This window comes from Kocuria sabuli, assembly GCF_040981185.1.
In the GTDB taxonomy this organism is placed as follows: Bacteria; Actinomycetota; Actinomycetes; order Actinomycetales; family Micrococcaceae; genus Kocuria; species Kocuria sabuli.
The window spans coordinates 112,666-162,205 of the sequence record NZ_JAVHZE010000008.1 but is presented as its reverse complement, the minus strand read 5'-3'; the positions used below and the strand labels follow the sequence as shown (position 1 = coordinate 162,205).

Here is a 49,540-nt window from a genome sequence, read left to right as displayed (position 1 = left end):
GCATAGCTCACAGCAGACATGGTTCAGGCCTCTTTCCCGGCAGGCACGTGCCGGACGATCCGAAGGAGAAGAGCACCCCCCGCAGGTGACGGGGGCCACAGTGATCCTAATCACTGCGGCCCCCGTGGGCATCGACACGCCCGCACGCCGCCACGGTGCTGCTCCGCAGCGACGTCGCCCCGTCACGCCAGTGCGTGCCTGCGCAGCTCGGCCAGCCGGGCGAGCACTCCGGCCAGCTCGGCGGGGGAGGCGACCCGGTGCGCCGCGGCCGTCTGCCCGGTGCCGACCTTGATGCCCAGGTCGCCGGGGCCGAGCTCCCGCACGGCGTTCTCGTCCGTGACGTCGTCGCCGGCGAAGAGCGTGACGTCGGCCCCGGTGGCCTGCATGAAGGCCGTGATCCCCTCGCCCTTCGTGGCCGTGTGCACCGAGGACTCGACCACGTGCTGCCCGGGGGTGATCTTCAGGCCCTCGAGCCGCTCGAAGGCCTCCAGCATCTCCTGCTCGGCGCGTGCGGACAGCGACTGGTCCACCATCGTGCGGGTGTGGAACGCCGCGCCCGTGGGCTTCAGCTCGAGCTTGGACCCCGGGTACCGGGCCACCTGCGCCTCGACGAGCGCGGTGGCCCGGTCCAGCAGCTCCTGCTGCGCCGGCGAGAGCCGCAGCTCGGAGTCCGCCGCGGCGTCCCCGAGGGCGTCGAGGAGCAGCTCGGCCCCGTGCGAGCCGGAGAGCAGCATCCGGCCCTCCGGGTCCACCACGGAGCGCAGGAACCGCATGGGCCGTCCCGAGATGACCGCCACGTAGGTGCGGTCCGTCGCCAGCAGCTCCTCGAGCGCGGCCTGTGCCTCCGGCAGCGCCCGGCTGTCGCCGGGGTCGTCGGTGAAGGGGGCCAGCGTGCCGTCGAAGTCCAGGGCGACCAGCAGGGTCCCGGCGCCCGCGGCCCGGCCGAGGGCCTCCTCGAGCGCCGCCCGGGTGTCGGGGGTGTCCGTCACAGCTCCTCCTCGGTGGTGCCGCCGGAGCGGGTGCCGGCGAGGTCCCGGAGGAACGTCTCCGACCAGTCGGTGACGTCGTTGCCCAGCACCTGGCGCCGCATGGCCCGCATCCGCTTCTTCGCCTCGGCCGCGGGCATGTCCTTGGCCCGCAGCATCGCGTCCTTGAGCCCGTCGATGTCGTGCGGATTGATCAGGAGCGCCTGCTTGAGCTGCTCGGCGGCACCGGTGAACTCGGAGAGCACCAGCGTCCCGGACCCGTCGGTCTTCGCCGCGACGTACTCCTTGGCCACGAGGTTCATCCCGTCCCGCAGGGAGGTCACCAGCATCACGTCGGTGGCGAGGTACAGGGCCACCATCTCCTCGAACGGATAGCCGTGGTGGAGGTAGCGGATCGCGGTGTGGGAGATGGTGTCGTGCTGGCCGTTGAGGTGTCCCACGAGGCCCTCCACGTCCTCGCGCAGCTGGACGTAGGACTCCACCCGCTCTCGCGAGGGGTTGGCCACCTGGACCAGCACCGACGGGCCGACCGTCAGCTTCCCGTCCTCCAGCAGCTCCCCGTAGGCCTTGATGCGGTGCAGGATGCCCTTGGTGTAGTCGAGCCGGTCGACCCCGAGGAACACGGTCTCCGGGTCACCGAGCTCCTGCCGGATCTCCTGGGCGCGCTCCTTGATCTCCGGGCGCGAGGCCAGCTCCTGGATCGCCTCGGCGTCGATCGAGATGGGGTAGGAGTGCGCGCGCACGGTCCACGCGCTGTCGTCCGCGCCGAACCGGGCCCGGCCCTGCCGGAAGGGCACGTCCAGGAACCGGCGCACGCAGCGCTGGAAGTTCTGGGCGTCGCCCGGGCGCTGGAAGCCGATGAGATCGGCGCCGGAGAGACCCTCCAGGACCGCGCGCCGCCAGGGCAGCTGCGCGAAGATCTCGAGCGGGGGGAAGGGGATGTGGTTGAAGAACCCGATGGTCAGGTCCGGGCGCAGGTCCCGCAGGAGCTTGGGGACCAGCTGCAGCTGGTAGTCCTGCACCCACACGGTCGCGTTCTCGGCGGCGACCTCGGCGGTCCGCTCCGCGAAGCGGCGGTTGACCCGCCGGTAGGAGTTCCACCAGGTGCGGTGGAACTCCGGGGGCGCGATGACGTCGTGGTACAGCGGCCACAGGGCGGCGTTGGAGAACCCCTCGTAGTAGTCCTCCACCTCCTGGGCCGAGAGCGGGACGGGCGCGAGGTGGAAGACGTCGTGGTCGAAGCGCTCGAGGATCTCGTCCGCGGCGCCGTGCCAGCCCACCCAGGCCCCGGCGTTGCGGGCCATCACCGGGGACAGCGCCGCCACGAGGCCGCCGGGGGAGCGGCGCCACGAGGACTCGCCGTGCTCGACGACGCGCTCGACCGGCAGCCGGTTGGAGACCACGACGAAGTCGTAGCCGGCCTCCTGCGCCATGTCCGTCCGGGGCTCCGGCACCTGCTCCAGGTCGGCCGAGGAAGCGGTGGGATTCTGCTCTGCACTCACGAAAGGGTCCTTCCGGTGGGTCGTCGTCGTCCTACGCCCCAGTCTATTCGTCAGTGTGCTCACGTTTCCGCCTGGGGATTGCCTGAGTCGGCGGGCCGCGAGGGGGTCCGATAATCTGGGCGACGACACGTCCGCATCCGCCCCCGAGGATCTTTCGAAGAGGACCCATGGCATCCAGCAGCAGCACGAGCCCCGACTCCAGCACCCGCGACGCCGCCCGCGAGCGGGCCCGGCAGGTCGCGGACCAGCACGCACGCCAGGACAAGCGCCGCCGCCGGCTGCTGCAGTTCGGCATCCTCGCCCTGGTCCTGGTGATCCTCGCGGTCATCGGCGTGGTCGTGGCGCAGAACCGTGCCCAGCAGATCCCCGAGGCAGGCCCCGTCCCCGCCAGCGCCAACCAGTGGGGCGGCACCGTCCTGACCGCGGACGGCATCCGCACGGGTGAGTCCGAGGTGGAGCAGCGCGATCTCGCCGAGGTCCCCGAGGCGCCCGAGACCCCGGACGAGAGCGCGGTCCCGCCGGGCGTCGAGGCCTCCGCGGAGGACGAGCCCGTGCAGGTCGTCATCTTCCAGGACTTCGAGTGCGTGCACTGCGCCGACTTCGAGACCGAGAACGGCGAGGCCCTCGAGGAGGCCGTGACCTCCGGGGACATCACCCTGGAGTACCGCAACCTCAACTTCCTCGACCGTGCGACGCCCACCATGTACTCCTCCCGCGCGGCGGCCGCGGCCTACGAGGTGGGCAACCAGGTCTCCACCGAGCAGTACCTCGCCTTCGTCGAGGAGGTGTTCTCGCACCAGGGCTCCGGCGGGCTCGACGACGAGCAGCTCGTGCAGATCGCGGACACCCATGGTGCGGACATCGCGACCGCGCTGGAGGAGAACACCTGGCGGCCCATGGTCAACGTGGTCTCGCAGGAGTCCCTGGCCAACGGCGTCTCCGGGACCCCGACGGTCTTCATCGACGGTGAGCGGCTCGGCAACGAGACCTTCCAGGACGCCCTCGACGAGGCCGTGGCGGCCAAGGACTAGGACCTGCCCGGCTCCGCCCGCACCGGCGGCGCCGCAACCCCACGGAGGGTCTGCGGCGCCGCCGGTGCGTGTGGACCCCGGGATTTCGGGGACCCCGGACGGGTCCGATATCCTGGGGAACCGGTCGCCCGGCCCGCGCACGCGCGGGGCCCCGGTGGCCGCACGCCTCCTTAGCTCAGCTGGCCAGAGCACCTGTCTTGTAAACAGGGGGTCACCGGTTCGAATCCGGTAGGGGGCTCCACAGCACGCGGTCGTCCCCGGGGCGACCGGTCATGAGGCGGGACGAGGTCCCGGTGCGGACCGCCCCGCGGGCAGTGACCGAGCGCCTCCACCGCCCGGCCCCGGCGCACGGACCCCTCGCGGCGCACCCGGGCCGGGTCACGCGGCCCGGGGCGGCGGGGGGAAGGGCGCCGCGCCAGGGCGCCGGCGGCGCCCTTCCAGGGTCCGGCGGCGGGCCGCTCCGGCGAGTCGCCGCCGGGTTCGCGTCCCCGCGCGGCGTCCGCGGCGACACTGGGTCCGACCGGCCCCCACCGACCCCCCTCGGAGCGCCCCTGTGAGATCCGTCGTCCGACGCCGCACGAGCCTGCCCACCGCTGCCGCCGCGATGCTGGTGCTGCTCGCGCTCGTCCTCCTCCCGTCCGGCCCCGCGCGGGCGGCCGAGACCCCAGCATCCGGTGCGCCGTACCTGGGCGCGCTGCTGGACTGGGGCGCCGACTCCGCCGCCGGGCACGCCGACCGCCTCGGCGCGCCGGCTGCGATCTACGGACGGACCGTGCCGCTGCCGATGGACGACCGGGAGCAGGGCCACCTGCGGGGCTACCTGTCCCAGACCTCCGAGCAGGGTGCGCACGCCCTGCTCACGATCCGCCCCGGGATCGCGCTGGACCGGGTGGACGAGGCGCGGGCCTCGGTCCTGGCCGGGCAGCTGGCCGACGCCCTCGAGGGCTTCGAGGGCACGGTGTTCGTCCGGTTCGCCCCGCAGATGAACGCCTCGTGGGTGCCCTGGGGGCAGCAGCCGGAGGCCTACACCGAGGCGTTCCGGGCCGTGGCCGACGCGCTGGGCGCCGAGCTCGAGGACCCGGTGATGGTGTGGTCGCCCACGGCCGGCACCGACTACCCGTTCCGCGCCCCCACGTCCGTCGCCCCGGAGGGGGTGGACCTCGCGGCACTGGACACCGACGGCAGCGGGGTCTGGGACGGGGACGACGACGCCTACAGCCCCTACTACCCGGGCGACGACGTCGTGGACTGGGTGGGTCTGTCCGCCTACCACGACGAGACCGGCAGCGGGGAGGCCCGCAACACCGTTCCCGGCCCGGACGCGTTCGGCACGCTGCTGGGCGCGCCGGGCGGGTCCGGCGCCGCGGCCGACGGCTTCTACGCCACGTACGCCGCCGGCCACGACAGACCGCTGATGGTGGAGACGGGCTCCTTCCACAGCCCCGGGGCGGACGGGCCGTCGGCCCTCGACGTCAAGGCCCCCTGGTGGGACCAGGTGCTCGCGGCGGCCTCCTCCGGGGACTACGACCGCATCGGCGCGGTCGTGTGGAACGAGACGACCGAGGAACGCTCGGACGGGGCGGTCGCGGTCGACTGGCGGTCCACCGCGGAGCCCGGGCTCGCCACGGCCTTCCGGGACCGGGTGGAGGCCTCGTCCCTGGTGACCGGCCCGGTCACCGAGCGGTCCGCCCTGCCAGGTGCGTCGTCCTCCGCCTCCGGGGCCGTCGTGCAGGGGACCGCGGCGTGGGTCCTGGCCGCGGCCGTCCTCGGGGCGGGGCTGCTCCTGTGCCTGCTGCCCGGCCTGCAGCGCGCGCGGTCGTGGGGCTACGCGGAGTCCGCGTCCCGGGACAGCCGCATCGACATGCTGCGGGGGGTCGCGATCGTGTTCGTCGTCGTCAACCACGTGGGCCTCACCTCGCTGTTCCAGCTGCTGACCCAGGAGACCGTGGGCGTCGTCTCCGGCGCCGAGCTGTTCGTCCTGCTCTCCGGGGCTGTGCTGGGCATGGTCTACGGGCCGCGGGTGACCGGCGATCTCGGGGCCGTCGTGGACCGCACCACCGCGCGGGCGTGGAAGCTCTACGTGACCGCGCTGGTCGTCGTGCTGCTCGTCTACGCCCTGAGCCGGTTGCCCTTCCTCGACTCGGGCGCCGTCACCACCTTCACGGACCAGGGCACCGGCGCGGCGGGGGCGGGCGCCGCGGGGAGCACGTACGACCTCTACGCGGGCATGGAGGGGCTCTTCGAGTTCCCCGTCCCGGCCCACCTGGTCCCCGCCCTGCTGCTGCTGCAGGTGGGCCCGTGGCAGTTCAACATCATGGGGCTGTACGTGGTCCTGCTCCTGGTGAGCCCCCTGGTGCTTGCCGCTCTCGCCCGCGGCTGGGCCTGGCTCGTCCTGGCGGTCAGCGCCGCCCTCTACGCCGCGGGCGCGCTCCTGCGGATCCGGCTGCTGCCCTCGCAGTTCGAGGACTCGTTCCCCCTGCTCGTGTGGCAGGTGCTGTTCGTGCTCGGCCTGGTCGCGGGGTTCTACCGGCAGCAGGTCGTGGCGTGGTTCTCCGACCGGCGCCGCCGGCCGGTGCTCGTCGCCTGCCTGCTGCTCGCGGTCGCCTTCGCGCTGTTCTCCTGGTCCAGTCCCTATGCCAGCAGCGCCTACGACGTCCGGCTGGCCCTGCTGCCGGACGCCGCCTTCCACACCGTCTACGACGCCTTCTTCGGCCGGACGTACCTGGGGATCGGCCGGCTGCTGAACGTGCTCCTGGTCGTCGTCGCCGGCTACGCCCTGCTCAGCGCCTACTGGGCGGTGTTCCGGCGCGCCCTGGGCTGGTTCCTCATCCCCCTGGGCCGGGCCACCCTGTACGTCTTCATCATGCACGTCTTCCTGATCCTGGCCGTGGCCAACGTCCCGGTGCTCCAGCAGGGCGACGTGCTGGTCAACACCCTCGCCTACGTCGGTGTCCTGGGCCTGCTGTGGGTCATGGTCCGGACCCGGTTCCTGTTCGGGATCGTCCCCCGCTGAGGGCCGTCCGCGGGAATCCCGGGCGGTCCGCGACGGTGCCCGCCGGGGGTCCGGAGCACGGCCCGCGCCACACCACGTCATGCGGATCACTATTGCAAATCGCGGTGTAGCGTGACCCCCAACGACCGGCCCGGTCGGGTCCCTCCCCTGGACCGTGACGAGGAGTCACCGATGACAGTCCTGTTTTCCCCGTCGTACGGCCGGCGCCTCGGGCCCGTCTGCGCGGCCCTGCTCGCCCTCGCCATCACCGGGTGCACGGAGGGTCCGGACGCCGGTGGACCGGCCTCCCCGGCAGCGGTCTCCGAAGCGGTGCCCACCGGGACCGCGAGCACCGCCCCGGCGCCGACGGGGACCCCGGGCGCCGGATCCGCGGCACCGGAGAGCCCGGCGCCCTCCGGCAACGACGTGGCTCCCTACGACGACACCGCCACCCGGGACGCCTCTGCGGCCTTCGGCTCGACCCAGCAGCTCACCGACTCCCTCGAGGGGACGGTCGACGGGCCGCGGCCGGCGACCACGGGGGAGCGCCCCGTCCGAGCCGCCCCCGGGACCCCGGTGCAGGTGTTCACCCTGACCCTCACCAACACGGGCAGCACCCCGGTCGACGCGGCGCCCTGGTCCTTCCCGGTCGCCGTCGCCGGCGACGAGCCGGCCGTTCCCGCCTACGACGAGTCCCTGGGCGTGCGGATGGAGACCTTCCCGACCATCGCCCCCGGTGGGTCCGCCTCGCTCGAGGTCGCCTACAGCGCGGCGCACGACGCCGACCTCGCCGTGCGCGTCTTCGACAACACCACCCCCGACCACTACGTCGAGTTCACCGACTGACCCCCCAGCGAGGGACCACCATGAAGATCTCAGCTCTGCGCACCCCCGCCGCGCTCGCGGCCTGCTTCGCCGTCGTCCTCGCCGGCGCCCCCGGCGCGGCCGCGGCCCCGTCGGCCCCCGTTCCCGGTGTCCCGGCCGCGCCGACGTCGGACGCCGCGTCCGGCCCGGACGCCGCCGCGGCGGCGCAGCGGATCGAACCGGTCGACGACGACCTCACCCTGCCCGGCACCGGACGGGCGGTGGCCGTCGACGTCCTGGCCAACGACGGTCTCGTGGACCCCGCGCAGGTGCGACTGCTGCTCGTGGACCCGGCCGCTCCCCGCGCCGAGGACGAGCTCGGGGAGGAGCTGCGCACGGAGCTCGGCTCGCTGCGCGTGATCTCCCCGGACACCGCGCCGCAGGAGCTGCCCGAGGGCTGGCAGGCGCCCGAGCACCCCGTGCTCGTGCTGCTGCCGGACACGGAGGCGCCGGCCGGCGCCGTCGAGGTCGGCTACGCCGTGCGGGACGCCGCGGGCGCCGAGGCGCGCGCCGTGCTCACCCTGACACCGGAGCCCACGGGCACGGCCTCCCCGGAACCCTCCGGGGAGTCTGCGTCCGAACCCGCGGCGGAGCCCTCCACCGGCAGGCCGTCCACCGGGGAGCCGTCCGCCGCCGGGGAGCCCACCGCGGACTCCACCGAGGACCCGGCGGCCGAGCCGACGACCGGGCCGGCGGCCGAGCCGACGGAGGGGCTCGCGGCGGAGCCGTCCGCGGGAGCCCGCGCGGCCGCGGCGGACCCCGGGGCGACCGCGGACGTCCCGGCCGAGGTCCGCCGGGCCCTCGAGGCGAGCGCCGCCCGGGTGGCGGCCCGCTCCGGGGAGCCGACCGCCGGTATGCGCCCGTGGAAGGGCGGCTGGGAGTGGCCCCACCAGTACGGCGTGGTGCTGTGGCACGAGGCCCACGGAGCGCACTGGGTGCAGCTGCGGGGCGCGATCGGCCAGAAGTGGCTGCGCGCAGGAGACGTGGACGTGCTCGGCTGGCCCCTCGGGGACGAGTCCTGCGGTCTGGTCGGGGGCGGGTGCCGGCAGTCGTTCTCGAAGTCCCACACGGTCTACTGGAGTCCCGGCACCGGGGCGCGTGCGGTGAAGACCAAGGGGGCCATCGGGCACAAGTGGATCCTGTCGGGGTGGGAGTCCGGGGCCTACGGCTATCCGGTCACCGACGAGATCTGCGGTCTGGTCGGGGGCGGGTGCCGGCAGTCGTTCTCGAAGTCCCACACGGTCTACTGGAGTCCCGGCACCGGGGCGCGTGCGGTGAAGACCAAGGGGGCCATCGGGCACAAGTGGATCCTGTCGGGGTGGGAGTCCGGGGCCTACGGCTATCCGGTCACCGACGAGATCTGCGGTCTGGTCGGGGGCGGGTGCCGGCAGTCGTTCTCGAAGTCCCACACGGTCTACTGGAGTCCCGGCACCGGGGCGCGTGCGGTGAAGACCAACGGCGCCATCGGCCAGCGGTGGATCGGCACGGGACGGGAGCGGGGAACCCTGGGCTATCCCGTCGTGGACGAGACCGGGACCGGGACCGTGCACCAGAAGTTCCAGCGCGGCCTCGTCACCTGGAGCCGCTCCGGGGGGTCCAGGATCCACCTCTTCCGCGGTGAGTGCCACCACCTCAACACGGGCCGGTCGGTGCAGCCGACCCGCAACGCGGGGCGCGTGTCCCTGACCATCGCGGAGGGCTACGGGCGGTCCGAGGCCACGTTCGTCAACTGCGTGCGGATCGCCGGCAGCTACGTCGAGGAGTGGCGCACGTCGGCCTACGTGGGGGCGAGCGGGTTCAAACGCCCCGGCGTCCCCTCCGGGCACACGCAGTACCTGTACTCGCCGCAGGGCTCGTACTCGGTCACCGAGTCCTTCGGGGTCTACAACCCCGGCACCGCGCTGCCCTACCGCCAGCTCAACCCCAACTCCAGGTGGGGCGGGCGCCCGGGCAGCCTGTACAACAAGTACTTCGAGTCCACCGGGTACACCTGGCCGGACGAGAACATGTGGTACTTCTCGCAGTCCGGCGACTACCGGCTGGGCGTGGTGATCAACTACAACCGCCCGCCCGACTCGCCCATCGTCCAGGGCAACGGCTTCGCGATCTTCCTGCACGCGAACAAGAAGCCCACCGCCGGGTGCATCGCCCTGCACGAGCACGAGGTCGCCCGGTACATGCGCACCGCGCGGCCCGGTGACCGGATCATCATGGGCGTCCGCGCGGACCTGTTCCGCTGATCCGGCGGCGCCGACGGAGCGGCGGACGGCAGAGGGGCCGCGCGGTGCGCGGCCCCTCTGCCGTGGGTGCGGGTGCGGGGGGACCGGTCTACTCGACCGTCTCCTCCACCCGGGCCTGCTCGCGCCGGCCGAAGGCCCACAGCAGCAACTCGCTGGGCACGGCGCGCAGCACGCGCACGGTGCCCGTCCGGCCCCGGCCGCCGCGCACGGCGCCGTAGGACGGGGCGATGAGCACGACGGTGTCCTCCTCGTCCTTGAGCATGACCTTGGCCATGAGGCTCAGGGCCTGCCAGAGGGCCTGCTCCTCGTCGTGCAGCAGCGGGCGCTCGTGCCACTCGGGCTGGGCGCGGCGGGCGTCCTCGTGGTGGACGAAGAACTCCACGGTGTTCATCCGCTTGTCCAGCGGCCCGAGCCGCGCCGGGGAGTACAGCGGCGGGTGCTCCACCTTCCGCACGAGCTCCTCCCATGGCTGGCCGGCCACGACCTCCTCGGTGCGCCGGGCGCGCTCGCCCAGACCGGGCACCCGGGACAGGGCCCTGCCGGCGAGCACGTCGGGCCGTCCGTCGCGCAGGACGAGGTGCACGGCGAGGTCGCGGGTGGTCCAGCCCTCGCACAGGGTAGGGGCGTCGGGGCCCAGGCGGCGCAGGAGCGCGGCGAGGTGCCGGCGCTCGACATTGGCGAAATTGGTCACGTGGTTCCTCCTCGTGGCCCGCCGTCGGTCGGCGGTGCCGTCCCGGGACCACGCTATACCGGGCGCCCCGGGGCACGGTACCGCCCGCGCCGCGGCTCAGTCGCGGGGGACCGGAGGGCCCAGGTGGAGCAGCACCGAGGCGACGACCGCGACCCCGGCCGCACCGGCGAGCACGGCCAGGACCGGGCTGCGCAGGGACCAGGCCTGCACCCGTTCCAGCACGGTGACCGGGTGCTCGCCGCCGGGCGCCAGCCGCCAGCCGCCGGTGAGCCGCCCGGAGCGCTGCGCGCGGCGCTCGAAGGAGATCGTGGCCCAGGGGACGAAGGCGCTGGCCAGACCGAGCGCCCCGAAGCCCGCCGACCACTGCCGGTCCACCCACACGAAGCACGTCACCACGCAGTAGGCGAGGAACACGACGCCGTGCAGCATCCCGAAGACCGGGACGAAGGCCTCGGAGACCCCCGTGTACTTCAGGACCATGCCGAGGATCAGCAGGGTCCACGTCACGGCCTCCGCGAGGGCGGAGCGGCGGTAGAGCTCACGGGGCGTCATGGGTGCTGCTCTCCTGGGGGTCGGGTGCGCCGGGGCGGAGGACCGGTCCGTGCCCGGCACGGTGTGCGCGCCCCGGGCCGCGAGGAGCTCCTCGCGGGGCCCTGCTCGACGATCCGGCCGTCCTCCGTCACCAGGATGATAGCGGCGCCCCCGGACGCCGGAGGAACGGTGCACGACGACGGCCGAGGTCCGGTCGCCGCGAGGCGGTCCACGAGGGTCGCACGGGCGACGGCGACGCTTCGTGAACTGGGTCACGACTTCCTCTGGTAAAACCACACGAAGTCACATAAACTCAAAGGAACGCAGGACCAGCACAACGTCGTCCGTGAGGTGGATGCCATGTTCGCAGAGGAACGCCAGGCCGAGATCGTCGAACTCGTGGGCACCACCCGCCGGGTCAACGGCGCCGAGCTGGCTCGCCGCTTCGACGTCACCATGGAGACGGTCCGCCGCGACCTCGCCGCCCTGGAGGCCGCCGGGCGGGTCCGCCGGGTGCACGGGGGCGCCGTCTCCGTGGACCAGTCCACCTCGGACGAGAAGGCCATCCACTCGCGCCAGCACCTCAACACCCCCGAGAAGCGGCGCATCGCCGAGGCGGCGTTCACCCTCCTGCGCAACAGCGGGGCGGGGGCGGTCGTGCTCGACGCCGGCAGCACCGTCGAGGCGCTCGCCGACCTCATCGTCAGGACCGACTCCAGCCTGCCGGACGGGCAGGAGCAGCTCATCATCACCCACGCCCTGCACATCGCGGCCAAGTTGGCCGACGCCACCGGCATCGGCCTCGAGCTCGTGGGCGGGCGGGTCCGCAAGCTGACCTGGGCCGCCGCCGGCGGGCGGGCCGCCGAGCACTACAGCCGGCTGCGGCCCGACCTCGCGTTCGTGGGCTGCAACGGGATCCACTCCGCGTTCGGGCTGAGCACCCCGGACCCCATCGAGGCGGTCGTCAAGACCGCCATCATCCAGACCTCCCGGCGCGTCGTGGTGCTCTGCGACTCCGCCAAGCACGATCAGGAGACCCTCATGCGCTTCGCGTCCCTCGAGGACATCGACACCCTCATCACCGACCGGGCGCCCGGTCCCGAGCTGGCCGCCGCCCTCGAGGAGGCCGACGTCGAGGTGATCGTCGCGTGATCCTCACCGTCACCCTCAACCCCTCCCTCGACCGCACCGTCGAGCTCCCGTCCCCGCTGCGCCGGGGCGCGGTCCAGCGCGCCGAGGGCGCCCGTCAGGACGCCGGCGGCAAGGGCGTGAACATCTCCCGGGCCCTGCGCGTGAGCGGCGTCCCGACCCTGGCGGTGCTGCCCGGGGATCCCGGGGACCCGCTGCTGGCGGAGCTCGCCGCGGCGGAGGTCCCCTGCGAGACCGTCCCCGTGGGCGCGCCCATCCGCTCCAACGTCACGATCACCGAGCCGGACGGCACCACCACCAAGATCAACGCCCCCGGCGCCCCGCTGCTCCCGGAGCACGTCGACGCCGTGGTGGAGATCCTCGTGCAGCGCGGGGCGGACGCCTCCTGGGCGGTCCTGGCCGGCTCCCTGCCGCCCGGCGCCCCCGGGGACGTCTACGCGCAGATCGTCCGCCGCGTCCGGTCGGCCCTGGGGGAGCGTGCGCCCCGGTTCGCCGTGGACACGTCCGGGGCCGCCCTCCAGGGGGCCACCGCCGACGACGGCGCCCTGCCCGACCTCATCAAGCCCAACGGCGAGGAGCTCGCCGAGCTGGTGGGGACGCACGACGGCGAGCGGCTCGAGGCCGATCCGGACCTCGCCGCCGCGACCGCCGCCGCACTCGTGCAGCGCGGCCTGGGAGCGGTGCTGACCACCCTCGGGGCCGGCGGGGCGGTGCTCACCGTGGCGGAGGGCTCTTGGCACGCCGTCCACGAACCCGTGTCCGTGCGCTCCACCGTGGGCGCCGGTGACAGCTCCCTCTCGGGCTACCTCATCGCCCAGGAACGCGGCGACGCGCCGGCGGAGTGCCTGCGGCAGGCCGTGGCCTCCGGCTCCGCCGCCGCCGCCCTGCCGGGGACCCGCGTCCCGGCCCTCTCCGAGACCACACCCGGGGCGGTCACCGTGCGGGAGCTCCCCGCACGCGCCGTCGCCGACTGACCACCTCTCACCTCCACCTCATCCGAACCACCCGGGCATCGACCCGGCCGCTCAAGGAGGACACTGTGTCCGAGCTCATCACACCCGACCTGGTCTCGCTCGACCGAGACCTGGGCGGGGACAAGGAAACCGTCATCGGCCAGCTGGCCGCCCTGGTGCAGCGCACCGGGCGCGCCGAGCAGCTGGACGGGCTGCTGGCCGACGCCATCGCCCGCGAGAACAAGACCGCCACCGGCATCCCCGGCGGCATCGCCATCCCGCACTGCCGCTCCGCGGCCGTCACCGAGCCGACCCTGGTCATGGCGCGCCTGGCGGAGGGCGTGGACTTCGGGGCGAAGGACGGTCCCGCCGACATCATCTTCTTCATCGCGGCGCCGGAGGGCGCGGACCAGACGCACCTGAAGCTGCTGGCCAAGCTCGCCCGCTCGCTCATGAAGAAGGACTTCGTGGCGGCCCTGCGCGCCGCGCGCTCCGAGCAGGAGGTCGTGCGCATCGTCGACGACGCCCTGGGGCTGAGCCCGGCCCCCGAGGGCGGCGAGGCCCCCGCGGCCGGCACCGCCGCCGGGTCCACGGCGGCCGCCGCGGTGCCGGCGTCCGTGCAGTCCCGCTCCGGCGATGCGCAGCCGGCCGCTCCGGCCCCGGCCGAGGGCGCCGGAGGGCGCGCGGGACGCAGGATCGTGGCCGTCACGGCCTGCCCCACCGGCATCGCCCACACCTACATGGCCGCGGACGGGCTGACCTACGCGGCCGAGGAGATGGGGGTCGACCTCCAGGTCGAGACCCAGGGCTCCGCGGGCTTCACCAAGCTCGACCCGGCCACCATCGCCGCGGCCGACGCCGTGATCTTCGCGACCGACGTCGACGTCCGGGACCGGTCCCGCTTCGCGGGCAAGCCCTACGTCGCCTCGCCGGTCAAGCGCGGCATCGACGAGCCGAAGGTCATGATCGAGGAGGCGCTCGCCAACGCCGAGAACCCGAACGCCAAGCGCGTGCAGGGCGCCGCCGGCGGCGCCGCCGACGAGGCCGCCTCCGAGGGCGGCCTCGAGGGCTGGGGCACCCGCATCCGCAAGGCCGTGATGACCGGCGTGAGCTACATGATCCCGTTCGTGGCCGCGGGCGGTCTGCTCATGGCCTTCGGGTTCATGATCGCCGGCGCGGACATCGCCAACGTCGCCGACGACGTGCTGACGGGCTCGACCCTCTGGAACCTGGGCGAGTTCACCCTCGCCCAGTACATCGGGGCCGTGCTGTTCAAGATGGGCAACCTGGCCATGAGCCTGCTCGTGCCCGCCCTGGCGGGCTACATCGCCTACGGGCTGGCCGACCGTCCCGGCATCGCCCCCGGCTTCGCCGCGGGCCTGGTCGCCAACTTCATGGACGCCGGCTTCCTCGGCGGCATCGTGGGCGGTCTGCTGGCCGGCCTCGCCGCCTACTGGCTGGCGCAGCCCCGGCTGCCGCGGTGGCTCGGCTCGCTGATGCCCGTGGTGATCATCCCGCTGCTCGCCACGATCTTCGCAGCGGGCCTGCTGCTGATGGTCCTGGGCGGACCGATCGCCGCCTTCATGGCGTGGCTCACCGGGGTCCTCAGCGGGATGACCGGCGCCAGCGCGCTGGCGCTCGGCGCGATCCTGGGCCTCATGATGGGCGCGGACCTGGGCGGTCCGATCAACAAGGTCGCCTACACGTTCGCCGCCGCGGGACTCGGTGCCGCGACCGCCGTGAACACCGCCCCGCAGGAGATCATGGCCGCCGTGATCGCCGCCGGCATGGTGCCTCCGCTGGCCATGGCCCTCGCCTCGACGGTGGCCAAGCGCTACTTCACGGTGGCCGAGCAGGAGAACGGCAAGGCCGCGTGGCTGCTGGGTGCGTCCTTCATCTCCGAGGGCGCGATCCCGTTCGCCGCGGCGGACCCGCTGCGCGTGCTGCCCGCTTCCATGATCGGCGGCGCGGTGGCCGGCGCGGTCAGCATGGCCACGGGTGTCACCTCCGCCGCGCCGCACGGCGGGGTCTGGATCCTGCCCGTGATCGGCAACCCGCTGATGTTCCTGCTCTCGGTGGTTGTCGGTACGGTGGTCACAGCAGCGCTCGTCGTCGCCCTCAAGCACGTGGGTGGAGCGCACGGACGGGTGGCCGACGCCACCCGCTCGCGCGAGGACGCCGCCGCTGTGCCGACCACGGCCTGAGCGACGCGCACGGGCCCGCTGCCGGGCCCTGACCGACCAGCACGTATTCCAGGAAGAGGAGCACCATGCAGACACTGACAGGCGTGGGGGTGTGCGCGGGCCGCGTCATCGGCGAGCTCGTGAGCATGCCGGAGCCCGTGTCCGAACCGGCCGAGGGTCTGACCCTCCGGGACGAGGAGCCCGAGGCGGCGGTGGCACGCCTGCAGGAGGCCGCGGCCGCCGTCAAGGCGGAGCTGAAGCGACGGGCCGAGGCGGCCACCGAGAAGGACGCCGCGGACGTGCTCAAGTCCACCGCGCTCATGGCGGGGGACAAGGCGCTGCTGAAGAACGCCGCGAAGCGCATCACGGCCAAGCAGCTCGCCCCCGAACGGGCGCTCTGGGAGGCTGCGACCGACTACGCGGAGCAGATGCGCTCCCTCGGCGGGTACATGGCGGAGCGGGCCGCGGACATCGAGGACGTCCGCGCCCGGCTCGTCTCCCAGCTGCAGGGCCTGCCCATGCCGGGGATCCCGCAGCAGGACACGCCCTTCGTGCTGACCGCCGAGGACCTCGCCCCGGCGGACACCGCCACCCTGGACCCTGCCAAGGTGCTCGCGCTCGTCACCTCCGGCGGCGGGCCGCAGTCCCACACGGCCATCCTCGCCCGCAACCTCGGGCTGCCCGCGATCGTGGCAGCCCGGGGCGTCGCGGACATCGCGGACGGCACCGCGGTCTTCGTGGACGGGGCCACCGGGGAGATCCGCACCGAGCCCGGCGCCGGCGAGCAGGAGCTCGTGGACGCCTGGGTGCGCAGCGCCGGGGCCCGCAGCGCCTTCGACGGGCGGGGCGTGCTCTCGGACGGCACCGAGGTGCCGCTGCTCGCCAACGTGGGCACCCCCGAGGACGCCCGGGCGGCGGCCGCGGCCGGCGCCCAGGGCGTGGGCCTGCTGCGCACCGAGTTCTGCTTCCTCGGCCGGGACAAGGAGCCGTCCGTCGAGGAGCAGGTCGAGCAGTACACCGCGATCCTGGAGTCCTTCGCCGGCAAGAAGGTCGTCGTGCGCACCCTCGACGCCGGGGCCGACAAGCCCCTGCCCTTCCTCACCGACATCGCCGAGCCCAACCCGGCCCTCGGGGTGCGCGGCTACCGCACGGACCGCACGGTGCCGGGCGTGCTCGCCCGGCAGCTCGAGGCGATCGCGCGGGCGGAGGAGGCCACGGACGCGCAGGTCTGGGTCATGGCCCCGATGATCGCCACCACGTCCGAGGCCCGGGACTTCGCGCAGATGACGGCCGCCGCCGGGCTGCGCGTGCCCGGGGTCATGGTCGAGACGCCGTCCGCCGCGGTGACCGCCGACCAGATCCTGCGGCACGTCGACTTCGTGTCCCTGGGCACCAACGACCTCACCCAGTACACGATGGCGGCCGACCGGATGCTGGGCTCCCTCGCGGAGCTCAACAACCCGTGGCAGCCCGCCGTGCTGCGCATGGTGCAGAGCACCGTGGAGGGCGCCCGCCGGGCGGAGGCCGAGGGCGCCGGGCCGCGCAACGTGGGCGTGTGCGGGGAGGCCGCGGCCGATCCCGCGCTCGCCGTGGTCCTCGTGGGCCTCGGGGTGCACACCCTGTCCATGAGCCCCCGGGGACTGTCCGCGGTCGCCGCCGTCCTGCGCAGCGTCGACCTCGGCACGGCACAGTCCCTCGCCGCGCTCGCCGTCGAGCAGGCCAGCGCGGAGGAGGCCGCCGCGGCCGTGCGGGCCGAGCTGCCCGTGCTCGCGGAGCTGGGACTCTGACCCGCGTCCCGCACCCGTCCGCACCACACCAACCACCGGGGACCGCCAACCAGGGCCCCGCAACCCGAAGGAGAACCACCATGGCAGAACGCACCGCGACCATCGCATCGTCCGTCGGCCTGCACGCCCGTCCCGCCGCGATCTTCGCCGAGGCGGCCGGGGAGTACGACCTCGAGATCACCATCGCCGCCGAGGGCGAGCCCGAGGACGAGGCGATGGACGCCTCGAGCGTGCTGTCGCTGATGTCCCTCGGCGCCGGCCAGGGGGACAAGGTCGTCCTCCGCGCCGAGGGCGAGGGCGCCGAGGCCGCGCTCGAACACCTCGTGGGCATCCTCGAGACGGACCACGACGCCGAGTAGGCGACCGGTCCGCCGACGCCACCCACGGCGCCCGTCCACCCCCGCGGTGGGCGGGCGCCGTGGTGTCCGGCCACGCCGTGGAGGCCTCCCCGGGCACCGACTACCGTGGAGGCAGTGCCCGCAGACCTCGATGGAGGACCGATGGCTCCCGCACCAGCACCGCTCGACCCCGGCGCACCCGACCCGGCCCCGCGGCGGGCGCTGATCGTGGGCCCGGCCGGGGACCGGGGGGCGCAGGCCGGGGCGCGGGCCCTGGGACAGGCCGGCTGGACCGTGGGCATCGGCGCCCCGGCCGGACCGGGCCTGCTGGGGGCCGCCCGGGCGGCCGCGGTCCGCCACGAGGTGCCGTGCCCCCGCGGCGACGGCAGCGACTTCATCGACGGCGTCCGCCGGGCGCTCGCCGAGGGGTCCTACGACCTCGTCCTCGGCGCCGGCGACGACTGGACGGCCGCCGTCTCCGCCTACCGCCGGCACATTCCCGCGGCGGTGGCCCACCCCGTCCCCGAGGTCCTGGCCGCCGCGCTGGACGAGGTGCGTCTGGCCGAGCGCGCGTCCCGCGCCGGGCTCGACGTCCCGCGGACGCTCCCGGGCACGGACGCGTCGCTGGCCGCGTGGGAGGGACCGGTCGTGGTCGGGTGCCGTGCCCGCTGGGTGCCCGGGCGGACGCGCCCCGGCCCCTTCGCGCCCGAACTCTTCCCGGACGCCGCCTCCGCCGCCGCCCGGGTCCACCGGATCCGTGCCGCCGGGGCGGAACCGGTGCTCCGCCGGCCCGTCCACGGCCGGCCCGGCGCGCTGATCGGGGTCCACCACGACGGGCGGCTGCACGGTCGCGTGCAGCTGGTCACCTCGCGGCTCTCGCCCCCGCCCGACGGCGTCCCGGTGCGCGCCCGCACGGTGCCGGTCGACGACGCACTGGCGGCCCGCGCCGAGGCGCTGCTGCGCGGGCTGGGCTGGTGGGGCCTCGTGGAGCTGCAGTTCGTTCCGGGGGAGCAGGGGAGGCCCCACCTCGTCGGCCTCGGCGGCCGGTTCTCCGGGGCCGTGGCGCTGGCGGAGGCCGCCCGCCCGGGACTGGCCGACGCGTGGGCCCGGCTGGCGCTGGGCCGGCCGGTGCCGAGGCTGCCGGACGCACGGAGCGGGGTGCGCTGCGCCTGGCTCGCCGGGGACCTGCGGCGGGCCGTCGCCGAGCGCCGCGGCGGCCTGGCGGCCGACGTCGCCGACACGCTCCGGTGGGGCCTCGTGGCCCGGCACGGCGTGGAGGACCCCCTCCGTCCCGGACCGGACCGGCGCCCCGTCTCGCGGCGGTCCGCGGGCGGCGACCGCTCCCGGTAGTCCCGCTCGCCGCCGCCGCACGGCGCGCGGCGCCCCGTGTGCGGCACGGCTCAGATCGGGCTCAGGCCTGCACGGTTAGACTGGCCCGGGCCGGTCCCCGCCGGCCCCGCGGCCGATCCCGGCCGCACACCCCCGACGACCCCGACGATTGAGAGAGCCTTGCGAGAGTTCACCGCACGCTTCGCCACCGCCCAGGAGATCGCCGACTGGGACGCCCATGTCACGGCGAACCCCCAGGGCGGCAACCTGCTGCAGTCCGCGTCCTTCGCGGACGTCAAGGCGGACCACGGCTGGCGCCCCCTGCACCTCGTGCACGAGCCCGCCGACGGCGGGAAGGCCTCCTACAACCTGGTCCTCGAGAAGACCGTGCCGGCCCTCGGCCGCCTGTGGTACATGATCAAGGGCCCCGACGTCGCGTCCGTCGACGACGTCCCGGGGATCGCCGCGGCCAGCGCCCGGTTCGTGGGCGAGGAGCGGCTCAACGTGTTCGCGATCAAGATCGAGCCGGACGTCCTGGACTCCGACTACGCGCGGGGCGTGCTCGCCCGCGCGGGGCTGAAGAAGTCCTTCAACATCCAGCCCAACGACTCGACCGCGGTCCTCGCCACCGACCGGGACGAGGAGGCCGTGCTGAAGTCGCTGCACTCCCGGGGACGCAACGCGGTCCGCAGGGCCCTGCGCGAGGGGTGCACGGTCGAGCGCGTGGAGCTCACCGAGCAGAACATGCGCAGGATGTACGCGCTCATGGACACCGTGGGCCAGGGCGAGGCGAACGTGAACCTGCGCTCCTACGAGTACTACGCGAAGTTCTGGACCGCCTTCGAGCGGGCCGGGCAGGGCCGGATGTACTTCACCTACGAGGACGGGGAGCCCTCCGTGGGCGCCTACGTCATCGCCTACGGCACGAAGGGGACGTACAAGGACGGGGGCTCCAAGCCCCGCCGCCGCCAGTACGGCGACTCCCACCTGCTCCAGTGGACGGCGATCACGGACCTGATGCGCGAGCACGAGATCGTCGAGTACGACTTCTGCGGCACCCCGCCGAGCGACCAGCTCAAGAACAAGGAGCACCCCTACTACGGGCTGGGCCTGTTCAAGACGAGCTTCACCAAGTCCGTGGTCGACTTCGTGGGCGTCCACGACCAGGTGCTGAGCCCGGCGAAGTACGCCGTGTGGACCAACGTGGCCGAGAAGGTCCAGCGCCAGCTGTGGGTCCGCCGCACGGGCCAGCCCTTCTACTGATCCACCCGCGACCGTCCGCCGGGCCCCCGTTCCCGCCCCCCTGGAAGGAGGACCGCCGCTTGGTGCTCGACCAGCGCACCCCTCTGCGCCCGTTCGCCGCCTACCCCTCGTCCGACGGGGGTGAGGAGCCCGAGGCCTACGTCGTCGAGCCGTTCGGGCCCGGCGGGGACACGACCCTCACGGGGGCCGCCCGCCCGGTCGCCCGCCACGGCGCCGGGGCCCCGCCCGTGCGGCCCACGGAGGCGCAGGCGCTGCTGGCCCGGCGCCGGGCGGGCAGCGCCGACCCGGACGTCGTGCCCGACGCCCCGCAGGCGCTGCCGGTGCTCAGCACGTCCCTGATCCGGACGTACGGGGGCACCTCCGAGCCGGAGGCGCGGCGCGAGCTGCTCTCCGCCGCGCAGACGGCCCCGCTGTCGGCGCCGGCCCGCCGGCGCCGCCGCACCGACACGGGCCCCGTCTCCCGCCCGGAGACGACGACGATCGGTCCCGTCCGGGCCCCCGGCAAGAGCGCCGACCGGATGCAGCGCGGCACCTATCCCTCCACCCGGGCGCAGGGGGCCCGGCCCGGCGGACGCTCCCGGCTGCGCTCCATGCTCCAGGGGGAGGCCGCCCCGACGGCCCCCATGCGCGTGGTGGAACGGCTCAACGCCTCGCCCTTCGCCCACCTGCGCCGGTTCGGGGAGTCCACGGGCCGGGAGGCCCGGCGCACCCTCAACTTCGCGCTGCGGCTCGCGGAGACCATGTTCCACTACGGCGCGGACGCCCTCGACGTGGAGAGCGCCATCATCGCGGTGTGCGCCACCTACGGGGTCGAAAACGTCGAGGTCGACATCACCAACCAGGCCGTGACGATCAACTACGTGGAGGACTCCCACGAGGGCGGGGACACCCGCACCCGCGAGGACGTCTTCAACGACCCGGACACCTCCAGCCACACGGTGATGCGGGTGGTGCGCTCCTGGACCGACAACTACGCCGGGCTGGGGGAGACGCACCAGCTGGTCACGGAGATCGCGGACGGGGAGATGCCCCGCGCCGAGGCCGAGCGGCGCCTCGACGCGATCAACGCCAAGCCCAAGCCGTACCCGCGGTGGATGGTGTCGACCGCCCTCGTCGTGGCCGTGATGGCCCTGACCGTCGGCATGGGCGGCAGCCCCACGGGCGCGGCGGTCGCCGGGGTGACCTGGATCGTGGTGCAGTCGGCCGTCGGCCGTCTGCGGACCTGGCGGATCCCCGAGTTCTTCGTCCTGGCGACCCAGTCCGGGATCGTCACCGTCTTCGCGCTGCTGCTGTCGTGGGCGGGGCTGGACCTCTCCCCGGCGCTGGTGATCGCGGGCGGGATCATCCTGCTCCTGCCCACCAACCGGATGGTCTCCACGATGCAGGACGCCATCAACGGCTTCCCCGTCACGGCGGCCGGCCGGCTGCTGTCCACGGCCATGGCCTTCCTCGGCCTGGTCGCGGGCATCGCCGGCGGCGTGTCGCTCGCCGGCTACCTCGGGATGCCCCGCGTCGACGTCGCCCAGGGCACGTTCGTGCCCGCCTCCCCGGTGGTCAACACGGTCTTCATGCTGGTGGGCACGGCCCTGATCGCCCTGTCGGTGCACGCCAAGCCGCAGCACGTGCTCTCCACCGCGGTCTCCGCGTTCGCCGGGTTGGGGGTCTACCACGCCGGGATCGCCGTCGGACTGGGCGGGCGCATGGACACCGCGCTCGCCGCCGTGGTCAGTGCCTCCGTGGCGACCCTGCTCGCGGCCTACCACCGCGTGCCCCAGCTGATCGTGGCGATCCCGGCCATGACGTTCCTGCTGCCCGGGCTGTCCATCTTCCGGGGTATGTACATGCTCACCGTGGAGACGGAGACCTACGCCGCGGGCATCGTGCTCCTGGCCAACGCCATGGTCACCATCCTGGCCCTGGCCTCCGGGGTGGTGCTCGGGAAGTACCTCATGCGCCCGTTCGTGGGCCACCTCAACGGCACGAGCACCCGCCGCAACCGGCGCCGCTGAGACCCGGCCCGGCCGCCCGGGCCGCTCAGAGGATCTGGCCGACGGGCAGCTTCTTCTCGGCCTGGAACACGTCCTCGGTGCGGCCCTGCGCCCAGTAGCCGGACAGCGAGACCTGCTCGCGCGCCAGGCCCCGGCGCCCGAAGAGCTCGTCGCGCAGGGCCTTCATGGACTCCCGCTCCCCGTGGGCGAAGACCTGCACGCCCTCCGGGCCCGCGGGCCAGGCGGCCTCCTGCACGGCCCGCACGAGCGCGCGCGTGTCACCGGGCGCCGCGTCCCGGCGGAACACCCAGCGCACCGCCATGCCGGCCGGAGCCGTCACGGCCAGGACGTCGCGGGGCGATCCCACCTCGAGGACCACCTCGCCGCGCGCCGAGGCCGGCAGGGCCTCCACCACCGCGAGCGCGGCGGGGATCGCGGCGTCGTCGGCGGCGACCAGGGTCCACGCCGCCTCCGCGGACGGCGCCCACTTGCCGCCCGGGCCCAGGGCGACGATCCGGTCCCCGGGCTCGGCACGGGCCGCCCAGGGCCCCGCGAAGCCCTCGTCGCCGTGCAGCACGAAGTCCATCCACAGCTCGTCCCGCTCGGGCAGGTACCGGCGGATCGTGAAGTGCCGGGTGACGGGCTGCCGGTCTCCCGGCAGGGACTCTTTGAGCTCCCAGTAGTCCGGGTTCCGCCCGGGCGCCGGGGAGGGGTGCTCGCCGGCCGGGTCGAGGAACACGAGCTTCACGTACTTCTCGGGCGGGACGACGTCCGCGTAGCGCTCGGGCTCGTCGATGCCCAGGACCACGCGGACCATCGACGGGGACAGCAGCCGGCGCTCGCGCACTGTCAGGTTCAGCTGCGGCCTGCGGGGCCGTGCGGTCGGGGTCGCGGAGCTCTGGCTCATGCCGCCCACCCTAACGGAGGGCCGCCGGGGCCCGGGTCACAGCCGCCAGTCGACGGGCTCCGCGCCCTGCTGCTCCAGGAGCTGGTCGGTGCGGGAGAACGGCCGGGAGCCGAAGAAGCCCCGGGAGGCGGACAGCGGGGACGGGTGGGCGGACTCGACCGTGGGGAACCCGTCCAGCCACCTGGCGGTGCTGCGGGCGTCGTTGCCCCACAGGATCGCCACGAGCGGCTGGTCGCGGGCGGCGAGGACCTGGATGGCCCGCTCCGTCACGGCCTCCCAACCCTTGCCGCGGTGGGACGCCGGGGCGCCCTCGCGCACGGTGAGGACCCTGTTCAGGAGCATCACGCCCTGCCGCGACCACGCGGAGAGGTCCCCGTGCTCGGGCGGGTCGATGCCGAGGTCCTCCCGCAGCTCCTTGTAGATGTTCTGCAGGGAGCGCGGCACGGGGCGCACGTGGGGCTGCACGGAGAAGGACAGGCCCATGGCGTGGCCGGGCGTGGGGTAGGGGTCCTGGCCGACGACCAGCACCTTGACCTGCTCCAGCGGGTCCTGGAACGCCCGGAGGACCGCCGCGCCCTGCGGGAGCGTCCGGTGCCCGTCGGCGTGCTCCTCGCGCAGGAACCGGCCCATCTGCCGGATCTGCGGCTCCACCGGGGCCAGGGCCTCGGCCCAGTCGGCGGCCATGATCTTGTCCAGGGGCTGCGGCTCGCTCACGGTGCTCCTCGGTGTCGGTGTCGGTGTCGGTGTCGGTGTCGGTGCCGGTGTCGGTGCCGGTGTCGGTGCCGGCGTTCGGCTCGGTGGCTCCGGCGGTGGCCGTCGCGGTCGTGCGCACGGTGCTCGGGACGTGGGGCGCGTCCTCCCGCCGGCACCACTCTAGGCCGGGGCCCCGGGGCCGCCGCCCCGGTGGCGGCCCCGGTAGTCGATGTCCGCGTGCCGACGGCGGATGTCGCGGCCCTCGTCCACCAGCTCCTGCTCCTTCTCCCGCAGCTTCCGGGCGGCCCGGACGTCGCGCGGCGGCAGCCGCAGGTTCTCCTCGGCGGCGATCCCCGCCTGGAGCTGGCGGCCGCGCTCGGTCTCGGCGTTGAACTCCGCCCCGGCGAGCAGCACGATGTTCATGATCCAGATCCACAGCAGGAGCACGATCACCCCGCCGATGGCGCCGTAGGTCGCGTTGTAGTTGTTGAAGTTGGACACGTAGAAGCTGAAACCGGCCGTGGCGGCCGCCATGACCACGATGGCCGTCATCGAGCCGATGCTGAGCCACCGGAACTTCGGCTGCCGGATGTTCGGGGTCGTGTAGTAGAGCAGGGCGACCATGAAGGCGAGCAGCGCCAGCAGGACCGGGACCCGGACCGCGTGCCACAGCTGCAGGGTGGTCCCGCGCAGGCCGACCAGCTCTCCGAGCCGCTCGGCGACCGGCCCGGAGAGCAGCAGGATCAGCATCATGCCCACGACCAGGACCACCAGCGAGAGGGTGACCCCGATCATCATGGGGTAGAGCTTCCAGAACGGCCGTCCCTCCTCGACCTCGTAGATCCGGTTCATGGACCGGCCGAAGGCCCGGACGTAGCCGGAGGCCGTCCACAGGGCGCCGGCCAGACCGGTGACGAGCGCCAGCCCGGCGGAGGGGAAGCCGGTGAGCTCGCTGATCGGGCCCTCGAGCACGGCGACGGCCCCCTCGGGCGCGTCGAACTCGTCGAGCAGGCGGAGCAGGGCCTCGGTGGTCGCGTCGGCCTGGCCCACGACGCCGAGCAGGGACACCACCGTGAGCAGGCCCGGGAAGATCGAGAGCACGGCGAAGAACGTCATCACCGCCGCGGAGTCGGTGCACTGGTCGCGGCGGAACTCGTGGACCGTCCGGCGCAGGATGTAGCTCCAGGACGGCTTCGTGATCTGCACGGGCGAGGACGGCTTCTCGGCGCTGTCCGGGTCCGCCCCGGGGATCCCCGAGGTCTCGGGTTCGGCTGCCATGGGGCTCCTCCGCGTGGTCGGCTGCGGGCCAGGATACCGGGACCGTCACCGTCCCCGCCCGTTCGGTCCGGGGCGGGCGGGACCGGCCGGGGTCTGGCTAGAGTGGGCGCATGAGCGCTTCCCGCACCGAGACCCGACCCCGCGCCGTCGTCACCGGGGCCACCGGAGGCATCGGCCGCGCGTGCGTGGCGGACCTGGCCCGGGACCACGACGTCCTGGCCCTGGGCCGTGATCCCGGCCGGCTGGCCGAGCTGGCCGATCTGCCTCACGTCACCGTCCGCGCCGCGGACCTCGCCGACCTCGCCGGGCTGCCCGCCGTGGTGGAGGACCTCGACCGGGTCGACGTCCTCGTCCACTCCGCGGCCCTCGCCGGGCGCACCACCGTGGCCGCGGCCTCGGTGGACGACTGGCAGGCCCAGCTGGAGCTCAACGTCGTGGCCCCGGCGGAGCTGACCCGGCTCCTGCTGCCCGCCCTGCGCGCGGCGCGCGGCACGGTCGTGTTCCTCAACTCGGGCTCCGGGTTCACCGCCCGCGCCGGCGACGCCGTCTACGCGGCCTCGAAGTTCGCCCTGCGGGCGCTCGCCGACTCCCTGCGCCAGGAGGTGGAGGCGGACGGGATCGTGGTGAGCTCGGTGCACCCCGGACCGGTGGACACGCAGATGCAGCGGGACATCCAGGCGAGCCTGGGCAACGAGTACGTCCCCGAGCGCTACATCCGTCCGGAGTCCGTGGCGGCGGCGGTGCGCGCGGTCGTGGACGCCGGCGAGGACGCGGTGCTGACCACCGTCTCGGTGCGGCCCCGGGCCGAGACGCGGTGAGCGGGGAGGAAACGGTGCCCGATCAGGACGCGGTGCCCGGCGAGGAACCGGCCCCCGGCGAGGAACCGGCCCCCGGCGGGGGAGCGGCCCCGGAGGAGCGGCCGGCCGGCGCCGGGCTCGGCGAGACCGACCGGGAGATCCTGGCGATCGAGAACCTGCAGTGGAAGTACCAGGGGGCCAAGGAGATGGAGATCCGGCGCCGGCTGGGGCTCTCGCCCACCCGCTACTACCAGCGGCTCAACGTCCTGATCGACACCCGCGCCGCCCTCGAGCACGACCCGATGCTCGTCGCCCGGCTGCGCCGGCAGCGCGGAGACCTCTGATGAGCCAGTACCCGCCCGACGAGTTCGACGCCGTCCCCGAGGACGGCCCGCGCCAGGGCGCCCACCGCGGTCTGCGGCCGACCGTCCGGGTGGGCACCCGGGAGCTGACCGCGATCGTCGTGGCCGGCCTGCTGACCCTCGGCGTGGGGGCGTACTCGTTCCTCGAGGGAGCCGGGGACCGCGCGCCGGCCCCGGCCGTGTCCTCCCCGGGGCCCTGACGGGGCCCGCCCTCGGCGCCCCGCGCACCCCGACCCCGACGCCCCCGGAAGGAAGCACCGTGCAGATCGAAGGCAGCAGAGTCCACCTCCGCGACTGGACCGAGGAGGACCTCGCCGCGTACGAGACGTGGATCATGCCCCCCGAGGGCGGCGGCGAGCACGAGTGGCAGCGCACCGACGGGCCGTTCTACCCGAACTTCACCGCGGAGGGCGCCCAGCGCTGGCTCACCACCCTGCGCGAGCACGTGACGGCCCAGGACTGGCCGGACCTGCGGGAGACCATGGTGATCGCGGACGCCGCCACCGGCCGGTTCATCGGGCAGGTCTCCTGGTACTGGTCGGAGAAGCCGACCGAGGACCCCGGGGACGGCACGCACCTGGTGCCGCTGCGCTCCCTGGGCATCACCGTCTACTCCCCGGAGCACTGGAGCGGCGGCTACGGCACCGAGGCCGTGCGGCTGTGGACCGACCACCTCTTCGCCCGCTCCGACTCCCACCGGCTCGACCTCGAGACCTGGAGCGGCAACGTGGGCATGTGCCGCGTGGCCACGAAGCTGGGCTTCACGGAGGAGGCCCGGATCCGCAGGGCCCGCAAGGTCCGCGGCGAGTACTACGACCGCATGGTCTACGGCGTGCTGCGCGAGGAGTGGCAGAGCTGAGCGACATCCGCTCAGGGGGTTTGCACTCTCCCCGGACGAGTGCCAAGATTGCGATTAGCACTCAGTCGTGTGGACTGCTAAGGGGTCGGTCCCCGGCCCGGCCCGGGCAGCCACCGGCACAGGAGTGACACCTCAACCACCACGGTGAGGTGCCGTGCGGCGTCGGGAAGAGCCCGCCGCCGCGCGCGCCGTCCGTCGCGGGCACCGTGGAGGTCGACCGTTTGTCTACCGTCCAGGAGGGACGAAGTCACATGGCAAAGATGATTGCTTTCGACGAAGAGGCGCGCCGCGGTCTCGAGCGGGGTCTGAACACCCTGGCCGACGCCGTCAAGGTCACCCTCGGCCCGCGCGGGCGCAACGTGGTCCTCGAGAAGGCCTGGGGCGCCCCCACGATCACCAACGACGGCGTCTCCATCGCCAAGGAGATCGAGCTCGAGGAGCCCTACGAGAAGATCGGCGCCGAGCTCGTCAAGGAGGTCGCCAAGAAGACCGACGACATCGCCGGCGACGGCACCACCACCGCCACCGTCCTCGCCCAGGCGCTCGTCAAGGAGGGCCTGCGCAACGTGGCCGCCGGCGCCGACCCGCTGAGCCTCAAGCGCGGCATCGAGAAGGCCGTCGCCGCGGTGACCGAGGAGCTGCTGTCCTCCGCCAAGGAGGTCGAGACCGAGGAGCAGATCGCCGCCACGGCGTCGATCTCCGCCGGTGACCCCGAGATCGGCCGCCTCATCGCCCAGGCGATGGAGAAGGTCGGCAAGGAGGGCGTGATCACGGTCGAGGAGTCCAACACCTTCGGGCTGGACCTCGAGCTGACCGAGGGCATGCGCTTCGACAAGGGCTACCTCTCCGGCTACTTCGTCACCGACGCGGACCGCCAGGAGGCCGTCCTCGAGGACCCCTACATCCTCGTGGTCAACTCCAAGATCTCCGCGGTCAAGGACCTGGTCCCCGTGCTCGAGAAGGTCATGCAGGCCGGCAAGCCGCTGCTGATCATCTCCGAGGACGTCGAGGGCGAGGCCCTGGCCCTGCTGGTGCTCAACAAGATGCGCGGCTCCATCAAGTCCGTGGCCGTCAAGGCCCCCGGCTTCGGCGACCGCCGCAAGGCGCAGCTGGCCGACATCGCCATCCTCACCGGCGGCCAGGTCATCACCGAGGAGGTCGGGCTCTCCCTCGAGACCGCCACCGTGGACCTGCTGGGCCAGGCCCGCAAGGTCGTCGTGACCAAGGACGAGACCACCATCGTCGACGGCGCCGGCACCGCCGAGGAGATCGAGGGCCGCGTGGCCCAGATCCGCGCCGAGATCAACAACTCGGACTCGGACTACGACCGCGAGAAGCTGCAGGAGCGCCTGGCCAAGCTGGCCGGCGGCGTGGCCGTGCTCAAGGCCGGTGCCGCCACGGAGGTCGAGCTCAAGGAGCGCAAGCACCGCATCGAGGACGCCGTGCGCAACGCGAAGGCGGCCGTGGAGGAGGGCATCGTCGCCGGCGGTGGCGTCGCCCTGATCCAGGCCGGCAAGCAGGCCTTCGAGAAGCTGGAGCTCACCGGTGACGAGGCGACCGGCGCGAACATCGTCAAGGTCGCCATCGACGCCCCGCTCAAGCAGATCGCCACCAACTCGGGCCTCGAGGCCGGCGTCGTCGTGGACAAGGTCCGCGGCCTGCCGCTGGGCCACGGCCTCAACGCCGCCACCGGCGAGTACGAGGACCTGATGGCCGCGGGCATCAACGACCCGGTCAAGGTCACCCGCTCGGCGCTGCAGAACGCGGCGTCCATCGCCGGGCTGTTCCTCACCACCGAGGCCGTCGTGGCCGACAAGCCGGAGCCCGCGGGCGCCGGCGCCGGTGCCGACGACGGCATGGGCGGCATGGGCGGCATGATGTGATCGACGGCTGACCCGTCGAGCGTGCGACCCACGCATCCGGCACGGGCCGGGCACCCCTCGCGGGGTGCCCGGCCCGTCGTCGTCGCCCGGTCCGCGCGGTGGAGCCGTTCCGCGCACGGGTGACATGGTGTTCAATCGGTTCACCAGCGTGAAGGAGGAGGCATGGACTTCGTCGACTGGGGCCCGGTCCCGGTCCAGCTCGCCCTGGTCTCCACGGCCTTCGGGCTCACCGCGCTCGTGGGCCTGGAGCGGCGGCTGCGGCGCAAGAGCGCCGGGCTGCGCACCCACGCCCTCGTCGGCACGGGCTCGGCCGTCTTCACCCTGGTCTCCGCCTACGGCTTCGGGGCGCTGCCCGGCATCGACGCCGGCCCGGACCCCTCCCGCGTGGCGGCCCAGATCGTGACCGGCATCGGCTTCCTGGGGGCGGGCGTGATCTTCACCAACCGGGACGTGGTGCACGGACTGACCACGGCCGCGAGCATCTGGCTCGCCGCCGCCATCGGAATGGCCTGCGGGGCCGGGCTGGTGCCTCTTGCGGTCGCCGCGACCGGCCTGCACCTGCTCTCCGCCGTCGCCCTGACCCCCCTGTCCCGCCGGCTGCCCCGGATCGTGGCTCCGCAGGGCCTGCGCCTGCGCTACGCGGACGGCCGCGGGGTGCTGCGCGAGGTGCTGGCCGTCGTCGACGAGCTCCAGCTCAGCGCCTCGGTCGTCTCCAGCCGCCGGATCGACGGACCGGAGGCCCCCGAGGTGGACCTCCTGCTGCGGCTCGAGGGCAAGACCGACCTGCGCACGGCCGCGGTGCAGCTCTCCGCGGTGGCCGGGGTGCTCGAGGTCTCCCAGCAGCGGCTCGAGGGCGATTCCGGCGACTGACCGGTCCACGGCGCGGTCCGAGGCGCGGTCCACGGCGCGGTCCGGGGTGCTCCGGAGGCCGTGAAAAGATGGAGTCCATGACGATCACTGCTGCCGCCGACGGCTCCGCCCTGGGCAATCCCGGTCCCGCCGGGTGGGCCTGGTACATCGACGACGACACCTGGCGGGCCGGCGGCTGGCCCCACGGCACCAACAACATGGGCGAGCTCAAGGCCGTGCTGGACCTGCTCGAGTCCACGGCCCACCGCCCCGACGAGCCCCTGCGGGTCCTGTGCGACAGCCAGTACGTCATCAACTCGATCACCAAGTGGATGCCCGGCTGGAAGAAGAAGGGCTGGAAGAAGAAGGACGGCAAGCCGGTCCTCAACGTGGAGCTCATGCGGGCCCTGGACGCCGCCATGGCCGGCCGGGACGTGCGCTTCGAGTGGGTCAAGGGCCACGCCGGGCACGAGCTCAACGAGGCCGCCGACGTCCGCGCCCGCGCGGTCGCCACCGCGTTCCAGACCGGCCGGCCCGCGCCGGAGGGCCCCGGCTTCCCGGGGGCCGGGAGCACCCCGGCCCGCGGCCCCGCTCCCGGCGACGGACCCGCGACCGGCGGCGCCCCGTCGTCCGTCCCGGAGCCGGCCCGGTCCGCCTCATCGGGACGGGCTCCCTCGCCCGGCCGTGTCCCCCAGCCCGACGCGCTCGAGGACCGCCACGACCCCGACCTGCTGAGCGAGCTGCTCGCCCACGAGGAGGAGCTCGCCCGCGGCCGGTCGGCGGCGGAGACGGTCCAGGCCCTCGAGCGGGACCTGCTGCGCCAGGACGTGCGCGCCGACGCCGGCCGGCTGGGCCAGCTCCTGCACGAGTCCTTCGCCGAGGTCGGGGCCTCCGGGGCGTGGTGCTCCCGGGACGAGGTCCTCGAGCGGATGCCCCGCGAGCCGGGGCTCGGCCCGGTGGACGTGCACGTCCTGTCGGCCACCGAGCTCGGCTCCTCCGCCGTGCACCTGGTCTACCGTCTCGTCGCGGGGGACCGCACGAGCCTGCGCAGCTCCCTGTGGGTGCGGGAGGACTCCCGCACCGAGCTCGGTCCCTGGCAGCTGCGCTTCCACCAGGGCACCGACGAGGCCTGAGGGGCCCGCTCAGATCTCCGGGGCGTCGTCGGCGCGCTCGATGCCCGGGAGGCGCACGGTCATCGTGGCCCCGCCGCCCGGCGTCTCGCTCAGGTGCACCGTGCCGTCGTGCTGCTGGACGATCGCGGCCACGATGGACAGGCCCAGGCCCGTGCCGCCGGTCTCCCGGGTGCGGGAGGAGTCGGCGCGGTAGAAGCGCTCGAAGACGCGCTCCGCGTCCTCGCCATGGATGCCGGGGCCGTGGTCGCGCACCTGCAGGACGGCGCTGGACGTCTCGTCCACGCTGTGCTCCACGCCCACCGCGATCTCGATGGGGCTGCCGTCCGGGGTGTAGCGCAGGGCGTTGGTCACGAGGTTGGCCACGACCTGGCGCAGCCGTGACTCGTCGCCGTGCACCCACGCCGAGGTGGGCGCCCCGCCCCGCAGGCCCTCGACCTCGATCCTCCGCTCGGGGGCGGAGGCGCGGGCGTCCCCGGCGGCGTCGAAGGCGAGGTGGAGCAGGTCCACGTCGACGTTCTCGGCGGGGCGCCGCTCGTCGAGCCGGGCGAGCATCAGCAGGTCCTCGACGAGCTGCGTCATCCGCTTGGCCTCGGACTCGATCCGGGCCATCGCGCTGCCCACGTCCTCGGGGTTCTGCAGGGCGCCGTGCCGGTAGAGCTCCGAGTACCCGCGGATGGTGACCAGGGGCGTGCGCAGCTCGTGGGAGGCGTCGGCCACGAACCGGCGCAGCTTCCCCTCGGAGCGCGTCCGGGCCTCGAAGGCGTCCTCGATGTGGCCGAGCATCGCGTTGAGGGACGCCGAGAGCTGGCCCACCTCTGTCTGCCGGTTGTAGCCCTCCATACGTTGGGAGAGGTCGCCCTCGGCGATCCGGGCGGCGGTCTGCTCGACCTGGTGCAGCGGCGCGAACGCGCGCGTGACCAGCACCCAGCCGACGGCCATCGCCGCGAAGAGGGTCGCCATCCCGAAGCTGAGGGTCAGCAGGGTCACCGCGCTGAGCATGGCGTCCGTGTCGTCGAGCGGCTCCGCGACGGCCACGACCACGTCCAGCTGCTGCGGCTTGGCGGCGAGCACCCGCCAGCGGCGGTCCGGGGCGCCCACGGAGCCCACGGTCGTCGGCTCGAAGGGATGCTCCTGCACGTAGTCGAGGTCGACCTTCGACAGGTCGGGGCGCAGGGTCTGCACGCCGTCGGGCGTGTTCACCGCCCGGGCCACCACGGTGCCCTCGGCGTCCAGCAGGTAGCCCACGTGCGGGACTTGGTCGGCCTTCTCGCCCTGCAGGTCCGCCACGAGCACGGAGGAGACCATCCGGACGGACTTGTGCAGGTCCTCGTCGATGTCCTTGAGCATCGAGCCGCGCAGCACCGAGATCGCCACGAAGCTGGTCACCAGGATGGACAGCGCGAGGAGCAGGCCCGTGAGGACCATCAGCTGCGAGCGCAGCGAGGCCGAGCGCCACCGGGAGGACAGGGTCTGCATCCCGGGACCGGGTCAGTGGTTCTTCTGCGAGGACCGCAGGAGGTACCCGACGCCGCGCTTGGTGTGGATCAGCGGGGGCAGCTCGGGGTCGTTGTCGATCTTGCGCCGCAGGTAGGAGATGTAGGACTCCACGATGGAGGCGTCCCCGTTGAAGTCGTACTCCCAGACGTGGTCGAGGATCTGAGCCTTGGACAGCACCCGGTTCGGGTTGAGCATGAGGTAGCGCAGCAGCTTGAACTCGGTGGGGGACAGGTCGATCTCGCGCTCGCCGCGGAAGACCTCGTGCGCGTCGTCGTCGAGGACGAGATCGTCCACGCGCAGGCGCGAGTCGTCCTCCTCGGCTGGCTGGGTGCGGCGCAGCACCGCGCGGATGCGGGCCACCACCTCGTCGAGGCTGAAGGGCTTGGTGACGTAGTCGTCGCCGCCCACGGTCAGGCCCGTGACCTTGTCCTCCGTCTCGTCCTTGGCGGTCAGGAAGAGGATCGGGAAGTGCCGCCCGGCCGCGCGCAGCTTGCGGGTGACCGAGAAGCCGTCCAGGTCCGGGAGCATGACGTCGAGCACGGCGAGGTCCGGGTTCTCGGACTCCGCCTTGGCCAGGGCGTCACGGCCGTTGGTGGCGGTGACCACCTCGAAGCCGGCGAAGCGCAGGGACGTGGCCAGCAGCTCGAGGATGTTGGGCTCGTCGTCGACGACGAGCAGTTTCGCTTCGGGGTTCTCGTTCTTCACCACCCCAGTTTCTCGGAAGACCCTGAGAACCCACTGAACGGAGCTCACCGGTCCCCGGGGAGTTCCCCGGGGGCGGCGAGGTCGGCGGCGTCGAGGATCCGGTAGGCGTAGCCCTGCTCCGCCAGGAACCGGCGGCGCCTGGCGGCGTAGTCGGCGTCCACGGTGTCCCGGGCCACCACGGTGTAGAACGTGGCCGGGCGGCCGTCCCGCTTGGGCCGCAGCAGCCGGCCCAGGCGCTGGGCCTCCTCCTGGCGCGAGCCGAACGCCCCCGAGACCTGGACCGCCACGGAGGCCTCCGGCAGGTCGACCGAGAAGTTCGCCACCTTGGAGACCACCAGCACGGGCAGCTCGCCCGCCCGGAACGCCGCGAAGAGCCGTTCGCGGCGCGCGGTGCCGGTGCTGCCCTTGAGCACCGGGGCGCCGAGCAGCGCGCCCAGCTCGTCGAGCTGGTCCAGGAACTGCCCGATGACGAGCACCGGCTCCCCGCGGTGGCGGGCCACGAGCCGGGCCACGACGTCGAGCTTGTGCGCGGAGGACGAGGCGAGGCGGTGCCGGTCGGCGTCCTCCGCGGAGGCGTAGGCCATCCGGTCCCCGACGGGCAGCTCCACCCGGACCTCGACGCAGTCCGCGGGGGCGATGTGACCCTGCGCCTCGATCTCCCGCCATGGGGCGTCGTAGCGCTTCGGGCCGATCAGGGAGAACACCTCGCCCTCCCGGTGGTCCTCGCGCACCAGGGTGGCGGTCAGGCCCAGCCGGCGCCGGGCCTGCAGCTCGGCGGTCATCCGGAAGACCGGGGCGGGCAGCAGGTGCACCTCGTCGTAGACGATGAGCCCCCAGTCGTGGCCGTCGAGCAGCTCCAGGTGGGGGTGGATCCCGCCGCGGCGGGCGGTGAGCACCTGGTAGGTGGCGATGGTCACCGGGCGGACCTCCTTGACCGCCCCGGAGTACTCGCCGATCTCGTCGGCCGTGAGGGTGGTGCGGCGCAGCAGCTCGGCCTTCCACTGCCGTGCGGAGACCGTGTTCGTGACCAGCACGAGCGTCGTCGTCGAGCTCGCGGCCATCACGCCCGCGCCCACCAGCGTCTTGCCGGCGCCGCACGGGAGGACGACGACGCCGCTGCCGCCGGCCCAGAAGTTCTCCACCGCGTGGCGCTGGTACGGCCGCAGCGCCCAGGCCCCGCCCGTCGCGGGGTCCGTCTCCGTCAGGGAGATGGGGTGCGGGGTGCCGTCCACGTACCCGGCCCGGTCCTCGGCCGGCCAGCCCACGGTCAGCAGCAGCTGCTTGAGCTCGCCCCGGGCGCTCGCGTGCACCACCGTGGTCGCCCCGTCGATCCGCGGGCCCAGCAGCGGGGCGATCTTCCGGTGCCGGGCGATCTCCTCGAGGACGGGGGCGTCGGAGCTGCGCAGCACGAGCCCGTGCACGGGGTCCTTCTCGAGCACGAGCCGGCCGTAGCGGGACATCGTCTCGTCGATGTCCACGAGCAGCGCGTGGGGCACCGGGAAGCGGGAGCGGGTCAGGAGGACGTCCAGCACCTTCTCGGCGTCCAGCCCCGCGGCCCGGGCGTTCCACAGGCCCAGCGGGGTGATGCGGTACGTGTGCACGTGCTCGGGGGCGCGCTCGAGCTCGGCGAAGGCGGCCAGCTCGCGGCGTGCCGCGTCCGCGTCCTCGTGGTCGAGCTCGAGCAGCACGGTGCGGTCGCTCTGGACGATCAGTGGTCCCATGCGCGGTCTCCTCCGGGGTCGGTGCGGTCGGACGGGCCCGTGAGGCGGACCAGCAGGTCCTCGACCTCCTCGGGGGACGGGGTGCGGTGGCGCGGGGCGGGGACCTCCAGCAGCAGGACCGGGTCGGCGTCGCCGGTCCGCGGCGGGGGCTGCGGCCGCCCGGGGTCCACCGCCGGTTCCGTGCCCGAGGCCCGGACGGCGGCCACGAGCTCGTCGAGCACCGCGTCGCGCGTCCCGGCCTCCCGGCGCCGGCTGGTCGGCTCCCGGTCCCCGGCGACCACGAGCACCCCCGGGGCGGGCCGGCGCACCGGACGCCCGGCCAGCCGCGGGGACCGGGCGAGCGCCTCGAGCAGGTCCTCCTCGCCCGTGAGCACCCAGTCGGCCCGGGTGATCCGGATCCGGCCGTGGTCCCGGCCGGCCTCCTCGACCAGGTAGGCCAGGGCCTGCGGCACCGGAGCCCGGCTGTGCTCGGCCAGCCACGCCAGGATCGACGCCGGGTCCCAGCCGGCGTCGAGGGCCCGGTGCAGGGAGCGCTCGGTGAAGCGGTGCCGGGCCGCCGGCCCGTGCCCCTCCTCGTCCGCGAGCTCGCCCAGGGCGCGGGCCACGGCCGGGTCGAGGTAGCCGGTGGCCGTGGCGGTGAGGTCGCCCTGCAGCAGCACCGTCCGCGAGGGCGCGGGCAGCCACCCGGCCACCGCCCGGGCGGCCTCCTCGGCCCGGCCCGCGGCGAGCTCCCGGCCCGGCGGGGTGAGGGCGTCGGCGCCCACGAGCCCGAGCTCGGCCGCCTCCGCCAGCATGCCGGGCCCCCAGCGGTCGAGGGACCGGGCCAGGCGCGGGCGCTGCCACCGGGCGAGCGCCAGGACGTCCTCCGGGCCGTGTCCGCCCGGTGCGCGCTCGGCGAGCGCGGCGTGGGCCCGCAGCAGCGCCCCGCGCACCGGCGGCGCCTCCGGGGCGTGCGCGCCGCGGGTGAGGACCCCCACGACCGATCCGTCCGCCAGGGGCAGCCCGACCGCGGAGGGCACGACGTCGGAGGCGAGCCACGACCGCACCACGTGCAGCCACTGCCCGGCCCGGTCCGCGTCCTCGAACGGCGCCGGTGCCGGCCGCCACGCGGACGTGTCCGGGTCGAGCAGCACGAGCCCGGCCAGCTCGGCCAGGCCGAGGAGGCGGACGAGCTCCGGGTGCTCCAGGGCCAGTGCGGCGCGCAGCCGGCGCAGCTCGCGCACGCCGACTCCGCCGGCGCGCAGTGTGCTCAGGGGGCGCGCCCGCAGCTCGGCGCGCAGCGCGGCGAGCCGGCGCAGCAGCTGCTCGACCGCGGCCGCGGCGGCGTTGTCCCGGAGCCGGTCGGGCACGCGCGTGGCGGGCGGCACGGGCGCCTCCTGCGGGGCACGGGCCCAGGGGTCGCCCCCGCGCAGGGCCAGGCCGGTCTCCCGGGGCAGCTCGACGTGGCGGGAGTCCACGGGCAGCAGCACGCCGCGGGCCAGGAGCCAGTCGACGGGCCGGGCGGCGGGGTCGGCCTCCGGGTCGGGGCGGCGCAGCGCGTCCGGCAGGTGCCCCACGGGCCGGGACCGGAACCGCTCGAGCACCTCCCGCACCGCCGGGGGCCACTGCGCGAGATCCTCGGGCGCGGGGGGAGCCGCCGCGCCGCCCGGGTCCGTGGGTCCCGTGCCCCGCAGGCCTGCGGCGAGGGCCGCGAGCACCGGCCGGGGGCGGCCCAGCCCGGCCGGGTACCGGCCCAGGGCCTCCGTCAGCCCGGGCACCAGGCGCAGCACGTCCCCGTCCCGGTGGACCAGGACCAGGCGGTGCAGCCGGTCCCAGGGCGGGCCGGTCAGCAGGCGCCCGGCGGGCCCGTCCGGCGGACCGAGGACCACGGCCCGCTCGAGGGCGTCCAGCTCGGGCCGGGAGAGCTCGTCCAGGGCCCGGCGCAGCCCGGCCCGGGAGAGCAGGGCCTCCGCGAGCTCGGCGGTCGTCGTCGTGCCCGGGCGCACCGCGTCGGGCCGCGCGGCGAGCAGCGCGGCCAGCTCCTCGGGGGAGCGGGCCGCGAGGTCCCGGAGCAGACCGTCCGGGAGCACGGGTCAGGCCCGGCGCCGGCGCAGCACGGATCGCACCAGGCTCGCGCAGAACAGCAGGAAGGCCACGGGGAAGAGGAACCACGGGATGGCCGTCAGCCCGTCCCAGGGGTCCGCGCCGAGCGCCTTCAGCACCAGCAGCAGCGCGAGGCACACCGCGCAGACCAGGCCCAGTCCGACCGCGGCGGCGCCGAGGACGTCGAACCCGGGGCGGCGGGCGGGGCGGTCCGCGGGCGTGGCGGCACGGTCGTCGGGGGCAGGCATGGGTCCAAAGTACCAAGCCCGGCGCCCCGCCGCGGCCGCACCGGCGTCCGCCGGGGCGGCCGTCCCGGCCCCGGAGCGGGGCTAGAATGGGAGGTTCCACAGGGTGGCCCGGCAGCACGGACGGCGGGGCCGCCCTTCCACGAGGACGACGACGAGGGAGACAGCGTGCCCACCGGCAAGGTGAAGTGGTTCGATTCCAAGAAGGGCTTCGGCTTCCTGGCGACCGACGACGGCCAGGAGGTGTTCCTGCCCTCCTCGGCGCTGCCCGCCGGCGCCGGCACGGTGAAGCCGGGGACGCGGATGGAGTTCGGGGTGGCCCAGGGGCGGCGCGGCGCGCAGGCGCTGTCCGCGCGGATCCTGGACCGGGCCCCGTCGATCGCGAAGAACGTCCGCAAGCCCGCCGAGGAGATGGCCGTCATCACCGAGGACCTCATCAAGCTCCTGGACGAGATGTCCGACGGGCTGCACCGGGGCCGCTACCCGGACTCCGCGCACGGCCGGAAGATCGCCGCGATCCTGCGCACCGTGGCCGACAACCTGGACGTCTGAGCCCACCGGGCCGGGGGTTCCCACCCCCGGCCCCGACTTCGAGCACCCACCACGAGGGAGACCAGCAGTGACCGAGGAGACCGTCCAGGACGCGCCCGCCGACGAGGGGCCCGCAGCACCCCAGTCCCCGGCGCCCCGCCGCCGGGCACCCAAGCAGGACGCCCTGCTCGTGGCCGACGTCGCGACCGCCCGCGCCGGGGTGGAGCAGATCGCGGGGCCCGCGCAGATCGGTCCCGGGCACCGCGTGGCGGTCGAGGAGGACCGGCTGGTCGTCCACCTCTTCGAGTGCACCCTGCCCGGCTACCGCGGCTGGAACTGGTTCGCGAGCCTCGCCCGGGCCCCGCGCAGCAAGGCGGTGACCGTCTGCGAGGTCGGTCTGCTGCCCGGGGAGGACGCCCTGCTGGCACCCGAGTGGGTGCCCTGGTCCGAGCGCGTGAGCCCCGAGGAGAAGGCCCAGGAGGAGCAGGAGCGCGCCGAGGAGGACGCCGCGGCCGCGGCCGAGGACACCGCGGGACCCGCCGCCGGGGAGCCGGCCCCCGGCACGCAGCACAGCACGCCGCCCGCCGCCGAGGACGGCACCGCGCCGTCGCGGGGTGGCGAACGGTCCTGAGCGCCCCGCGGGGGAGCACCGCCGCCGCGGGCCCGCCGGAGCCCGCCCGGGGCATGTTCCGCTCGTTCCGGTTCCGCAACTTCCGCGTCTGGTTCCTGGGCGCCCTCGTGTCCAACATCGGCACGTGGATGCAGCGCACGGCCCAGTCGTGGCTGGTCTTCGACGAGCTCTCGGACCACGACGCCACCGCCATGGGCGTGGTGACCGCCCTGCAGTTCCTGCCCCAGCTCTTCCTGGCGCCCTGGGCGGGGGTGCTCGCCGACCGGATGGACCGGCGGCGCCTGCTGCTGTGGACGCAGACGGCCATGGCCGCGCTCGCCGCGGGCCTGGGCGTGGCCGTGCTCTCCGGCGTGGCGAGCCTGGGGCTCGTCTACGCCTTCGCGCTGGCCCTGGGCGTCGCCTCCACCCTCGACGGGCCCGTGCGCCAGACCTTCGTCTCCGAGATGGTCGACGACGACTACCTCTCCAACGCCGTGGCGCTGAACTCGACCTCGTTCAACGCGGCCCGGATGATCGGGCCCGCCGCGGCCGGCGTGCTCGTGGCCTCGATCGGGTCCGGCTGGGTGTTCCTGCTCAACACCCTCACCTTCGGCGCCATGCTCGCCGCGATCCTGGCGATCCGCACCGAGGAGCTGCGCGGGATGCCGCGCTCCGGGCGGGGGCGCGGTCAGATCCGGGAGGGCCTCGCCTACGTCGGCAGCCGCCCCGACATCGTGGCGGTGCTGGTCACCATCTTCCTCATCGGCACCTTCGGGCTGAACTTCGCCGTGTTCCTGGCGGCCATGGCCGGTCCCGAGTTCGGCCGCGGCTCGGAGACCTTCGGGGCGCTCAACTCAGTCCTCGCGGTCGGCACGGTGGCGGGCGCCCTCCTCTCGGCCCGGCGGCGCCGCGCCCGGCTGCGCTACGTCTACGGCGGCAGCGCCGTCTTCGCGCTGAGCTGCCTGGGGGCGGCCACGGCGCCCACCCTGGCGGTGTTCGCGCTGTGGCTGGTCCCGTGCGGGCTGTCCTCGCTGACGATCATGACGACCGCCAACGCCTACGTGCAGTCGACCACCTCGCCGGTGATGCGCGGCCGCGTGATGAGCCTCTACATGGCGATCTTCATGGGCGGCACGCCCGTGGGGGCGCCCGTGGTCGGCTGGATCACGGACGCCCTCGGGCCGCGGTGGGGCATGGGCGTCGCCGTGGCGGCGGGGCTCGGCGGGGCCCTGGTCGGCGCCCCGTTCTGGCTGCGGCTGCGCGCGCAGGGCCCCGCGGCCGGGGACCCCGCTCCGGAGGAGCCCCGCTAGCGTCCGGTGCCGCCCGTCCCGCGCAGCTGCTCGACGACGTGGTCGATGCAGCGCAGCAGCCGGGCGACGTCGTCGGGCTCGATCGAGACGAACGTGGCGATCCGCAGCTGGTTGCGCCCCAGCTTGCGGTAGGGCTCGACGTCCACCACGCCGTGGGCGCGCAGCACCGCCGCCACGGCGGCGGCGTCCACGGTCCCGTCGAAGTCCACCGTGGTGATGACGGTGGAGCGGTCCTCCGGGCGGGGCACGAACGGGGCGGCGTGGGCCGAGGCCTCCGCCCACGCGTACACCAGGTCCGAGGACTCCTTGGTGCGGGCGGCGGCCCACGCCATGCCGCCCTGCCCGTTGAGCCACCGCAGCTGCTCGTCGAGCATCACCAGCGTGGCCAGCGCGGGGGTGTTGTAGGTCTGGTCCTTGCGCGAGTTCTCCAGGGCCGCCGTGAGCTTCAGGAAGTCGGGGATCCAGCGCCCGGAGCCGCCGATCCGCTCGATCCGCTCGACCGCCGCGGGGGAGAAGGCGCCCAGCCACAGCCCGCCGTCCGAGCCGAGGTTCTTCTGCGGGGAGAAGTAGTACACGTCCGTCGCGGAGACGTCCGCCGCCATTCCGCCCGCCGCCGAGGTGGCGTCGACGAGCACGAGCGCGTCCTCCCCGATCCCCGCGGGCCGGTGCACGGGCGCGGCCACGCCGGTGGACGTCTCGTTCTGGGGCCACGCGTAGACGTCCACCCCCTCCTCCGCCCGCGGCTCCGGGCGGGTGCCCGGCAGGGACTGCACGACGGAGGAGGCCTCGAGGAACGGCGCGGCGTCCGTGACCTGGGCGAACTTGGCCCCGAACTCGCCGAACGTCAGGTGCTGGGCCCGGCGCTCGACCAGCCCGAAGGCGGCGGCGTCCCAGAACGCGGTGGCCCCGCCGAGGCCCAGCAGCACCTCGTAGCCGGCGGGCAGGCCGAGGAACTGCGCCAGCCCCTCCCGCACCGTGCCCACGAGCTGCTTGACCGGTGCCTGGCGGTGGGAGGTGCCCAGCAGGGCCGCGCCGGCACGGGCCACGGCCTCGACCTGCTCCGCGCGGACCTTCGAGGGGCCCGCGCCGAACCTGCCGTCGGCGGGGAGCAGGTGCTGGGGGATGGTGACGTGTGCGGGCAACGGGCGCTCCCTCGTGACGGACGTGCGGCTGGTGACGGGCGGCGGTCGCGGGCGCCGCGCGGGGGCGCGGGCGCGACCGGGGCCCCGGCCCATTCTGCCCCACCCGGGCGCGGGCCCCTCCGCCGCCGGGGCGCGCGGACTAAGCTCGTGCGGGAGGACCGGCCCGGGCGGGACCCCCGGTCCGGACGGCCGGACGAAGGATGACTGAGGCATGAGCGACCTGATCGACACCACGGAGATGTACCTGCGCACGGTGCTCGAGCTCGAGGAGGAGGGCATCACGCCCATGCGGGCGCGGATCGTCGAGCGACTCGACCACTCGGGTCCCACCGTCTCGCAGACGGTGTCCCGGATGGAGCGCGACGGCCTGCTGACGGTGGGCTCCGACCGGTCCCTGGTCCTCACCGAGCGGGGCCGCGAGCGGGCGGTGCAGGTGATGCGCAAGCACCGCCTGGCGGAGCGGCTCCTCGCCGACGTCATCGGCCTGGACCTGGCGCAGGTCCACGACGAGGCGTGCCGGTGGGAGCACGTGATGAGCGAGCAGGTCGAGCGGAGGCTGGTGGACCTGCTGCACAGCCCCCGGTACTCGCCCTACGGCACGCCGATCCCGGGCCTGGGCGCGCTGGGCGTCGAGGAGGGCCCCGCGGCGGCGGGTCACCCGTCCCTGCTCGACGCCGCCCGGACGGTCCCCGACGGGACGCACACCGTGGCCCTGCTGCCGGAGGTGGTCCAGGCCGACGCGGCCCTCCTGGGCGTGCTGAGCGACGTGGGGGTGCTTACCGGGGCCGTGGTCCGGGCCCGCGTGGACGGCGAGCGGGTGCGGATCGAGGTGCCGGCCACGGGCCGGTCCGCGGAGATCGACGTGCGCACCGCCGCGGCCATCCGCGTCATCGCCCCCTGAGCTGCCGCACCCCCGCTCGGGCCCTGGACGGAGGCGCCCGAGCACGGTTGTGGGCACCTTCACAAGCCACTTTCGGCCAGTGCGCCCGGTCCGGTCCCGTCCGCGGCGAAAGGCCTGGTGAGCGGCGGAATCCCGGGGTCGGGAACCGGACTCCACAGATGGCCGGCGCACCCCACTGATACGCGCCCGGGACACAATGCGCGGCTATCTGTCCGATCCACGATGCAAAGCTGTTATCGGCCGTGATCAAAACGTGACACTTCCGTAACCGGTCATGTACTGTTCACTTCGTGCTGATCACTGGTCGGATCGGCGCCCTCGAGCACATCGCCGAATTCTGCCGGTGCTCGGGGCCAATGCACAGAAACTGCTTGGCAGAAGCGGGGGAACCATTTTCGGTCCCGGTTGATCCGGGACCTTGGGGTTAAGTCGTTCAGAGCGCGTGCGCTCTGCGGCCGGGTGTCTCCCACCCGAATCCGACAGCTCACCTCGTAGGCAAAGGGAGGAACTCACCCATGTCGCTTTTCAAGCAGAACACTGCCCGCCACCGCGCCGAGACCACCTCGAACGCCGTGCGCAACACCACGATCGCCGCCGCCGCCGGCGCCGCGATCATCGGCTCCATCGCTCCGGCCCAGGCCTACGCAGAGGTCCCCGCGGCCTCCTACGCGGCCCCGGCCGCCGCCTCGCTGGCCACCTACGCCTCGTCCGGCTACCAGGCCCCGGTCGCCGCGCAGCCCGCGGCCCCGGCCTACCAGGCCCCGGCCGCCGCCCCGCAGCAGGCCGCCGCCGCGAGCGTCACCCCGCAGTCCACCACCACGGCCGAGATCACCCCCGCCGCCGGCGGGGTCGTCGGCACCGCCCACCAGGGCATCGGCAGCGCCTACGTCTACGGCGGCACCGCCTTCGGCGCCTGGGACTGCTCCGGCTTCACCAAGTGGGTCTTCGCCCAGCACGGCATCGACCTGCCCCGCACCACCTGGGCCCAGTTCGCCGCGGCCACCCCCGTGTCCGCCCCGCAGCCCGGCGACCTCGTCTCCCAGAACGGTGGGGGCCACGTGGGCATCTACATCGGCGGCGGCAAGATGATCTCGGCCCTGAACCCGTCGCAGGGCACCCAGATCCACTCCGTCAACGCCATGCAGCTCGACGGCTACTACCGGGTCAGCTGATCCGGCCCGCCCTCCGCGGTGACCGCACGGTCGCCGCGGAGGGCCCCCGGTCCGCTCCGGACCGCCGGGACCCGCGCTCCCGGGTCCCACCCGCGCCGCCCGTCTCCCCGGGTGCAGCGCCGCTCGTCCTCCTGGACGCCGTACCTCCCCGCTCCTCCTCCGCCCGCCGTGCGCGGTGCTCCTGATCCGGATCACCGCGCTGCCGGACACCGCAGCACCCCGCGTACCGCGCGGGGTGGTCCGTGCTGTCATCGCACCGCTCCGGCAGATCCGCCCGGCCCTCCAGAAAGCCTCCTGAACCCCTCATGACTCGTGATCTGAACTCCTCGAACGGCATCGGCTCGCTCCTCACCGGCAAGGCCCGCACCGCGGCCGCCGTCGCGGCCTTCTCCGGCCTGGCCCTGGCCACCACCGTCTCCGTGCAGGCCGCCCCGGCCCAGGAGGCCGCCGCCGACGCCCCGCTGTCGGCCGTCGCCGCCGCGACCCCCTCCGCCGCCCCCACCGTGTCCCTCGAGCCGGTCGCCCACGTGACCAAGGCCGAGAAGAAGGTGGAGGCGAAGACCGAGAAGAAGGCGGAGCCCGAGACGGCGAAGAAGGCCGAGGCCCCCCAGCCCGTCGTCGCCCCCGCTTCACAGCCGGTCGTGCAGGCGGCCCCCGTGGCCCAGGCCGCTCCCGCCGCCGCCCCCGTGGCCCAGGCGCCCGCGGCCCCCGTGGTCCAGGCCGCTCCGGCGCCCGAGCCGGCCCCGGTGGCCGCGCCGGCGCCGAAGCCCGCCCCGGTCGCCGCTCCGGTGGCCGCCCCGGCACCGAAGCCTGCCCCGGTGGCCGCGCCGGCGCCGAAGCCCGCCCCGGCCCCGGTCGCCGAGCGCACCGTCACCCCGCAGAGCTCCGCCTCCGGCAAGGGCGCCACCATCGCCTCGGCGGCCCTCGGTCAGATCGGCGTGGCCCAGGACTGCACGGCCGCGGTCACCAACGCGCTGCGCGCCGCCGGCATCAACCACCACGGCTGGCCGGCCTCCTACCTGAGCCTCGGGACCCAGGTCTCCGCCGGCCAGGCCCAGCCGGGCGACCTCGTCTACTACGCCGACGGCGGCATGGGCATGGCCCACATCGGCGTCTACATCGGTGGCGGCAAGGCCGTCCACGGCGGCTGGAACGGCGGCACGACCGTCGTCGACAGCGTCAACGTGGGCTCCGGGCCCGTCTTCGTCCGCGTGCGCTGACCGCACGCGAGCACCGCTTCGGGTGCGCGGTTCCTGGTCGGCCAGACGGGAACCGCGCACCCGCTGTTTAACGGTTCCCCTCGGCCACCTGCTCGCCGGCCGGGACCCGTGCTGAGGGCCCCGGCCGGCGGGAGCGGACGCCGATAGGATGGGCCCATGCCCACCGACTACAGCCGCAACGCCCGCACGAGCCTCGACCGCGAGTACGCCTACATGGCCTACGGCATGATCGGCGGGGCCGTGCCCGGCATCGTGGCCGGGTTCGTCGTGGCCGCGTTCGTGGGCCACGCCGCCATGTGGCTGTCCGTCCTCGGCGGCGTCGGCATCGTGCTGGGCCTGCTCACCGGGATTCTGCTCCACCGGAGGCGCCGCTCCGCGGACGAGGCCGCGGCCCACCGGGGGAGCGGCGCAGCGCCGGAATGACGTGCTCGCGGAGCAGCGGGGCGAGGTCGTCCGGCAGCGCGGCGAGCGCGGTGTCGTCCAGCGGCTGCCAGCGCAGCTCCTCGATCTCCGCGCGTGCCACCGGGTGCCCGGTCAGGGGCGCCGTGAACACCGTGCAGCGCACCCACGTGCCGGGCTCGTTCGCGGCGGGGGACTCGAACTCGCCCAGCAGCCGCAGCTGTCCGGGGTGCAGGTGCAGCCCGACCTCCTCGGCGGTCTCCCGCACGGCCGCCTCGGCCGGCGACTCCCCGGGGTCGAGCTTCCCGCCCACCAGCATGAAGCGGTCCGTGCCCCGCTTGCGCACCGTGAGCAGGGCTCCGTCGTCGTCGTGCAGGCACACGGCCGTGATGGTGAGGACCTCCACGTCGCCCGTCGCCCCCGGGGAGGCGCGGCGCTCCGCCGCACGCAGCCGGCGGATCTCGTCCGCCAGGTTCCGGGCCGCGCCGGCGCCCCAGCGCCGCTGCGCCGCCGGCGTGCGGTAGAGCGGCTGCTGCCGCCACAGCCCTTCGAGCACCCGCAGCCGCCCGGCCGCGAAGTCGTCGTCGGGCACGTGGGCGTACTCGCGGCGCACGCCGGCGGTGTAGGCCTCGTACGTCCCGGGGGCCGAGCCCAGCACCGCCAGGTCCGCGTCGAGCAGCAGCGCCCCGGGGAGGTCTCCGGGCCCGGCCGCGTGGTCGAGGGTCAGCAGGACCAGCCGCTGCACCTCGGCGACCACGCCGGGCGCGAGGCCGGCGCCGGTCAGCCGGTCCCGGGCCAGCGCGGCGGAGTCCCGCTCGTCCTGCCCGGGCCGGCCCGCGTAGACGGCGTCGTGGAACCAGGCGGCGAGCACGAGGGCGTCGTGCTGCTCCGGGCTCAGGGACTCCCCGGTCTCCGCGACCAGCTGCCCGAGCGCCTCGAGCACCGCCAGCAGGTGCGAGCGGCCGTGGTAGTGGCGGTGGGGCTCGCCCCACCGCTCGACCAGCTCCGCCCCCAGCTGCGGCAGGGCGGGGAACCGCCCGTCCCACCGCCGGCGCAGCACCCGGGCGATCCGCTCCGGGCGTGCCCGTGCGGGCACGCGCAGCCCGCTGCGCAGGAGCACGCGCGTGAGCTCACGCCCCTCGACGGGCCGGGCCCCCGCGGCGACCGCCGCGTCGTAGAGGCTGCCCCGCACGTCGTAGTGGTCCCGGTCGAACGCGCGACGGGGCACGCCCAGCCGGTCGGCGAAGGCGTGCAGCTCCTCGTACGACGCGTCGGAGACCAGGTGCGAGAAGTGCGTCCCGTGGGCGGGCCACAGCGGCGGATCGATGTAGACGGGCATGCGACCGATCCTAGACGCGACAGGTTCGCGGGGCCCCCGGGGAGCACCTAGACTGTTCGGCGTCGCCCTCGTAGCTCAGGGGATAGAGCACGGCTCTCCTAAAGCCGGTGTCGTTGGTTCGAATCCAATCGGGGGCACGCACGGACGCCCCGGACCACCCGGTCCGGGGCGTCCTCCGTCCGGGGCCGCGGTCAGGGGCGCGGGCCGGACCCGCTGCGGGAGCGCGGGGCGTCCTCGGCCGGCGGCTCCTGCACCCGGCGCCGCAGCGCCTCCACCGCCGTGGCCACGGTCACGGCCAGCAGCAGCACGAGCAGCACCCAGCGGGCGACGACCAGGGCGGACGCCGCGGCCACGGCGGAGCCGTCCCCGGGGTCCGCGAGCGCGGCGTCGATCGCCGCGTTGCCCGCCAGGGAGACGGCCGCGAAGCCGAGCACGACCGCGGACCGGAGCCAGCGGCGGACGCGCGAGGCCGTGTGGAGGGCGACGAACAGCAACCACGCCAGACCCACGAACAGCGGGGCGAGCAGCCCGGACGAGCGGTGCACGGCCTCGTACTGGGCGCGCCCCGGCTCGCCGAGGGCCGCGGCGAGCCGCTGCGCGTGGGCCTGGTCGAAGCCGCCCGGCATCCACTCCGGCAGGAGCAGGCCGTCCGCGGCGGAGGCGCCGAGCAGGGGGAGCACCCAGGCGTGCACGTACAGCCACAGGAGCGCGGAGACGCCCATGGCCACGCCCACGACCAGCCCGGAGCTGGACCGCGTGGGCCGCGGCCGCAGCTCGCCCGGGCGCGCCTCGTGCAGGCGCGTCCCCCGGGGCGGCCCCGGGAGGGCCGTGCTGCCGTGCTTGCGTGCCTTCTGCGCCCGTGTCAGTCCCATGCCCCCATTATCCGGTCGCGCGTCCACCGCCGAACGCACGGGCCCAGGAGTAGGCTGAGGCCACCCGCACCGGCCTCGGGCCGGCGGAGGTACGGCCCGGCCGCCCACGACCGGGCGTTCGACGAGGACGACACGGAGGTGCCGGTCATGGAACTGTCCATCGGACTCCCGGACGGCCTGCTCATGCGGCTGACCGAGGGCAATGTGCTGACGCTGTTCGAGAAGGACCACGAGACGGTGCGCCGCACGGTGGACTGCTCCGTCCTCGGCGACGCCCCCATCGCGGACATGGTGTGGTCGCACAAGCTCTCGGCCGTGATCGCCGCGGTGCCGTCGCTCCACCGGCTGTTCCGCTGGGACCCGTACACCGACGTGCTGTACGAGTTCGCGGGCACGGGGGAGCCCGGCCGGCGGGACGGCAAGGCGGGGCAGGCCAAGTTCGCGGCCACCGTCTCGATCACCGAGGACGGCAGCGGGACCCTGTGGCTCGTCGACCGCGACTCCTCGTCCCTGCGCTGCATCGAGATCGACACGGACAAGCCCGACGGCGGACCGCTGGTCTGCACCGTGGTGGGCCGGGCCGGCGAGGGCTTCGCGGACGGGCCGGCGGACACCGCCCAGCTCGACCACCCCGAGGACCTGCAGATCCTCTACGACGGCTCGGTCGTGATCGCCGACACCGGCAACGACGCCATCCGCCACCTCGACCCGGCCAGCCGGGAACTGGACACCGTCTACGGGGGAGAGGACTCCGAGGCGGTGGAGTTCGACGACGACATCCGGCTGAAGCGGCCCGTGCGGGTGACCGTGGCCGACTCGGAGCTGTGGGTCGACGACGACAACGGGCGGCACCGGCTCGAGCTGCACTTCGTCTGAGGCCGGCCCCGGCGTCCCCGGGCCTCGGTAGACTGGGGCCACGATGGACTACCTCTTCGACAACCCGCTCCTGCCCTCCGCCTCCGTGGCGCGCCCCGGCGCGAGCGCCCCGCCACGCCGGGGCGCCGTCTCCGCGGAGGCCCTCGTGGAGGGTCTCAACGAACCGCAGCGGGCCGCCGTCGAGCACTCCGGCGCCCCGCTGCTGATCGTCGCGGGCGCGGGATCCGGCAAGACCCGCGTGCTGACCCACCGGATCGCCCACCTCCTGGCCACGGGCCGGGCCCACCAGGGCGAGATCCTGGCGATCACCTTCACGAACAAGGCCGCCGCCGAGATGCGGGAGCGCGTGGTCGAGCTCGTGGGGGAGTCCGCGAAGTCGATGTCGATCTCCACGTTCCACTCGTTCTGCGTGCGGGTCCTGCGCCGCGAGGCCACGAGCGTGGGACTGAAGTCGACCTTCTCCATCTACGACTCCGCCGACTCCCTGCGCCTGATCACCCTCGTGGCCAAGCAGCACGACCTCGACCCGAAGCGCTTCGCGCCCAAGAGCATCCAGCACAGGATCTCCGCGCTGAAGAACGAGCTCGTCGACGACGAGACGTACCTGGCCCGGGTCTCCGAGACGGATCCCTTCGAGAGCGCGGTGGCCCAGGTCTACCGCGGCTACACCGAGCGGCTGCGCGCGGCCAACGCGATGGACTTCGACGACCTCATCGGCCAGACCGTGCACATGTTCCGGGCGTTCCCGCAGGTCGCCGAGTACTACCGGCGCCGGTACCGGCACGTGCTCATCGACGAGTACCAGGACACCAACCACGCGCAGTACGCGCTGGTCCGCGAGCTCGTCGGGACGGGCGCGGAGCCCGGCCCCGGGGCGAGTCCGGTGCCGCCCGCCGAGCTGACGGTCGTGGGCGACTCCGACCAGTCGATCTACGCGTTCCGCGGGGCCGACATCCGCAACATCGTCGACTTCGAGCAGGACTACCCGCAGGCGCGGACCATCCTGCTGGAGCAGAACTACCGGTCCACCCAGAACATCCTCACCGCCGCGAACGCCGTGATCGCCAAGAACAAGGCGCGCCGGGACAAGCGGCTGTGGACCGCGTCCGGCGACGGCGAGAAGATCACCGGCTACGCCGCCGAGAACGAGCACGAGGAGGCCCGGTTCATCGCCGAGGAGATCGACCGCCTCCAGGACGAGGACGGCTACCGTCCCGGCGACGTCGCCGTCTTCTACCGCACCAACGCCCAGTCCCGCTCCCTCGAGGAGATCCTCATGCGCGTGGGCCTGCCCTACAAGGTGGTGGGCGGCACCCGCTTCTACGAGCGCAAGGAGATCAAGGACGCCCTGTCCTACCTGCGCTCGATCGTGAACCCGGACGACGACATCACCGTCCGCCGCATCGTGAACGAGCCCAGGCGCGGCATCGGGGACCGCGCCGAGGGCGCCGCCGCCGCGCTCGCCGAGCGCGAGCGGATCTCCTTCATGGACGCGCTGCGCCGCGCCGACGAGGCCCCCGGGATGGCCACCCGGTCGCTGAACGCGGTCAAGGCGTTCGTCCAGCTCATGGACGACCTCGCCTCCGTCGCCGAGGGCTCGGGTGCCGCCTCGGTGCTCGAGGCGGTGCTCGAGCAGTCGGGCTACCTCGCCGCGCTGCGCGGGTCCTCCGACCCGCAGGACGAGTCGCGGGTGGAGAACCTGGCGGAGCTCGTCGCCGTGGTGCGGGAGTTCGAGCGGGACCGCCCGGACGCCGGGCTGCCCGAGTTCCTCGAGCACGTCTCCCTCGTGGCCGACGCCGACCAGATCCCGAACCGGCCCGCGGGGGCCTCGGGGGACGGGCCGAGCGCCGAGCAGATCGCGGCGGAGGTCGCCGAGGCCCGGGCGCAGGGCGTGGTCACGCTGATGACCCTGCACACCGCCAAGGGCCTCGAGTTCCCGGTGGTCTTCCTCACCGGCATGGAGCACGGGCTGTTCCCCCACCAGCGGTCCCTCACGGACGAGAAGGAGATGGAGGAGGAGCGGCGACTGGCCTACGTGGGCCTGACGCGGGCCCGGGAGCGCCTGTACCTCACCCGCTCCGAGTTCCGCTCCATGTGGGGCCAGTCCCAGTACAACCCGGCCAGCCCGTTCCTCGACGAGATCCCGGCGGAGCTCGTCGACTGGAAGCGGGAGGGGTCCTCGGCCCCGGCCCCGTGGGGATCCTCCCTGCACGGCGGCGCCGCACAGCGGGACCCGATGCGGGGCTCCTACTGGGGTGCCGCGGCCTCCTCCGGCGCGGCCTTCGAGCGCATGGGCACGTCCCGGGCCACGGCGGCGGGCCGGGTGCAGC

The 49,540-nt window shown here is 74.3% G+C and carries 42 protein-coding genes, 2 tRNA genes, 2 pseudogenes and 1 riboswitch (1 of these 47 cut by a window edge); of the genes and pseudogenes, 30 read left to right on the top strand and 16 right to left on the bottom strand.

Annotation, left to right across the window (positions count from 1 at the left end; translation table 11 throughout):
• Positions 1–182: 182 nt before the first annotated feature.
• Positions 183–989 carry a trehalose-phosphatase gene (gene otsB, locus RE027_RS10230; protein WP_368808150.1) on the bottom strand — a complete coding sequence of 269 codons (807 nt, stop codon included), beginning with the start codon at positions 987–989 and terminating at the stop codon, positions 183–185.
• Positions 986–2,488 carry an alpha,alpha-trehalose-phosphate synthase (UDP-forming) gene (locus RE027_RS10225; RefSeq protein WP_438612430.1) on the bottom strand — a complete coding sequence of 501 codons (1,503 nt, stop codon included), beginning with the start codon at positions 2,486–2,488 and terminating at the stop codon, positions 986–988. The genes otsB and RE027_RS10225 overlap by 4 nt, the downstream gene beginning before the upstream one ends.
• Before the next feature lie 167 nt (positions 2,489–2,655).
• Here RE027_RS10225 and RE027_RS10220 point away from each other — a divergent pair, with 167 nt between their 5' ends.
• From RE027_RS10220 to RE027_RS10200, 5 genes are all read left to right on the top strand, one after another.
• Positions 2,656–3,519 (top strand): DsbA family protein, encoded by an 864-nt coding sequence (locus RE027_RS10220; RefSeq protein WP_368808149.1) that lies wholly within the window; start codon positions 2,656–2,658, stop codon positions 3,517–3,519.
• Between the two features lie 164 nt (positions 3,520–3,683).
• A tRNA-Thr gene (locus tag RE027_RS10215) sits at positions 3,684–3,760 on the top strand.
• A gap of 363 nt (positions 3,761–4,123) precedes the next feature.
• Positions 4,124–6,532 carry an OpgC domain-containing protein gene (opgC, locus tag RE027_RS10210; protein WP_438612432.1) on the top strand — a complete coding sequence of 803 codons (2,409 nt, stop codon included), beginning with the start codon at positions 4,124–4,126 and terminating at the stop codon, positions 6,530–6,532.
• A gap of 171 nt (positions 6,533–6,703) precedes the next feature.
• Complete coding sequence (locus tag RE027_RS10205) at positions 6,704–7,357, top strand: RAD23 family protein (protein ID WP_368808147.1); 654 nt, start codon at positions 6,704–6,706, stop codon at positions 7,355–7,357.
• A 20-nt stretch (positions 7,358–7,377) separates the two neighbouring features.
• Positions 7,378–9,615, top strand: coding sequence for a L,D-transpeptidase family protein (locus RE027_RS10200; RefSeq protein ID WP_368808146.1), 2,238 nt, complete (start codon positions 7,378–7,380; stop codon positions 9,613–9,615).
• A gap of 88 nt (positions 9,616–9,703) precedes the next feature.
• Here RE027_RS10200 and RE027_RS10195 read toward each other — a convergent pair whose 3' ends face one another.
• Positions 9,704–10,306 (bottom strand): TIGR03085 family metal-binding protein, encoded by a 603-nt coding sequence (locus tag RE027_RS10195; RefSeq protein ID WP_368808145.1) that lies wholly within the window; start codon positions 10,304–10,306, stop codon positions 9,704–9,706.
• Positions 10,307–10,402: 96 nt separating this feature from the next.
• On the bottom strand, positions 10,403–10,858 hold the full coding sequence (locus tag RE027_RS10190) for a DUF3817 domain-containing protein (RefSeq protein WP_368808144.1): 456 nt from the start codon (positions 10,856–10,858) through the stop codon (positions 10,403–10,405).
• A 339-nt stretch (positions 10,859–11,197) separates the two neighbouring features.
• Here RE027_RS10190 and RE027_RS10185 point away from each other — a divergent pair, with 339 nt between their 5' ends.
• The 8 genes from RE027_RS10185 (at position 11,198) to RE027_RS10150 (ending at position 21,848) form a co-directional block, all read left to right on the top strand.
• The gene (locus RE027_RS10185) at positions 11,198–11,989 is read left to right on the top strand and encodes a DeoR/GlpR family DNA-binding transcription regulator (protein ID WP_368808143.1); all 792 of its coding nucleotides are present in this window, start codon (positions 11,198–11,200) and stop codon (positions 11,987–11,989) included.
• Positions 11,986–12,960 (top strand): 1-phosphofructokinase family hexose kinase, encoded by a 975-nt coding sequence (locus RE027_RS10180; protein WP_368808142.1) that lies wholly within the window; start codon positions 11,986–11,988, stop codon positions 12,958–12,960. The genes RE027_RS10185 and RE027_RS10180 overlap by 4 nt, the downstream gene beginning before the upstream one ends.
• Before the next feature lie 65 nt (positions 12,961–13,025).
• Positions 13,026–15,143: a PTS fructose transporter subunit IIABC gene (locus tag RE027_RS10175; RefSeq protein WP_368808141.1), complete on the top strand. Its 2,118-nt coding sequence runs from the start codon at positions 13,026–13,028 to the stop codon at positions 15,141–15,143.
• A 65-nt stretch (positions 15,144–15,208) separates the two neighbouring features.
• Positions 15,209–16,909, top strand: coding sequence for a phosphoenolpyruvate--protein phosphotransferase (gene ptsP / locus RE027_RS10170; protein ID WP_368808140.1), 1,701 nt, complete (start codon positions 15,209–15,211; stop codon positions 16,907–16,909).
• 80 nt (positions 16,910–16,989) lie between these two features.
• The gene (locus RE027_RS10165; RefSeq protein ID WP_368808139.1) at positions 16,990–17,268 is read left to right on the top strand and encodes an HPr family phosphocarrier protein; all 279 of its coding nucleotides are present in this window, start codon (positions 16,990–16,992) and stop codon (positions 17,266–17,268) included.
• A 141-nt stretch (positions 17,269–17,409) separates the two neighbouring features.
• A complete protein-coding gene (locus tag RE027_RS10160; RefSeq protein ID WP_368808138.1) occupies positions 17,410–18,597 on the top strand; it encodes a hypothetical protein in 1,188 nt (395 codons plus the stop codon).
• A gap of 159 nt (positions 18,598–18,756) precedes the next feature.
• Positions 18,757–19,839: a lipid II:glycine glycyltransferase FemX gene (locus tag RE027_RS10155; protein ID WP_368808137.1), complete on the top strand. Its 1,083-nt coding sequence runs from the start codon at positions 18,757–18,759 to the stop codon at positions 19,837–19,839.
• Between the two features lie 62 nt (positions 19,840–19,901).
• A complete protein-coding gene (locus RE027_RS10150) occupies positions 19,902–21,848 on the top strand; it encodes a threonine/serine exporter family protein (protein ID WP_368808152.1) in 1,947 nt (648 codons plus the stop codon).
• A 25-nt stretch (positions 21,849–21,873) separates the two neighbouring features.
• On the opposite strand, the gene RE027_RS10145 is transcribed toward RE027_RS10150, so the two are convergent.
• From RE027_RS10145 to RE027_RS10135, 3 genes are all read right to left on the bottom strand, one after another.
• On the bottom strand, positions 21,874–22,734 hold the full coding sequence (locus RE027_RS10145) for a siderophore-interacting protein (protein WP_368808136.1): 861 nt from the start codon (positions 22,732–22,734) through the stop codon (positions 21,874–21,876).
• Positions 22,735–22,770: 36 nt separating this feature from the next.
• On the bottom strand, positions 22,771–23,448 hold the full coding sequence (locus tag RE027_RS10140; protein ID WP_368808135.1) for a uracil-DNA glycosylase: 678 nt from the start codon (positions 23,446–23,448) through the stop codon (positions 22,771–22,773).
• Between the two features lie 159 nt (positions 23,449–23,607).
• The gene (locus tag RE027_RS10135) at positions 23,608–24,705 is read right to left on the bottom strand and encodes a YihY/virulence factor BrkB family protein (RefSeq protein ID WP_368808134.1); all 1,098 of its coding nucleotides are present in this window, start codon (positions 24,703–24,705) and stop codon (positions 23,608–23,610) included.
• Positions 24,706–24,815: 110 nt separating this feature from the next.
• On the opposite strand from RE027_RS10135, the gene RE027_RS10130 reads away from it, so the two are divergent.
• From RE027_RS10130 to RE027_RS10100, 7 genes are all read left to right on the top strand, one after another.
• The gene (locus RE027_RS10130; RefSeq protein ID WP_368808133.1) at positions 24,816–25,523 is read left to right on the top strand and encodes an SDR family oxidoreductase; all 708 of its coding nucleotides are present in this window, start codon (positions 24,816–24,818) and stop codon (positions 25,521–25,523) included.
• A gap of 14 nt (positions 25,524–25,537) precedes the next feature.
• On the top strand, positions 25,538–25,846 hold the full coding sequence (locus RE027_RS10125; protein ID WP_368808132.1) for a DUF3263 domain-containing protein: 309 nt from the start codon (positions 25,538–25,540) through the stop codon (positions 25,844–25,846).
• Positions 25,846–26,064 (top strand): hypothetical protein, encoded by a 219-nt coding sequence (locus tag RE027_RS10120; protein WP_368808131.1) that lies wholly within the window; start codon positions 25,846–25,848, stop codon positions 26,062–26,064. Before RE027_RS10125 ends, RE027_RS10120 begins: the two co-directional genes overlap by 1 nt.
• Before the next feature lie 59 nt (positions 26,065–26,123).
• The gene (locus RE027_RS10115; protein ID WP_368808130.1) at positions 26,124–26,723 is read left to right on the top strand and encodes a GNAT family N-acetyltransferase; all 600 of its coding nucleotides are present in this window, start codon (positions 26,124–26,126) and stop codon (positions 26,721–26,723) included.
• A 251-nt stretch (positions 26,724–26,974) separates the two neighbouring features.
• Complete coding sequence (groL, locus tag RE027_RS10110) at positions 26,975–28,606, top strand: chaperonin GroEL (protein ID WP_368808129.1); 1,632 nt, start codon at positions 26,975–26,977, stop codon at positions 28,604–28,606.
• Positions 28,607–28,768: 162 nt separating this feature from the next.
• A complete protein-coding gene (locus RE027_RS10105) occupies positions 28,769–29,476 on the top strand; it encodes an MgtC/SapB family protein (RefSeq protein WP_368808128.1) in 708 nt (235 codons plus the stop codon).
• A 77-nt stretch (positions 29,477–29,553) separates the two neighbouring features.
• A complete protein-coding gene (locus RE027_RS10100; RefSeq protein WP_368808127.1) occupies positions 29,554–30,588 on the top strand; it encodes an RNase H family protein in 1,035 nt (344 codons plus the stop codon).
• 9 nt (positions 30,589–30,597) lie between these two features.
• Here RE027_RS10100 and RE027_RS10095 read toward each other — a convergent pair whose 3' ends face one another.
• Genes RE027_RS10095 through RE027_RS10075 form a run of 5 tightly spaced genes read right to left on the bottom strand, consistent with a single transcriptional unit; the run spans position 30,598 to position 36,841 of the window.
• Positions 30,598–32,064, bottom strand: coding sequence for a sensor histidine kinase (locus tag RE027_RS10095; protein WP_368808126.1), 1,467 nt, complete (start codon positions 32,062–32,064; stop codon positions 30,598–30,600).
• A 12-nt stretch (positions 32,065–32,076) separates the two neighbouring features.
• Complete coding sequence (locus RE027_RS10090; protein WP_368808125.1) at positions 32,077–32,790, bottom strand: response regulator transcription factor; 714 nt, start codon at positions 32,788–32,790, stop codon at positions 32,077–32,079.
• Between the two features lie 44 nt (positions 32,791–32,834).
• Complete coding sequence (locus tag RE027_RS10085) at positions 32,835–34,511, bottom strand: DNA repair helicase XPB (protein WP_368808124.1); 1,677 nt, start codon at positions 34,509–34,511, stop codon at positions 32,835–32,837.
• The gene (locus RE027_RS10080) at positions 34,499–36,580 is read right to left on the bottom strand and encodes a helicase-associated domain-containing protein (RefSeq protein ID WP_368808123.1); all 2,082 of its coding nucleotides are present in this window, start codon (positions 36,578–36,580) and stop codon (positions 34,499–34,501) included. The genes RE027_RS10085 and RE027_RS10080 overlap by 13 nt, the downstream gene beginning before the upstream one ends.
• Positions 36,581–36,583: 3 nt before the next feature.
• Positions 36,584–36,841, bottom strand: a complete 258-nt coding sequence (locus RE027_RS10075) for a hypothetical protein (protein ID WP_368808122.1) — start codon at positions 36,839–36,841, stop codon at positions 36,584–36,586.
• Positions 36,842–37,006: 165 nt separating this feature from the next.
• On the opposite strand from RE027_RS10075, the gene RE027_RS10070 reads away from it, so the two are divergent.
• From RE027_RS10070 to RE027_RS10060, 3 genes are all read left to right on the top strand, one after another.
• Positions 37,007–37,390, top strand: a complete 384-nt coding sequence (locus RE027_RS10070; protein ID WP_368808121.1) for a cold-shock protein — start codon at positions 37,007–37,009, stop codon at positions 37,388–37,390.
• Positions 37,391–37,457: 67 nt separating this feature from the next.
• Positions 37,458–38,000 carry a DUF3027 domain-containing protein gene (locus RE027_RS10065; protein WP_368808120.1) on the top strand — a complete coding sequence of 181 codons (543 nt, stop codon included), beginning with the start codon at positions 37,458–37,460 and terminating at the stop codon, positions 37,998–38,000.
• 53 nt (positions 38,001–38,053) lie between these two features.
• Positions 38,054–39,289, top strand: coding sequence for an MFS transporter (locus RE027_RS10060; RefSeq protein ID WP_368808119.1), 1,236 nt, complete (start codon positions 38,054–38,056; stop codon positions 39,287–39,289).
• On the opposite strand, the gene serC is transcribed toward RE027_RS10060, so the two are convergent.
• Positions 39,286–40,431: a phosphoserine transaminase gene (gene serC / locus RE027_RS10055; RefSeq protein WP_368808118.1), complete on the bottom strand. Its 1,146-nt coding sequence runs from the start codon at positions 40,429–40,431 to the stop codon at positions 39,286–39,288. The genes RE027_RS10060 and serC overlap by 4 nt on opposite strands.
• A 211-nt stretch (positions 40,432–40,642) precedes the next feature.
• On the opposite strand from serC, the gene RE027_RS10050 reads away from it, so the two are divergent.
• The 4 genes from RE027_RS10050 (at position 40,643) to RE027_RS10035 (ending at position 44,147) form a co-directional block, all read left to right on the top strand.
• Entirely contained in the window at positions 40,643–41,332 is a 690-nt protein-coding gene (locus RE027_RS10050; protein ID WP_368808117.1) for a metal-dependent transcriptional regulator, read from the top strand.
• A gap of 320 nt (positions 41,333–41,652) precedes the next feature.
• Positions 41,653–41,842: riboswitch (cyclic di-AMP (ydaO/yuaA leader) on the top strand.
• A 5-nt stretch (positions 41,843–41,847) separates the two neighbouring features.
• Positions 41,848–42,504: a C40 family peptidase gene (locus RE027_RS10045; RefSeq protein WP_368808116.1), complete on the top strand. Its 657-nt coding sequence runs from the start codon at positions 41,848–41,850 to the stop codon at positions 42,502–42,504.
• A 305-nt stretch (positions 42,505–42,809) separates the two neighbouring features.
• Positions 42,810–43,724 carry an NlpC/P60 family protein gene (locus RE027_RS10040; protein ID WP_368808115.1) on the top strand — a complete coding sequence of 305 codons (915 nt, stop codon included), beginning with the start codon at positions 42,810–42,812 and terminating at the stop codon, positions 43,722–43,724.
• A 156-nt stretch (positions 43,725–43,880) separates the two neighbouring features.
• Positions 43,881–44,147, top strand: coding sequence for a hypothetical protein (locus RE027_RS10035; RefSeq protein ID WP_368808114.1), 267 nt, complete (start codon positions 43,881–43,883; stop codon positions 44,145–44,147).
• Here the strand turns inward: RE027_RS10035 and RE027_RS18295 are convergent.
• Positions 44,065–44,496, bottom strand: a pseudogene (locus RE027_RS18295) (NUDIX hydrolase); the annotation flags it as partial. The gene RE027_RS10035 and the pseudogene RE027_RS18295 overlap by 83 nt on opposite strands.
• An 84-nt stretch (positions 44,497–44,580) precedes the next feature.
• Positions 44,581–45,462, bottom strand: a pseudogene (locus RE027_RS18290) (DUF4031 domain-containing protein); the annotation flags it as partial.
• A 64-nt stretch (positions 45,463–45,526) separates the two neighbouring features.
• Between RE027_RS18290 and RE027_RS10025 the strand changes: the two are divergent.
• Positions 45,527–45,599 (top strand) — tRNA-Arg (locus tag RE027_RS10025).
• Between the two features lie 54 nt (positions 45,600–45,653).
• On the opposite strand, the gene RE027_RS10020 is transcribed toward RE027_RS10025, so the two are convergent.
• Positions 45,654–46,334, bottom strand: a complete 681-nt coding sequence (locus RE027_RS10020; protein WP_368808112.1) for a hypothetical protein — start codon at positions 46,332–46,334, stop codon at positions 45,654–45,656.
• A gap of 147 nt (positions 46,335–46,481) precedes the next feature.
• Between RE027_RS10020 and RE027_RS10015 the strand changes: the two genes are divergently transcribed.
• Both RE027_RS10015 and pcrA read left to right on the top strand, forming a co-directional pair.
• Positions 46,482–47,210: an NHL repeat-containing protein gene (locus RE027_RS10015; RefSeq protein WP_368808111.1), complete on the top strand. Its 729-nt coding sequence runs from the start codon at positions 46,482–46,484 to the stop codon at positions 47,208–47,210.
• Between the two features lie 43 nt (positions 47,211–47,253).
• A protein-coding gene (pcrA, locus tag RE027_RS10010) for a DNA helicase PcrA (RefSeq protein WP_368808110.1) crosses the window boundary here: on the top strand, positions 47,254–49,540 show its 5' portion. It continues 176 nt past the right edge of the window; the window shows 2,287 of its 2,463 coding nt (coding positions 1–2,287); its start codon is at positions 47,254–47,256; the stop codon falls past the right edge of the window.

Coding starts and splice junctions, on each gene's coding strand:
- opgC (WP_438612432.1), top strand. CDS start 4,124: ATGCTGGTGCTGCTCGCGCTCGTCCTCCTCCCGTCCGGCCCCGCGCGG.
- RE027_RS10095 (WP_368808126.1), bottom strand. CDS start 32,064: ATGCAGACCCTGTCCTCCCGGTGGCGCTCGGCCTCGCTGCGCTCGCAG.
- RE027_RS10040 (WP_368808115.1), top strand. CDS start 42,810: ATGACTCGTGATCTGAACTCCTCGAACGGCATCGGCTCGCTCCTCACC.
- RE027_RS10205 (WP_368808147.1), top strand. CDS start 6,704: ATGACAGTCCTGTTTTCCCCGTCGTACGGCCGGCGCCTCGGGCCCGTC.
- ptsP (WP_368808140.1), top strand. CDS start 15,209: ATGCAGACACTGACAGGCGTGGGGGTGTGCGCGGGCCGCGTCATCGGC.
- RE027_RS10185 (WP_368808143.1), top strand. CDS start 11,198: ATGTTCGCAGAGGAACGCCAGGCCGAGATCGTCGAACTCGTGGGCACC.
- RE027_RS10165 (WP_368808139.1), top strand. CDS start 16,990: ATGGCAGAACGCACCGCGACCATCGCATCGTCCGTCGGCCTGCACGCC.
- RE027_RS10220 (WP_368808149.1), top strand. CDS start 2,656: ATGGCATCCAGCAGCAGCACGAGCCCCGACTCCAGCACCCGCGACGCC.
- RE027_RS10035 (WP_368808114.1), top strand. CDS start 43,881: ATGCCCACCGACTACAGCCGCAACGCCCGCACGAGCCTCGACCGCGAG.
- RE027_RS10160 (WP_368808138.1), top strand. CDS start 17,410: ATGGCTCCCGCACCAGCACCGCTCGACCCCGGCGCACCCGACCCGGCC.
- RE027_RS10060 (WP_368808119.1), top strand. CDS start 38,054: ATGTTCCGCTCGTTCCGGTTCCGCAACTTCCGCGTCTGGTTCCTGGGC.
- RE027_RS10045 (WP_368808116.1), top strand. CDS start 41,848: ATGTCGCTTTTCAAGCAGAACACTGCCCGCCACCGCGCCGAGACCACC.
- RE027_RS10050 (WP_368808117.1), top strand. CDS start 40,643: ATGAGCGACCTGATCGACACCACGGAGATGTACCTGCGCACGGTGCTC.
- RE027_RS10105 (WP_368808128.1), top strand. CDS start 28,769: ATGGACTTCGTCGACTGGGGCCCGGTCCCGGTCCAGCTCGCCCTGGTC.
- RE027_RS10015 (WP_368808111.1), top strand. CDS start 46,482: ATGGAACTGTCCATCGGACTCCCGGACGGCCTGCTCATGCGGCTGACC.
- RE027_RS10100 (WP_368808127.1), top strand. CDS start 29,554: ATGACGATCACTGCTGCCGCCGACGGCTCCGCCCTGGGCAATCCCGGT.
- RE027_RS10190 (WP_368808144.1), bottom strand. CDS start 10,858: ATGACGCCCCGTGAGCTCTACCGCCGCTCCGCCCTCGCGGAGGCCGTG.
- RE027_RS10075 (WP_368808122.1), bottom strand. CDS start 36,841: ATGCCTGCCCCCGACGACCGTGCCGCCACGCCCGCGGACCGCCCCGCC.
- RE027_RS10135 (WP_368808134.1), bottom strand. CDS start 24,705: ATGGCAGCCGAACCCGAGACCTCGGGGATCCCCGGGGCGGACCCGGAC.
- RE027_RS10200 (WP_368808146.1), top strand. CDS start 7,378: ATGAAGATCTCAGCTCTGCGCACCCCCGCCGCGCTCGCGGCCTGCTTC.
- RE027_RS10085 (WP_368808124.1), bottom strand. CDS start 34,511: ATGGGACCACTGATCGTCCAGAGCGACCGCACCGTGCTGCTCGAGCTC.
- RE027_RS10130 (WP_368808133.1), top strand. CDS start 24,816: ATGAGCGCTTCCCGCACCGAGACCCGACCCCGCGCCGTCGTCACCGGG.
- RE027_RS10120 (WP_368808131.1), top strand. CDS start 25,846: ATGAGCCAGTACCCGCCCGACGAGTTCGACGCCGTCCCCGAGGACGGC.
- RE027_RS10020 (WP_368808112.1), bottom strand. CDS start 46,334: ATGGGACTGACACGGGCGCAGAAGGCACGCAAGCACGGCAGCACGGCC.
- RE027_RS10145 (WP_368808136.1), bottom strand. CDS start 22,734: ATGAGCCAGAGCTCCGCGACCCCGACCGCACGGCCCCGCAGGCCGCAG.
- groL (WP_368808129.1), top strand. CDS start 26,975: ATGGCAAAGATGATTGCTTTCGACGAAGAGGCGCGCCGCGGTCTCGAG.